The sequence below is a fragment of the Deinococcus planocerae genome (genome assembly GCF_002869765.1).
GTDB lineage: Bacteria > Deinococcota > Deinococci > Deinococcales > Deinococcaceae > Deinococcus > Deinococcus planocerae.
Map to the genome: position 1 here is coordinate 65,001 of NZ_PNOR01000009.1, position 54,443 is coordinate 119,443.

Annotated in this window: 57 protein-coding genes and 1 pseudogene (1 of these 58 only partly in view); 25 read left to right on the forward strand and 33 right to left on the reverse strand. The window is 71.5% G+C overall.

Features of this window, described 5'->3' with window-relative positions; all coding sequences use genetic code 11:
- Positions 1–76: 76 nt before the first annotated feature.
- The 8 genes from A7B18_RS06975 to A7B18_RS07010 all read right to left on the reverse strand — a co-directional run bounded on the left by A7B18_RS06975 (position 77) and on the right by A7B18_RS07010 (position 7,896).
- On the reverse strand, positions 77–1,102 hold the full coding sequence (locus A7B18_RS06975) for a hypothetical protein (protein WP_102125965.1): 1,026 nt from the start codon (positions 1,100–1,102) through the stop codon (positions 77–79).
- Positions 1,103–1,130: 28 nt separating this feature from the next.
- Positions 1,131–2,276, reverse strand: coding sequence for a heparan-alpha-glucosaminide N-acetyltransferase domain-containing protein (locus A7B18_RS06980; RefSeq protein ID WP_102125966.1), 1,146 nt, complete (start codon positions 2,274–2,276; stop codon positions 1,131–1,133).
- Between the two features lie 263 nt (positions 2,277–2,539).
- Positions 2,540–3,634: an AI-2E family transporter gene (locus tag A7B18_RS06985; protein WP_235610232.1), complete on the reverse strand. Its 1,095-nt coding sequence runs from the start codon at positions 3,632–3,634 to the stop codon at positions 2,540–2,542.
- Between the two features lie 542 nt (positions 3,635–4,176).
- Positions 4,177–4,659: a DUF6691 family protein gene (locus A7B18_RS06990; protein ID WP_164973356.1), complete on the reverse strand. Its 483-nt coding sequence runs from the start codon at positions 4,657–4,659 to the stop codon at positions 4,177–4,179.
- On the reverse strand, positions 4,656–5,231 hold the full coding sequence (locus A7B18_RS06995) for a YeeE/YedE family protein (protein ID WP_102125968.1): 576 nt from the start codon (positions 5,229–5,231) through the stop codon (positions 4,656–4,658). Before A7B18_RS06995 ends, A7B18_RS06990 begins: the two co-directional genes overlap by 4 nt.
- A 94-nt stretch (positions 5,232–5,325) precedes the next feature.
- Positions 5,326–6,129, reverse strand: a complete 804-nt coding sequence (locus tag A7B18_RS07000) for a sulfite exporter TauE/SafE family protein (RefSeq protein WP_102125969.1) — start codon at positions 6,127–6,129, stop codon at positions 5,326–5,328.
- Positions 6,126–6,443, reverse strand: a complete 318-nt coding sequence (locus A7B18_RS07005) for a rhodanese-like domain-containing protein (RefSeq protein ID WP_102125970.1) — start codon at positions 6,441–6,443, stop codon at positions 6,126–6,128. The genes A7B18_RS07000 and A7B18_RS07005 overlap by 4 nt, the downstream gene beginning before the upstream one ends.
- A 58-nt stretch (positions 6,444–6,501) precedes the next feature.
- The gene (locus tag A7B18_RS07010) at positions 6,502–7,896 is read right to left on the reverse strand and encodes an MBL fold metallo-hydrolase (protein ID WP_102125971.1); all 1,395 of its coding nucleotides are present in this window, start codon (positions 7,894–7,896) and stop codon (positions 6,502–6,504) included.
- 61 nt (positions 7,897–7,957) lie between these two features.
- On the opposite strand from A7B18_RS07010, the gene A7B18_RS07015 reads away from it, so the two are divergent.
- The 5 genes from A7B18_RS07015 (at position 7,958) to cydB (ending at position 14,199) form a co-directional block, all read left to right on the forward strand.
- Positions 7,958–8,224 (forward strand): metal-sensitive transcriptional regulator, encoded by a 267-nt coding sequence (locus A7B18_RS07015; RefSeq protein WP_102125972.1) that lies wholly within the window; start codon positions 7,958–7,960, stop codon positions 8,222–8,224.
- Positions 8,225–8,490: 266 nt separating this feature from the next.
- Positions 8,491–10,152, forward strand: a complete 1,662-nt coding sequence (locus tag A7B18_RS07020) for an ABC transporter ATP-binding protein/permease (protein WP_245872776.1) — start codon at positions 8,491–8,493, stop codon at positions 10,150–10,152.
- Positions 10,149–11,747 carry an amino acid ABC transporter ATP-binding/permease protein gene (locus tag A7B18_RS07025; protein ID WP_102125974.1) on the forward strand — a complete coding sequence of 533 codons (1,599 nt, stop codon included), beginning with the start codon at positions 10,149–10,151 and terminating at the stop codon, positions 11,745–11,747. The genes A7B18_RS07020 and A7B18_RS07025 overlap by 4 nt, the downstream gene beginning before the upstream one ends.
- Entirely contained in the window at positions 11,744–13,159 is a 1,416-nt protein-coding gene (locus A7B18_RS07030; RefSeq protein WP_102125975.1) for a cytochrome ubiquinol oxidase subunit I, read from the forward strand. The genes A7B18_RS07025 and A7B18_RS07030 overlap by 4 nt, the downstream gene beginning before the upstream one ends.
- Complete coding sequence (cydB, locus tag A7B18_RS07035) at positions 13,156–14,199, forward strand: cytochrome d ubiquinol oxidase subunit II (RefSeq protein ID WP_102125976.1); 1,044 nt, start codon at positions 13,156–13,158, stop codon at positions 14,197–14,199. The genes A7B18_RS07030 and cydB overlap by 4 nt, the downstream gene beginning before the upstream one ends.
- A 58-nt stretch (positions 14,200–14,257) precedes the next feature.
- Here cydB and A7B18_RS07040 read toward each other — a convergent pair whose 3' ends face one another.
- The gene (locus A7B18_RS07040) at positions 14,258–14,470 is read right to left on the reverse strand and encodes a hypothetical protein (RefSeq protein ID WP_102125977.1); all 213 of its coding nucleotides are present in this window, start codon (positions 14,468–14,470) and stop codon (positions 14,258–14,260) included.
- Positions 14,471–14,667: 197 nt separating this feature from the next.
- Here A7B18_RS07040 and A7B18_RS07045 point away from each other — a divergent pair, with 197 nt between their 5' ends.
- The 3 genes from A7B18_RS07045 to arsB are packed head-to-tail and all read left to right on the forward strand — an operon-like array spanning position 14,668 to position 17,392.
- A complete protein-coding gene (locus tag A7B18_RS07045) occupies positions 14,668–15,324 on the forward strand; it encodes an ABC transporter ATP-binding protein (RefSeq protein ID WP_102125978.1) in 657 nt (218 codons plus the stop codon).
- Positions 15,321–16,118 (forward strand): ABC transporter permease, encoded by a 798-nt coding sequence (locus A7B18_RS07050; protein ID WP_102125979.1) that lies wholly within the window; start codon positions 15,321–15,323, stop codon positions 16,116–16,118. The genes A7B18_RS07045 and A7B18_RS07050 overlap by 4 nt, the downstream gene beginning before the upstream one ends.
- Positions 16,115–17,392 carry an arsenical efflux pump membrane protein ArsB gene (gene arsB, locus A7B18_RS07055; RefSeq protein ID WP_102125980.1) on the forward strand — a complete coding sequence of 426 codons (1,278 nt, stop codon included), beginning with the start codon at positions 16,115–16,117 and terminating at the stop codon, positions 17,390–17,392. Before A7B18_RS07050 ends, arsB begins: the two co-directional genes overlap by 4 nt.
- Positions 17,393–17,802: 410 nt before the next feature.
- On the opposite strand, the gene A7B18_RS07060 is transcribed toward arsB, so the two are convergent.
- From A7B18_RS07060 to A7B18_RS07090, 9 genes and pseudogenes are all read right to left on the reverse strand, one after another.
- A complete protein-coding gene (locus tag A7B18_RS07060) occupies positions 17,803–18,546 on the reverse strand; it encodes a ferritin-like domain-containing protein (protein WP_102125981.1) in 744 nt (247 codons plus the stop codon).
- A gap of 81 nt (positions 18,547–18,627) precedes the next feature.
- The gene (locus A7B18_RS22485; protein WP_342747153.1) at positions 18,628–19,341 is read right to left on the reverse strand and encodes a DJ-1/PfpI family protein; all 714 of its coding nucleotides are present in this window, start codon (positions 19,339–19,341) and stop codon (positions 18,628–18,630) included.
- A gap of 27 nt (positions 19,342–19,368) precedes the next feature.
- Positions 19,369–19,533 (reverse strand): annotated as a pseudogene (locus A7B18_RS22845) (catalase-related domain-containing protein); the annotation flags it as partial.
- 12 nt (positions 19,534–19,545) lie between these two features.
- A complete protein-coding gene (locus A7B18_RS22500) occupies positions 19,546–20,916 on the reverse strand; it encodes a catalase (RefSeq protein ID WP_245872777.1) in 1,371 nt (456 codons plus the stop codon).
- A gap of 98 nt (positions 20,917–21,014) precedes the next feature.
- Entirely contained in the window at positions 21,015–21,434 is a 420-nt protein-coding gene (locus A7B18_RS07070; RefSeq protein ID WP_102125982.1) for a hypothetical protein, read from the reverse strand.
- 27 nt (positions 21,435–21,461) lie between these two features.
- Positions 21,462–21,965 (reverse strand): hypothetical protein, encoded by a 504-nt coding sequence (locus tag A7B18_RS07075; RefSeq protein ID WP_102125983.1) that lies wholly within the window; start codon positions 21,963–21,965, stop codon positions 21,462–21,464.
- Between the two features lie 142 nt (positions 21,966–22,107).
- Complete coding sequence (locus tag A7B18_RS07080; protein WP_102125984.1) at positions 22,108–22,605, reverse strand: VIT1/CCC1 transporter family protein; 498 nt, start codon at positions 22,603–22,605, stop codon at positions 22,108–22,110.
- 5 nt (positions 22,606–22,610) lie between these two features.
- Positions 22,611–23,978 carry a sensor histidine kinase gene (locus A7B18_RS07085; protein WP_102125985.1) on the reverse strand — a complete coding sequence of 456 codons (1,368 nt, stop codon included), beginning with the start codon at positions 23,976–23,978 and terminating at the stop codon, positions 22,611–22,613.
- Positions 23,975–24,634 (reverse strand): response regulator transcription factor, encoded by a 660-nt coding sequence (locus A7B18_RS07090; RefSeq protein WP_102126023.1) that lies wholly within the window; start codon positions 24,632–24,634, stop codon positions 23,975–23,977. Before A7B18_RS07090 ends, A7B18_RS07085 begins: the two co-directional genes overlap by 4 nt.
- A gap of 213 nt (positions 24,635–24,847) precedes the next feature.
- Here A7B18_RS07090 and A7B18_RS07095 point away from each other — a divergent pair, with 213 nt between their 5' ends.
- From A7B18_RS07095 to A7B18_RS07115, 5 genes are all read left to right on the forward strand, one after another.
- On the forward strand, positions 24,848–25,561 hold the full coding sequence (locus A7B18_RS07095) for a Dps family protein (RefSeq protein WP_102125986.1): 714 nt from the start codon (positions 24,848–24,850) through the stop codon (positions 25,559–25,561).
- Between the two features lie 187 nt (positions 25,562–25,748).
- Positions 25,749–26,885, forward strand: coding sequence for a type III polyketide synthase (locus tag A7B18_RS07100; RefSeq protein WP_102125987.1), 1,137 nt, complete (start codon positions 25,749–25,751; stop codon positions 26,883–26,885).
- Positions 26,885–27,583 (forward strand): class I SAM-dependent methyltransferase, encoded by a 699-nt coding sequence (locus tag A7B18_RS07105; RefSeq protein ID WP_102125988.1) that lies wholly within the window; start codon positions 26,885–26,887, stop codon positions 27,581–27,583. Before A7B18_RS07100 ends, A7B18_RS07105 begins: the two co-directional genes overlap by 1 nt.
- Positions 27,576–28,715: an FAD-dependent oxidoreductase gene (locus A7B18_RS07110; RefSeq protein WP_102125989.1), complete on the forward strand. Its 1,140-nt coding sequence runs from the start codon at positions 27,576–27,578 to the stop codon at positions 28,713–28,715. Before A7B18_RS07105 ends, A7B18_RS07110 begins: the two co-directional genes overlap by 8 nt.
- A 23-nt stretch (positions 28,716–28,738) precedes the next feature.
- On the forward strand, positions 28,739–30,031 hold the full coding sequence (locus tag A7B18_RS07115) for a glycosyltransferase (protein WP_245872778.1): 1,293 nt from the start codon (positions 28,739–28,741) through the stop codon (positions 30,029–30,031).
- 4 nt (positions 30,032–30,035) lie between these two features.
- On the opposite strand, the gene A7B18_RS07120 is transcribed toward A7B18_RS07115, so the two are convergent.
- The 3 genes from A7B18_RS07120 to A7B18_RS07130 are packed head-to-tail and all read right to left on the reverse strand — an operon-like array spanning position 30,036 to position 31,315.
- Entirely contained in the window at positions 30,036–30,593 is a 558-nt protein-coding gene (locus A7B18_RS07120) for a glycosyl-4,4'-diaponeurosporenoate acyltransferase CrtO family protein (protein ID WP_102125990.1), read from the reverse strand.
- A 19-nt stretch (positions 30,594–30,612) separates the two neighbouring features.
- Positions 30,613–31,026 (reverse strand): FtsX-like permease family protein, encoded by a 414-nt coding sequence (locus A7B18_RS07125; RefSeq protein ID WP_342747152.1) that lies wholly within the window; start codon positions 31,024–31,026, stop codon positions 30,613–30,615.
- Between the two features lie 49 nt (positions 31,027–31,075).
- The gene (locus A7B18_RS07130) at positions 31,076–31,315 is read right to left on the reverse strand and encodes a hypothetical protein (RefSeq protein WP_102125992.1); all 240 of its coding nucleotides are present in this window, start codon (positions 31,313–31,315) and stop codon (positions 31,076–31,078) included.
- 311 nt (positions 31,316–31,626) lie between these two features.
- Here A7B18_RS07130 and A7B18_RS07135 point away from each other — a divergent pair, with 311 nt between their 5' ends.
- The 8 genes from A7B18_RS07135 to A7B18_RS07170 all read left to right on the forward strand — a co-directional run bounded on the left by A7B18_RS07135 (position 31,627) and on the right by A7B18_RS07170 (position 37,807).
- Positions 31,627–32,877, forward strand: coding sequence for a toll/interleukin-1 receptor domain-containing protein (locus A7B18_RS07135; RefSeq protein WP_180970055.1), 1,251 nt, complete (start codon positions 31,627–31,629; stop codon positions 32,875–32,877).
- Positions 32,878–33,308: 431 nt separating this feature from the next.
- Positions 33,309–33,563: an HNH endonuclease gene (locus A7B18_RS07140; protein WP_245872779.1), complete on the forward strand. Its 255-nt coding sequence runs from the start codon at positions 33,309–33,311 to the stop codon at positions 33,561–33,563.
- A gap of 52 nt (positions 33,564–33,615) precedes the next feature.
- Positions 33,616–33,936: an ArsR/SmtB family transcription factor gene (locus A7B18_RS07145; protein ID WP_180970056.1), complete on the forward strand. Its 321-nt coding sequence runs from the start codon at positions 33,616–33,618 to the stop codon at positions 33,934–33,936.
- A gap of 4 nt (positions 33,937–33,940) precedes the next feature.
- The gene (locus A7B18_RS07150; RefSeq protein WP_102125995.1) at positions 33,941–34,402 is read left to right on the forward strand and encodes an arsenate reductase ArsC; all 462 of its coding nucleotides are present in this window, start codon (positions 33,941–33,943) and stop codon (positions 34,400–34,402) included.
- 1 nt (position 34,403) lies between these two features.
- Complete coding sequence (locus A7B18_RS07155) at positions 34,404–35,081, forward strand: MIP/aquaporin family protein (protein WP_102125996.1); 678 nt, start codon at positions 34,404–34,406, stop codon at positions 35,079–35,081.
- Between the two features lie 70 nt (positions 35,082–35,151).
- Positions 35,152–35,631 carry a MarR family winged helix-turn-helix transcriptional regulator gene (locus A7B18_RS07160; protein WP_102125997.1) on the forward strand — a complete coding sequence of 160 codons (480 nt, stop codon included), beginning with the start codon at positions 35,152–35,154 and terminating at the stop codon, positions 35,629–35,631.
- Complete coding sequence (gene arsN2, locus A7B18_RS07165; protein ID WP_102125998.1) at positions 35,625–36,632, forward strand: arsenic resistance N-acetyltransferase ArsN2; 1,008 nt, start codon at positions 35,625–35,627, stop codon at positions 36,630–36,632. The genes A7B18_RS07160 and arsN2 overlap by 7 nt, the downstream gene beginning before the upstream one ends.
- Positions 36,632–37,807 (forward strand): MFS transporter, encoded by a 1,176-nt coding sequence (locus tag A7B18_RS07170; protein WP_102125999.1) that lies wholly within the window; start codon positions 36,632–36,634, stop codon positions 37,805–37,807. The genes arsN2 and A7B18_RS07170 overlap by 1 nt, the downstream gene beginning before the upstream one ends.
- Positions 37,808–38,063: 256 nt before the next feature.
- Here the strand turns inward: A7B18_RS07170 and A7B18_RS07175 are convergent, their stop codons facing one another.
- The 6 genes from A7B18_RS07175 to A7B18_RS07195 all read right to left on the reverse strand — a co-directional run bounded on the left by A7B18_RS07175 (position 38,064) and on the right by A7B18_RS07195 (position 44,237).
- Positions 38,064–38,777 carry a hypothetical protein gene (locus tag A7B18_RS07175; protein WP_146009480.1) on the reverse strand — a complete coding sequence of 238 codons (714 nt, stop codon included), beginning with the start codon at positions 38,775–38,777 and terminating at the stop codon, positions 38,064–38,066.
- A gap of 75 nt (positions 38,778–38,852) precedes the next feature.
- Positions 38,853–39,149: a hypothetical protein gene (locus A7B18_RS07180; protein WP_102126001.1), complete on the reverse strand. Its 297-nt coding sequence runs from the start codon at positions 39,147–39,149 to the stop codon at positions 38,853–38,855.
- Between the two features lie 267 nt (positions 39,150–39,416).
- Complete coding sequence (locus A7B18_RS07185; RefSeq protein ID WP_180970057.1) at positions 39,417–41,336, reverse strand: WD40 repeat domain-containing protein; 1,920 nt, start codon at positions 41,334–41,336, stop codon at positions 39,417–39,419.
- 108 nt (positions 41,337–41,444) lie between these two features.
- Positions 41,445–41,657, reverse strand: coding sequence for a hypothetical protein (locus A7B18_RS22505; RefSeq protein ID WP_245872780.1), 213 nt, complete (start codon positions 41,655–41,657; stop codon positions 41,445–41,447).
- Entirely contained in the window at positions 41,633–42,784 is a 1,152-nt protein-coding gene (locus A7B18_RS07190) for a hypothetical protein (protein WP_245872781.1), read from the reverse strand. Before A7B18_RS07190 ends, A7B18_RS22505 begins: the two co-directional genes overlap by 25 nt.
- A 121-nt stretch (positions 42,785–42,905) precedes the next feature.
- Entirely contained in the window at positions 42,906–44,237 is a 1,332-nt protein-coding gene (locus A7B18_RS07195) for an outer membrane protein assembly factor BamB family protein (RefSeq protein WP_102126003.1), read from the reverse strand.
- A 99-nt stretch (positions 44,238–44,336) separates the two neighbouring features.
- Between A7B18_RS07195 and A7B18_RS07200 the strand changes: the two genes are divergently transcribed.
- On the forward strand, positions 44,337–45,044 hold the full coding sequence (locus A7B18_RS07200; RefSeq protein ID WP_102126004.1) for a Clp protease N-terminal domain-containing protein: 708 nt from the start codon (positions 44,337–44,339) through the stop codon (positions 45,042–45,044).
- A 191-nt stretch (positions 45,045–45,235) separates the two neighbouring features.
- Entirely contained in the window at positions 45,236–47,230 is a 1,995-nt protein-coding gene (locus tag A7B18_RS07205) for a WD40 repeat domain-containing protein (RefSeq protein ID WP_180970058.1), read from the forward strand.
- Positions 47,231–47,261: 31 nt separating this feature from the next.
- Here A7B18_RS07205 and A7B18_RS07210 read toward each other — a convergent pair whose 3' ends face one another.
- From A7B18_RS07210 to A7B18_RS07235, 6 genes are all read right to left on the reverse strand, one after another.
- Positions 47,262–48,137, reverse strand: a complete 876-nt coding sequence (locus A7B18_RS07210) for a hypothetical protein (RefSeq protein WP_102126006.1) — start codon at positions 48,135–48,137, stop codon at positions 47,262–47,264.
- Positions 48,138–48,382: 245 nt separating this feature from the next.
- Positions 48,383–49,945, reverse strand: coding sequence for an N-acetylmuramoyl-L-alanine amidase (locus tag A7B18_RS07215; RefSeq protein ID WP_102126007.1), 1,563 nt, complete (start codon positions 49,943–49,945; stop codon positions 48,383–48,385).
- Complete coding sequence (locus A7B18_RS07220; RefSeq protein ID WP_102126008.1) at positions 49,938–50,324, reverse strand: BlaI/MecI/CopY family transcriptional regulator; 387 nt, start codon at positions 50,322–50,324, stop codon at positions 49,938–49,940. Before A7B18_RS07220 ends, A7B18_RS07215 begins: the two co-directional genes overlap by 8 nt.
- Before the next feature lie 334 nt (positions 50,325–50,658).
- Positions 50,659–51,924: an outer membrane protein assembly factor BamB family protein gene (locus A7B18_RS07225; RefSeq protein ID WP_180970059.1), complete on the reverse strand. Its 1,266-nt coding sequence runs from the start codon at positions 51,922–51,924 to the stop codon at positions 50,659–50,661.
- A 113-nt stretch (positions 51,925–52,037) separates the two neighbouring features.
- Entirely contained in the window at positions 52,038–52,892 is an 855-nt protein-coding gene (locus tag A7B18_RS07230; protein ID WP_102126010.1) for a hypothetical protein, read from the reverse strand.
- A gap of 102 nt (positions 52,893–52,994) precedes the next feature.
- Entirely contained in the window at positions 52,995–53,297 is a 303-nt protein-coding gene (locus A7B18_RS07235; protein ID WP_146009481.1) for a hypothetical protein, read from the reverse strand.
- Between the two features lie 176 nt (positions 53,298–53,473).
- Here A7B18_RS07235 and A7B18_RS07240 point away from each other — a divergent pair, with 176 nt between their 5' ends.
- A complete protein-coding gene (locus tag A7B18_RS07240) occupies positions 53,474–54,016 on the forward strand; it encodes a hypothetical protein (RefSeq protein ID WP_102126012.1) in 543 nt (180 codons plus the stop codon).
- 45 nt (positions 54,017–54,061) lie between these two features.
- Positions 54,062–54,443 carry the beginning of an outer membrane protein assembly factor BamB family protein gene (locus tag A7B18_RS07245; protein ID WP_102126013.1) on the forward strand. Its footprint extends 923 nt past the window's final position, so only the first 382 of its 1,305 coding nucleotides appear in the window; its start codon is at positions 54,062–54,064; its stop codon lies beyond the right edge, outside the window.

Below are 54,443 nucleotides of genomic sequence, written 5' to 3' on the forward strand. Positions count from 1 at the left end.
ACCATGCTGGAACGGGGGGACCGGGCTGGGCCTGGGGTGGAGTCAGTGGAGTCCGGGCCCGGAGCGCGCCGTCCGGTCAACGGGAAGCCGCCGAACGGGCCCAGGCGAGGGCGTCCTGCACCCCGCGCGGGGTGTGCCCCTGCGCGGCGTAGAGCTTCGCGGCGGCGAGGTACTGCGCGCGGGCGGCCCCGGGGCGGCCCTGCTTGCGGTACACGTGGCCGAGCACGTACGCCGCCAGGGCGTTGTGCGGGTTCTCCCGCAACGCGGCCTGGAGCCACCGCTCGCTGCCTTGCAGCCCCGCCGGGGTGGCCCGCCCGACCCCGGTGCCCAGCAGGCCGCCGGGAGCCCGCTCGCCCCGGTAGTAGTCGAACTGCGAGCGCAGGTAGGCGAGGTCGAGGGCCGACACCCCAGAGAGCGCCACCGGCCCGCCGCCGTCGGCCTGCCGGTAGCCCGTAATGGTCTGCTCCGCCCCGTACCGGGGGACCAGGAAGCGGTACCCCCCGTCCGCCCAGGTCAGCAGCCCCTGGTGCTCCACGAAGGGCGTCGGGTCGCTCGCGTCGATCAGGAGGTCCCCGTGGCCGGACGGCAGGCGCAGCGTGGCCGTGACGTGCCCGAGGTTCGTCTCCTGACCGCTGAGGTTGCGCCAGACCATGACCGCGCCGGCCTGGAGCCCCGCCTCCTGCAACAGCCCGGTGATCAAGACGCTCTGGAGCAGGCACTGCCGCTCGCCGGACCGCGCCGCGCCCGCGAACTCGAAGCCGCGTTCCAGGCTGAAGCGCGGCAGGGCGGCCTTCACGAAGCGGTGCGCCCAGGCGGCGGTGTCCCGGGCCAGCCGGTCGCGCTCCGCACCCGTCGCCAGGAGGAGTTGGGCGCGCCGACGCTTCAGGGCCCGGCCCAGGGAGGGTTCACCCAGAAGCAGCACGCCCTGGCGCCGGTAGGCGTCGGCGAGCCAGGTCGTGAACGAGCCGGAGAGCCCGGCCCGGCGGTAGGACTCCGCGCCGAGCGTCTGGAAGGCCCCGGAGGTCAGCGGGAGGCTGGCAGGGGCGGCCAGCGCGGCGGGGGCCAGGGCGAGCAACAGGGCGAGGGAACGGAGACGGGACATGTCGACCTCCAGGACAGGGGCGGGTGGCTCAGAGTTTCCTGATCAGCCCGCGCCGGGCCAGCCAGGCGAGGCCCAGCCACACGGCGAGGACGTAACCCAGGGTGTAGGTCCAGCCTCCCCAGAATCCGCCGAACTGCCCGCGGGCGAGGGTCAGCAGGGCGCCCTGCATGGGCTGGGGGGTCCCCGCCCAGGGGACCGTGAGGCCCTGCAAGACCCAGACCTTGACGAGGATGGGCAGCACATAGGCCGCGAGGGCATTGCGCCCGGGAACGGTGAGGGGCGCGAGCAGCCGCGCGCCCCCCGGCAGGCGACCGGCGTCGCCGATCAGGAACATCGCCAGCAGCCCGAGGGTCCCGAGCCCCGCGGCGTACAGCAGGTAGGGCGGCGTCCACAGCGCCTTGCTCAGGGGCAACGCACCGCTGGCGGCCCAGGCGTACCCGGCGGCGCTCCAGGCCAGGCCCAGCCCCAGGAGCGTGGCGGGGGCACTCGCCCGCCTCGCTTGCAGGGGCCGCGCGGCGAGGCTGCCCAGCAGCACCAGGGCGGTCGTCGGCACGACGGACGGCAGCCCCCGCAGCCCCAGCGGCGTGAGCCAGGCATTCACGGCCTGCACGGGGTGGGCGGTCTCTCCCAGGACGCCCCGCCCGGCCGCGTGGGGCACCCAGAGCAGGAAGGCGGCGTACGCGCCCAGCAGGACGGCGGCGGCCAGGGCCTGCCAGCGGACCCGCCAGCCCTCCAGCAGCGCCGCCAGGAGGGTGGACAGGGCGATCAGTTGCAACACGCCCAGGCCCAGCATGAAGCGCCCCGTGGTCACGCTGGTCAGGAACGCCCCCACGAGGGAGAGCAGGGCCGCGCGGCCCGCCAGCCGCCGGACGCGCGCGAACCCGGTCAGATTCACCCGGCGCATGGCCGCGCCGGCGAACGGCAGGGCGGCACCGGCGCAGAAGAGGAACCAGGGAAACACCAGGTCGGTGAGGGTCACCCCGCCGAACGGCGCGTGCTGGAGTTGCGCGGGCGTCTGGCCCCCCAGGGCGACGTTGTTGGCGAGCAGCATCAGGAGGACGGTGAGACCTCGCCAGGCGTCGAGGGCCAGCAGCCGGGAGGAGCGCGCCGTGGCCGGGAGGTCCGGGGACGGCGCTGGACAGGCCGTCCGGGTGGCCCAGGACATCGGTCGCATGGGTCCAGTGTTCACCCTGACCGTTACATCGGGGTATAGCCGCGGGGCAAGGGGTGGAACGGACCCTGACCCTCCGGGGACGCAGGAGGGGACGCCCGCCTGGGGAGAGACGACAGGCGGTCTGTGGGACAGGTCCTTCCGGTCGTCCTGCCCCGGTGCCGGGGCGGGGAACGCGTCCCGGCTGACGTCGCCTGCTCCCCCTGGACGGCGGTGTTCCCCGCCCGCGGCGTGCCCGCAACCCACGGACCCTCCGGGCGCCGCCCTCAGGGCCCTCCCTGGTACAGGCGGCTGGGGTAGTAGTACCTCGCCAGCAGCAGCTTCCCGAGGGCGGCCAGGGGGACGGCCACCAGCGCCCCCACCAGGCCCAGCAGATGCAGCCCCACTAGGATGCTCAGGGCGACGGTGACGGGGTGGAGGTTGGTGGACCGGCCGAGGATCAGGGGCGAGAGCAGGTGCCCTTCGAGCTGGTTGCCGAGCAGGAAGAGCCCCACGACCAGCGCGAGCTTGAGCCACCCCAGCGGCGCGGCGAGCAGCAGCGCGGGGACGAGCGCGATCACCACCCCCAGGTACGGCACCAGGTTGAAGACCCCCGCCAGGAAGCCCAGCGCGAGCGCGGACGGCACGCCGATCAACGCGAGGCCCAGGGCGACCAGGGTCCCGATGGCGAGGGCGATCACCACCTGCCCGCGCACGTACCCGCCCACCGATTGCTCCACCCCGCGCGACAGGTCGAGCGCCAGCGGCTGCCACGGGCGCGGCAGCAGGCCCAGCAGGGTGTGGCCGATCTTCTCGTAGTCCTGCATCATGTACACGCTCAGGATCAGGACGGCCACGCTCTGCGCCAGGGTGTTCGCCACCCCGAAGAGCCTTCCCAGCAGCGGGCCGCCCGGGGCGAGCAGGCCTTGCAGGAACGGCAGCGCGTCCCGCGACAGCATGGCCGTGCTGCTGTTGATCAGGGTGGTGAGCTGGGCGCGCAGCCCGGCGGTCCAGGGCAGGTTCGGGCGTGCGGCCAGCCAGCCGTCCACGAAGCGGCTGACATCCTGGGCGACCGCCGGCAGGCGCCCCGCAAGGTCGATGAGCTGCGTCCCGACGGCCACCAGGAGCGAGGAGGCCAGCGCCGCGAGCGCGAGCGCGATCAGGAGCACCACGCCGATGCCCACGCCACGCCGCAGGCGCCGGCGCTCCAGCCAGGTCAGCAGCGGGTGGGAGAGATAGGCGATCAGGTAGGCGGTCAGGCCCACCGTGAGCACGGGCGCCAGGTCGCGGGCCAGCCAGAGCGCCAGGGCGATCAGGCCGAAAAACACGGGCGCGCGCACGTAGGGATTGCGCCACACGAGCGCGAAAGCGTTGCCGGACAAGGGTGAGCCTCCTTCAGGGGCAGTGCGTTGGCCTGGGCCGCCGATCATCGGGTCGAGCCGTGCGGAGGAGCGCAGGAGCCACGAAGACTCAACACCGCGTCGGCGGCCCCCTCCTGCCCTGCCAGCCAGCGGTCCCGCGCCATCCGGCAGACGGCCTGTTCAGCGGGCCGGAGCGCAGGGGAACGGGGATGTCCCCGGATGATCCGGACGCGAGCCGAACCGACCCTGCGGCGGCCATGCCCTGGGGTCAGACGGGTCTTCGGTGTCCCGGGGCCGCTCCCCCGTCACGGAAGACGCGTCCTCTCTACGCCCGGAAGGTAAAGGGAGGGTAGAGCGAGGTCCTGCGCGCCCGCCCCAGGCCCGGGGTTGAAGCCTGTTCGTCGGTGTGAGGCTCCCGGCGGACGTGTGGTGCGCGAGAGCGGGGGAGGCCGGGTCGTCCCTGCCCGGGACGAGGCGCCGGGCCCCGGGAGCTCCCATGCGAGACGTTGCCCGGCCACGCCGTCGTGAGGCGACCGCCTCCTCTTGGGGTCTCGGTTCTCCCCTCAGTGGGGCAGCCTGGTCTGCAGGGCGCCGTACGCCCAGGTGCCCAGCAGGGCGAACAGGAGCACGACCAGCATAGGCCAGACTCCGGCGCCCAGCAGCGTGAAGATCGGACCCGGGCACACGCCCGCCAGTCCCCACCCCACCCCGAAGGTCAGGCCGCCGAACACGTAGCGGCGCCAGCCCTTTTCCTTGTCCGTGACGCGGATGGTCTGCCCGTCCCGGCTTTTCACACCGCTGCGCCGCAGCATGGCGGTCGTCACCAGTCCGGTGAGGACCGCCGAGCCGATCAGGCCGAACATGTGGAACGACTCGAAGCGAAACATCTCCTGGATGCGGTACCAGCTCGCCGCCTCGGACTTGACGAGGACGATGCCGAAGGACAGGCCCACGAGCAGGTAGGCCAGCAGGCCGGTGGCCGTGCGGGCGGAGGAAGAGGGCTCGGCGTGCACGCCGGGAATGTGGGGGCTGGGGTTGCTGGTCACCGGATCACCGTCAGGAAGAGGGGCAGGAGGAGGTTCGCGCTGAGGATGCCGCCCGCGAAGAAGGACACGGTGGCGATGAGCGAGGGGCCTTGCAGGGTGGCGAGACCGGTGATGGCGTGCCCGGAGGTGCAACCGCCCCCGTAGCGGGTGCCGAAGCCCACCAGCAGGCCAGAGACGGCCAGCAGCAGCCACACGCCCGGGTTGCCCGGGTCGGCCAGTTCGGCGGGAACGAGGCCGGGACGGACCTGCACGCCCAGCTCCTGGATGGACCGCACCCCGGCGGCACTCAGCCGGGCAGGCTCAGGATTGGCGAGCAGCACACCGGCCACGAAGCCGCCCAGCACCAGGCCGGCGGCGAACATCAGGTTCCACTTCTCGGCCCGCCAGTTGTATTTGAAGAAGCCGGGTTTGGCGCGGTCAGGCAGCAGGATCGCGCAGGCGTGGCGCAGGTTGGAGGAGATGCCAAAAGGTTTGTTGCCCAGCCACAGCAGCAGCGGCACGGTCAGGCCGATCAGGGGGCCACCCACGTACCAGGGCCAGGGCGAGCGCAGGAAGTCGAGCAGTTCAGTCATGGGAACAAGCACCTCGGGGAGGAATGGAACAGGAGCGGCGGAAGGTCAAGCCGCGAACAGGTGGGGCACGTTCGCGGCCAGGTCAGGGAAAGCTTCAGTGCCGCAGTTGCGCCTCGGCTGTGGGAGACGGATGGAGGACTTTGGGCACGTTGGTGGCGAGGACGTACACGCCCATCACGACCAGGAAGGCGGCGAAACCCCTCCGCAGGCCCTCGTTGGACACCTTCCGACCCACCCGGGCGCCCAGGAAGCTGCCGAGAATGCCGATCACCGCGAAGATCAGGATCAGGGACCAGTTCATGGACAGGTTCTGTTCCCCCAGGACGTGCACGTACTTGTAAAAGCCCACAAAGCTCTTGGCGGCGATGATCAGCAGACTGGTCCCCACGGCGAGGCTCATGGGCAGGCCACCCAGCAGCACCAGGGCGGGAATGATCAGGAATCCGCCCCCCACCCCCACCAGGCCGGTCAGGACACCGACCACCAGGCCTTCCGCGCCGATCTTCAGCGGGGAACGCTTGTGGTTCGTGGCCGCCTCCGGCTGCGCTCCGCCGGGGCGGAACATCATGATCGCCGCGAGCAGCATCACGACGGCGAAGAGCATCAGTTGCGCCACGCCCGAGAGGTAGACGCTCAGGGCCGCGCCCAGGTACGTGCCCGCCACGCCGGGGATCCCGAACCACAGGACCGACCGCCAGTCGATCTGCCGTTTCAGGGCGTAGGGAATCGCGCCGAACAGGCTGATCGCGCCCACGATGGCGAGGCTCTCCGCGATCGCCAGCTTCTCCGGTTCGTTCACCAGGTAGACCAGCACGGGGACCGTGAGGATGGAGCCACCGGAGCCCAGCAGGCCGAGCGAAAGCCCGATCAGCGCGGCGCCGATCCAGGCGAGGATCATGGCTGCTCGCCCCGGTTCAGGTCATGGCCCCCGCGCATCCACGCGGCCGTGCCGCCGGAGAGGTTCATCAGGCCGGTCCTGCCCTGGGAGGCGAGGTGGGCCGCCGCCTGCGAGGAGCGGTTGCCGCTGGCGCAGATCAGGACCGTGTGCGGCCCGATCTCGTCCTCACGGCCGTCGAGTTCGCTGAGGGGCAGGTTCACGGCGCCGGGAATGTGCCCGGCGAGGTACTCCTCGCGTTCCCGCACGTCGATGAGCCGCGCGCCCTCACGCTTCTTGGCTTCCAGCTCGCTGGTGAAGATGTCCTGGTAGGTCATGGGTGGGTCCTTTCAGCAGGAGCGGAGGCGGTGGAATGCCGCCTCCGCTGGGCAGGGGTTACGCGGGTCGGGTTTCCTGCTGCGCCTTTGCCCAGGCGTCGTAGCCCCCGGCAAGCTCGGCCACGTCGAAGCCTTCGGTTCGCAGCAGGCTGGCGGCGGCGGCGCTGCGGGCGCCACCCTGGCAATGCACGACGATCTCGCGGTCATGTGGCAGGTCGTCCAGGCGCCAGGGCAGGCGACCGGCGTGCAGTTGCAGGCTGCCGGGGATGGCTCCTTCCTCGTGCTCGGTCTTCTGCCGCACATCCAGAATCAGCGCGTCTGCGTGCTGCGGCAGTTCCGCAACGGGGATGGGCCGGGCAGGCGCCGTGTCCAGGCCCTCGGCGGCGATGACGTACCCGACCACGTGGTCGATCCCCACCATCCACAGCCTGCGGCGCAGCGTCTCGGCTCGCCCGGCGGGGGCCAGCAGGATGAACTCGCGTTCCGGCCTCAGCAGCCAGCCCGCCCAGGTCTCAAAGGTGTTCCCGTCAGGGAGGTTCACGCTGTGCGCGGGCGCGGCGGCCTGGTGCTCCTCCTTCTTGCGGGTGTCGATCAGGCGGGCACCGGCGGCCAGACGGCGGCGCACCTCGTCCACCTTCAGTTCTGCCAGGGGCTTCACCTCGCCCAGCAGGGCGGGGCCGTCACGGTTCTCGGTCTTCATGCGCCCGTAGTACAGGGGCGCGTCGGGCTGCCCGGAGAGCAGTTCCCGTGTGAAGGCTTCCTCGTCACCCCGTTCGACCAGCTTGCCCCACCAGCTCAGGGCTCGCTCGTAGCCGACGGTGGTGGTGGGCACAGCCCCCAGCGCCTTGCCGCACGCGCTGCCCGAACCGTGACCAGGCCACACCTGCACGAAGTCGGGCAGGGTCAGGAACTTGTCGCGCAGGCTGGCAAACAGTTGCCTCGCGCCGACGAAACGGGTGTCCTGACCGCCCGCCGCCTCGTCCAGCAGGTCGGGGCGGCCCAGGTCCCCGACGAACACGAAGTCACCGGTCAGGATCATGCTGGGGGTATCACCCCGTGGCATGTCGGTCACCAGGAAGCTCAGGTGCTCGGGAGTATGCCCGGGGGTATGCAGGGCCTGGATGCGAATGTTGCCGACCGTGAAGGTGTCGCCGTCACGCAGTTTCGTCTGGTGGCCGTCGTCGTAGGTGTACCGCCAGCCCTCGCCGCCCTCGTCGGAAAGCAGGAGCCGGGCGCCCGTGGCCTTCGCCAGTTCTCGGCTGCCGGAGAGATAGTCGGCGTGGATGTGCGTTTCGGTGACGTGGGTGACCCGCAGTTTCTGGCTCTGCGCCTCTTCCAGGTACGGCGTGATGTCCCGGACGGGGTCGACCACCAGGCATTCGCCGGTCTGCTGGCAGCCGATCAGGTAGGAGGCCTGGGCGAGATCCGTGTCGTAGAAGCGTTGGAGGTACATGCCCGGAGCGTATACCCCCTCCCCCTATTCTGTCAAATACCCCCGGGGGTATAATGGGGCCATGACCGCACCCGTGCCCGTCAGCGACCGTGAAGCCGAGAAGACGAAGATCCTCAACCGCCTGCGCCGCCTGGAGGGCCAGATCCGGGGCCTTCAGCGGATGGTCGAGGAGGAGAAGAACTGCGTGGAGGTCATGACCCTCTATGCCAGCGCCAAGAGCGCGTTCGAGTCCACCGGGGACGTGATTCTGGAAACCTACGTCGAGGTGTGCCGCGCGCGCGGGGTCGAGCCCGCCGAACTGGTGAGGCTCCTCCGGCTGGCCCGCTGAAGATCGCGGCCACGGGAACCCTGGGGACCGGGCTCGACCGCGTGGTCGCCCTCCGGCGTTCCCCCAACGGCGAGGTTGGGGGGCTCAGGCCGGTCGCCGTGTTGGACAGGCGCCGCCGTCATGTCCGGGTGCTATACGGCGCCTTTACCATCGGGACTCATGCTCGGTTCATGGCCGTCCCGCTCCCCCCGCGTTCTTCGACCTGCTCCGCTCACCCTCCTGGGCCCCTCGCCGCCGGGGGGCCCGGGCCCCGGCCCGGCTCACAGGTGCGGCGCAGGGCCGGGGCCTGGCTGGCCGCGAGGCGGCGCCGCCTCCCGAACCTCCTGCTTGAACCCGCCGATCTGCACGGCGCGCTGGCCGTGTCCGGGGTGCTGAGCGTCCTGGGCCTGCTCGCCACCGCCGCCGCGTTCGTGCTGACGGCCCGCGTGATCGCCGCCGGGCTGTTGCAGGGGCACTCGCCCGGGGTGGGCACCCTCCTGACCGTCGCGGCGCTGCTGCTGGCGCGCGCCGGGGCAGGCGCGGTCCGAGAACACCTGGGGACCCGGCTCGCGGCCCGCCTGGTCGGGACCTGGCGCACGCGGCTGAGCGAGGCCGCCCTGAGGCTCGGCCCGGTCGCGCTCGCGGACACGCGGGGCGCGGACCTCGCCACGCTCGACCTGGACCTCGTCGCGCGGTTGACGCCCTACTACGCGCGGTACCTGCCGGGCGCCGTGCACGCGGCCCTCGCCTTCGCGGTGGTCCTGGGCGTCACCGTGTGGCTCGATCCCGCCACGGCGGGCGTGCTGCTCGTCACCGGGCCGCTTACGGTGGTGTTCCTGGCGCTGGTGGGGCTCGCCACGGGCGCTGCCACCGAGCGGCAGTGGCTCGCTCACACCCGCCTCTCCGCGCGGCTGCTGACCCTGGTCCGTCACCTGCCCCCCCTGCACGCCTTCGGCGCGGTCGCGCCCTACCGCGACGTCCTGGCCCGCTCGGCCCGCCAGCACCGTGAGGCCACCCTGGGCGTGCTGCGAGTCGCGTTCCTGAGCGGTTTCGTGATGGACTTCGCCGCGACCCTCGCCACCGCCCTGGTGGCCGTGTGGATCGGCGTGCGGCTGTTCGGCGGAAGTGCCGAGCTCGCCCCCACCCTCACGGCCCTGATGCTCGTCCCGGAGTTCTTCGGCCCGCTGCGGCAACTCGGCACGGACCGGCACGCGGCGCTGGATGCCGAGCCCGTCGCCGCCCGGTTGCAGGACCTGCTCACCCGGCCGGTGGCGCCCTCCGGGGAAGGGACGGTCCCGGCTGGCGTCCCCCACCTGAGCCTGAGCCTCGCGCGGGCGGACCTGCCCACGCCGACCGCGCCGGTGAGCGTGGAACTCCCGCCGGGCACCCTCGCCGCGCTGCGCGGTCCCAGCGGCAGCGGCAAGACCACGCTGCTGCACGCCCTGCGCAAGCACGTCCCGCACCTGGGGAGCATCCGGGTGGACGGCACGCCGCTCGACGACCTCGGCGCCACCTGGCAGGCCCGGGTGGCGTTCGTTCCCCAGCACCCGCGCCTGATCGCGGGCAGCGCGCGGGACAACCTGCGCCTCGCCGCCCCCGACGCCGGTGACGCCGACCTGGAGCGCGCCTGCGAGGCGGTGGGCCTGGGCGACGTGCTGCGCGCGCTGCCCTCCGGGTTCGACACGCCGCTCGGCGAGGGCGGCGCGCTGCTCTCGGGCGGCGAGACCGCGCGCCTCGCCCTGGCCCGCGCCCTGCTCTCCGGCGCCGACGTGATCCTGCTCGACGAGGTGAGCGCGCACCTCGATCCGGAGAGCGAGGCGGAACTGCACGCGGTGATCGAACGCGCCTTTGCCGGGCGGACGGTGCTGCTCGCCACCCACCGCGCAGTCCCGCCCGGCTGGCGGGAGATTTCCCTGGGCGCGCCCGCGTCCCCGGCGGTGGCCGCGTGAGGGGCGCGCTGGCGCTCGGGGTCCTGACCGCCCTGGCCGGGGTCGGGCTGGCGGCCAGTTCGGGCCTGCTGATCTCCCGGGCCGCCCTGCGCCCCGAGGTGTTCCTGAGCCTGCTCCTGCTCGTGACCACCGTGCGCGCCCTGGGGCTGGGCCGCGCCGCCCTGCGCTACGCCGAGCGCCTCGCCGGGCACGCGGCGGCCCTGGCGGGCGGGGAGCGGGTGCGGCTGCGGCTGTTCGACACGCTGGCCCGCTTCGGGCGTGATCTGCTGGCCTACGAGCGCGGCGGCGACCTGCTCGCCCGCTCGGGTGCCGATGTCGACGCCCGGCAGTTCTTCACCCTGCGGGTCAGCCTGCCGCTGGGGGCCTTTCTGGGCGTGCTGGTCGCCCTGGGCGGCTGGCTTGCGTGGCTGGACCTGGGTCTGGCGCTGCTCGCGCTGCTCCCCCTGCTGGGGGCGGCCCTGGTGGTGCTGCATGGGCGGGACCGCGCCGCGCTGCTTACCCGGGAGGACGCCTGCCTGACGCGCGAGCACGCGGCCCGGCTGCTCGACGCCCTCTCGGCCAGCGGGGATGGCGGCGGGAGCCACCACGGCCCCGAACTCGCGCGCCTCACGGCCCGGCTCGAACGCGTCGCGCTGGACGCCGGGCGCCTGGCGTGGCGGGTCACCCTGGCCCGCGAGATGGGCTTCGCGGTCGCGGTGAGCGGCGTCCTGTGGCGGGGCGCGGCGCTCGTGCAGGCGGGCTACCTGAACGGCGCGCTGCTGGCGGCGGTGGTGCTGGGGGTCGCCGCCGCCTTCGACGCCGCGGGCCCCCTGGCCGCCGTGCCGCTGGCCCACGCCGCCGACGTGGCCGCCAGGGAGCGCACGGCCGCGCTGGAGGCGCTCACGCCGGGCGTAGTCGGTCCGCCCATGCCGAGGGCCGTCCCGCCCGGACCGCTCTCGTTCGAGGTCCGGGGCGTCACCGTCCGGCGCCACGGGCGGACCGTGCTGGATGACGTGTTGCTGCGCCTGCGTGCCGGGGAAAGCCTGGGCGTCTCGGGGCCCAGCGGCGGCGGCAAGACCACCCTGATCCGGCTCCTGACCCGGGACCTCGACCCGGACGCGGGGCGGGTCACCCTGAACGGGGCGGACCTGCGCGACCTCGACCTCGCCGCGTTGCGCGCCCGGATCAGCCTGCACGAGCAGGACGCGCCGCTGCTCGACGGCACCCTGCGCGAGAACCTGCGGCTGGGCGACCACCACGCCACGGACCACCGGCTGCGCGGCCTGCTGGACGACCTCGGGCTCACTCACCTGGATTTGGACACCTGGGTGGGCGAGGGGGGCACCCGGCTCTCGGGCGGCGAGCGGGCCCGGGTGAGCCTCGCCCGCGCGCTGCTGGGGCCGGGCGACCTGCTGCTGCTCGATGAGCCCACCGCCCACCTCGACGCCGCCACCGAGGCGCGCGTGCTGCGGGTCATCGGGCGCGAGCGCGCCGGACGGGCCCTGTTGATCGTCACCCACCGGGCCGCGCCCCTCGCCCTGACCGGGCGTCACCTCACGCTACGCGGCGGACACCTGCACGGCGCGGCGTCCGTTCCCGAAAGGACCGCCGTATGAACGAGCTTTTCGGCTTTTCCACGCTGGACCTCTCGCGCTTTCAGTTCGCGACGACCAGCATCTTCCACTACTTCTTCGTGCCCTTCACGGTGGGCTTCGCGCTAATCATCGCCGTCCTCCAGACGCTGGCCTACCGCAGCCACGACCCCAAACTGGAAAACCTCACCCGCTTTTTCGGACACCTGTTCTTCATCAACTTCGCGGTGGGCGTGGTGACGGGCATCGTGCAGGAGTTCCAGTTCGGAATGAACTGGCAGGGCTTTTCCAACTTCGTGGGCAACATCTTCGGCGTGCCGCTCGCGCTGGAGGTGCTGATGGCCTTTTTCCTGGAGAGCACCTTCCTGGGCCTGTGGTGGTTCGGCAAGGACCGGCTGCCCGCCTGGGCGTCCCTCGCCAGCATCTGGATCGTCGCGCTGGGCACCACCGTCAGCGCCTTCTGGATCATCCTCGCCAACGCCTGGATGCAGCACCCGGTCGGGTACGCCCTGAGGAACGGCCGGGCGGTCATGACCGACGCCTGGGCCATCGTGACCAACCCCAAGGCGCTGGAGTGGTTCGCCCACCTCTGGTCGGGCGGCCTCACCGTCGCCGCGTTCTTCGTGCTGGCCGTCAGCGCCTACCACCTGCGCCGGAAGCACAACGTGCCCGCCTTCCGGGTGAGTTTCAAAGTCGCGCTGCTCACGGCGCTGATCGGCTCGCTGGGCGTGGTCGCCGCCGGGCACGTCCAGGGCCAGAGCGCGGTGCGCGACCAGCCCATGAAGTACGCGGCCTTCAGCGCCCTGTGGGACACGCCGACCGGCTCCCAGATGCCCGAGAGCCTCGTGGCGCTCCCCAGCAACGGCGCGCGCGCCAACCGCTTCGAGGTCACGGTCCCGTACGTGGGCTCGTTCCTGGCCTTCAACAATTTCTCCGGCAAGGCGAAGGGGCTCAACGACCTGCAACGGGAGTACGCGGCGAGGTACGGTCCGGGCAACTACCTCCCCTGGGTGTGGCCGGTGTACTGGGCCTTCCGCGTGATGGTGGGGCTGGGCGGCCTGATGCTGCTCGTCAGCGCCTACTACACCTGGCGCTGGCGGCGGGGTAGGCTCGACGACCCGGGCCGACTCTACCCGCTGCTGCTGGTGATGCCGCTCGCGCCGCACCTGGCGAACTTCAGCGGCTGGGTCGCCACCGAGATGGGCCGCCAGCCCTGGATCGTGCAGGGCCTGCTGCGGACGGCGGACGCGGTGAGCGGGCTCACCCCGCAGACGGTGCTCGTCTCGCTCGCGGCCTTCTGGGTCGTGTACCTGACCCTGATCGGCCTGGACGTCTTCCTGCTCACCCGGACGGCCCGCGCCGGCATGCACGGGCCCGAGGTGGAGACGCCCTCGGTGCCCGCCCCGCACTACCTGCCCGAAGGAGCCGCGCCGTGACCGTCGACCTGCCCACCGTCTGGTTCGGGCTGACCGCCCTGACCTTCACGATCTATTTCTTCCTGGACGGCTTCGACTTCGGGGTCGGCATCCTGCAACCCTTCCTCGCGCGCAGCGAGGCGCAGCGCCGCGCATTGATCGGCACGGTCGGTCCCTTCTGGGCGGCGAACGAGGTGTGGGTGATCCTGGCCGCCAGCGTGATCTTCGCGGCGTTCCCGCTGTGGTACGGGGCGCTGCTGACGGCCCTGTACCCGCTGTTCGCCCTGATCCTGCTGGCCCTGATCGGGCGGGGCGTGGCCTTCGAGTACCGCTCGGAGGTCGATCACGTCCGCTGGCGGCTCTTCTGGGACGCCACGTCCTTTGTCACCAACCTGCTGCCCGCCTTCTTATGGGGCGTGATCATGTCCAACATGGTGCGCGGGCTGCCGCTGGGGGTCGGCGGCCGCTTCGAGGGCCACGTGCTGGGCGCGTTCGACCTCTTCACGGTTCTGGGCGGCCTGGCCACCCTGAGCCTGTTCGTGCTGCACGGCGCGACGTACCTGCTGCTGCGGCTGCACCGGGACGGCACGCTGTACCTGCGGGCCCGGCGCGCGGCCCTGCTGTGGGGGGCGGCCGCGACCGTGCTGGTCCTCGCTTTCGTGTACGTGGGCTTCGTGCGCTCCGGGGTGTTCAATTCGCTGGGGTTGTCCCAGTGGCTCTTCCCGGCGGCGGCCGCCCTCAACCTCGGCCTGGTGTGGCTGGCCCTGACCCTCAGGCGCGACGGGCTCGCCTTCGCGTCCACCGGGCTGACGGTCGTGTTCTCGACGGCGACCATCTTCCTGAGCCTGTACCCGAACGTGCTGCCGAGCACCCTGGGCGAGACGTACACCCTGACCGTGCGGAACAGCGCGAGTGAGCCCACCACGCTGCGCCTGCTCTCCTGGGTGAGCCTGATCTTTCTCCCCCTGATCATCGGCTACCAGGCCTGGAACTACTACGTGTTCCGGCAGCGCGTGCAGGAGCGCGATCAGGCCATTCCCGGCGGCGGTTCGGGGGACTGACTCGGAGGAGCCCGCGGCCATCAAGGAGTCGGGGCGCGAACCCGGGGGTCCCATCCACTCACAAGGGTGGAGGCGAGTCCGTCCTGGGCACGGCGGCCGAGCGCTCGAAGAGGCCGCACACCCCGCTGCGGTCCCCCTCGTGGTATTCCAGGAGGGCGACGGGGGCGGTGGTGCCGGGCCTGAGGCCCTCCGCCTGAAGCTGGGCGGCGGTCGCCAGGCCTGCGGGGAACGTGTTGACGTACCGGGGAATGCGGGGCGAGGGCTTGGCCATGAGGTTCCGGCCCCCATCCTGGCAGAGGTCGAGGTGAGCTGCGGGAGAGTGGAGGCATACCGACGTGAAGGTGAACCGAGCCCGGGGCGGGGTGCGGCGGTTGACCATCGCGGCTGGCCTGTGACTGGAGGCGTCCCGGGCTGTCCCCGGGCCGGTCGCTCCCCCGGCCCGGCGTTCCGGTCGGCGTGGGGCGGCTGATGGCCCTGCTGTCGGCGTCGGGCCTGCGGCGCAGCGTGGATGGCCGCGCGCTCTGGCAGGACCTGAGCCTGGACGTGGACGCCGGGGAGAGCGTGGCCGTCGTCGGACCGTCGGGCTCGGGAAAGAGCCTGCTGCTGCGCGCCCTCGCCGGGCTGGACGCGCTGGAGGGCGGCGAGATCACGCTGGAGGGCCGGGCGCAGGCCGGGTGGCCGATGCCCCGGTACCGCTCACACGTCACCTACCTGCCCCAGCGGCCCGCCCTGGACGGCGGCACCGTCCTCGATCACCTGCGGCGGCCCTTCACCCTGGCGGCACACCGCCACCGCACGTTCCATCCCGGTGAGGCGGAGGCGCTGCTCGGGGCCTTCGGGCGAGACGGGGCCTTCCTGCGGCTGGACGCGGCCACCCTCTCGGGGGGCGAGGGGCAGCTCGTGGCCCTCACGCGCGCGCTGCTGCTCGGTCCCACCGTGCTGCTGCTCGACGAGGCGACCGCGTCCCTCGACCCGGACACCACGCGCCGCGCGGAGGGCGTGCTGCTGGGCTGGCTGCGCGGGGCCGCGCGGCGCGCGCTGGTGTGGGTCAGCCACGACCCCGCGCAACGGGCCCGAGTCGCGTCGCGCGAAGTTCCCCTCCAGCCCCAGCCGGTGACGGCATGAGCGTGCCGATCAGCGCCGGGCAACTCGCCCTGGCGGCCGCGCTGCTGCTGGTGAACGTCGTGCTGTCGGTGCGGCTGCGCCTGGGGCTGGAGCGGGACGTCCTGGTGGCGGGCGCGCGGATGGTCGCGCAGCTCCTCGCGGTGGGGCTGATCCTGGGGTGGGTCTTCGCCCTGCGCTCCCCGCTGCCCGTCGTGGGGATCGGGCTGGTGATGACCGTCCTGGCCGGGCAGGCGGCGGTGGGCCGCAGCCGCGAGCGGTACGCCCGGGTGTACCTGGACGCCTTCCTCGCGGTGTTCGGCAGCTCGTTCCTGCTGACGGGGCTGGCCCTTTCCGGCGTCCTGCGGGTCCACCCCTGGTTCGAGCCGCAGTACGCGATCCCCATCCTGGGGATGGTCCTGGGCAACACCCTGACCGGGGTGGCCCTGTCGCTGGACCGCTTCACCGGGGACCTGCGCGCCCGCCGCCCGCAGATCGAGGGGCTGCTGGCGCTGGGCGCGACCCGCTGGAAGGCCGCCCACGCGGAGGTCGCCGCCGCTGTGCGGACCGGCATGATCCCGGTGCTCAGCAGCATGGCCGTCATGGGCATCGTGAGCCTGCCCGGCATGATGACCGGGCAGATCCTGGCGGGCGCCCCGCCGGGCACGGCCGTGCGCTACCAGATCGTGATCATGTTCATCCTCGCGGCGAGTTCGGCGCTGGGGAGCCTGGCCGTGGTGCTGCTCGCGTACCGCTCGCTCTTCGACGCGCGGGACCGGTTGAGGGTCGAGCGGCTGCACGCCCGGGGGCGGCGGTGAGCGCCCTGCTGGTGTTCCTCGTGACGGTCGCCCTGGTGGTGTGGCAACCCCGCGGCCTGAAACCCGCCTGGGCGGCGCTGGGGGGTGCCGCCGCCGCGCTGCTGCTGGGGGTGGTCCGCCCCGCGGACGTGGGGGTGGTGTGGCACGCCACCTGGAACGCCACGCTCACCCTGGTCGGCCTGATCGTGATGAGCCTGCTGCTCGACGGGGCGGGCTTCTTCCGCTGGGCGGCGCTGCACCTCGCCCGCTGGGGACGCGGGCGCGGCCTGGCCCTCTTCGTGCTGCTGATCGTGTTCACTGCGCTGGTGTCGGCCCTGTTCGCCAACGACGGCGCCGTGCTGATCCTCACGCCGGTCGCGCTGGAACTCGCCGAGGTGCTCACCCTGGACCGGGCGGCCACCCTCGCCTTTGCGCTCGCGGTGGGCTTCGTGGTGGACGCCACCAGCCTGCCCCTGCCGGTCTCTAACCTCGTGAACATCGTCGTGGCCGACGCCTTCCACCAGGACTTCGCGCGGTACGCGCGGGTGATGGTCCCGGTGGACGCGGCGGCGCTGCTCGCGTGCCTCGCCGTCCTGATCGCCGTGTACCGCCGCGCCCTGCCCACGGGCTACGACCCGGCGGCCCTGCCCCCGCCAGGAAGCGCGGTGCGGTCGCGCGGTCTGTTCCTCGCCGGGTGGACTGTGCTGCCCCTCCTGCTCGCCGGGTACTTCCTGGCGGACCCGCTGGGGGTGCCGCTCGGCGTGGTGACCACCCTGGGGGCCACCGCACTGTGGCTCGTCGCGGCACGCTCGCGCCAGGTGTCGAGCCGCGCGGTGCTGGGGCACGCTCCCTGGGACGTGGTGGCGTTCGCGCTGGGGATGTACCTCGTGGTGTACGGGCAGCGCAGCGCCGGGTTCACGGCCGGGTACGGGGAACTGGTGGCGGGCGCGGCGGGGCATGGGACCTTGCCGGGTGTGCTGATGGCCGGGGGCAGCGTGGCGGCGCTGAGCGCGGTCATGAACAACCTCCCGGCGGTGCTGTTCGCGCTGCTCGGGGTGCAGGGGGCCGCCCTGACGCCGCAGGTGCGGGAGGGCCTCGCCTACGCGCTGATCGTGGGCGCGGACATCGGGCCCAAGCTCACGCCCATCGGGAGCCTTGCCACGCTGCTGTGGCTGTACCTGCTGGGACGGCGCGGGGTGAGGGTGAGTTGGGGGGACTATTTCAGGGCGGGGATCGTCCTGACTCCACCCGTCCTGCTCGCGGCGCTGCTGGCACTCGCAATCCTGGTGCGGTGAACGGGAGGGCGGGGCCGCGCACCCATAATCGGCTGCTTCTCGGTTGGACGGTGATGATGGGCCTCCGCCTGAACACGCGGAGGTGTTCCGGACAGCCTCTTCGTGTCCTGGCTCGGCTGGCAGAGGGTGGCGGCCATGGGTCTCCAAGGCGCCGCGTCAGACACCTCCCGTGGCTTCAGCGGGTGACATTGCGGGCGCTGCGGCTGGCCGTCGCGGCCAGCTCGACGTGGGGTGGGCCTTGGTGCCGGCCCCCGCCAGTTCGGGCATCCCTCCCGGGACCGGAGCCCCCTCAACCCGTCCCCTCGCTCAGCAACCACGTCGGGCCGCCTGAATCCGACACTCTGTACCCTTCCGGAAGGTGTTCGTCGTGCGAACCAGGGGAGCGGTGAGGGCCGCTGCTCGAGGTCCCTTCATCCCCGCTGGCGTGGGGCGGAAGTATGTGTCTGCACGAACGGCCGCCCGGGTGTGGCGGCGCGCTGCCCCAAGACCAGGCGCAGTTGCTCGGCCCGGGGTAGCGTGACCGGCCCAAGGGACCCCGGCCCATTCCGCAGGAAGGGGGCCAGGGTGGGGCCCGCGTCCGCGACCCGGCGAAAGCTCGCGGCGGGCAGGGTGAGGTCACCCGGGCCCAGGCCCGCGAGCTGCGACAGCAGCGTGAGGTGCTGGGCCTCGCTCGCCCCGAGCTGCGCGGCCGTCGCCGCCAGTCCGGGCTGGCCCCGCTCCGCGAACTGGTGGGTCGCCGCCAGGTACGCCCCTGTGAAGGCGGTCTCCAGGTGAAGGGCCGTGTCCACGAACACGCCCGCGTCCGTCAGCAGCCCCCGGGGCAGGTGGAAGCGGGACGCGAGCGGCGTGGCCCCCAGGTTCTTCAGGAGCTGCAGGTGGTGCGTCTCGGCGCCCAGCACGGCCCGCAGGTGTTCGGCGGTGTCCTCGTCCACCCGGAAGGTGGCCGTGGTCAGGACCTGGTGGTAGAGGGTGACGGCCAGCGCCTCGGCGGTCGCCGCGAGGTCGAGGACGGCGGCGTGGTCCAGGGCCGCGGTGCTGGCCAGGTCCTGGCCGAACGCCTGACCGAAACCGGCGAGGGCGAGGGTGCCAGCCAGGCCGCTCAGAAAGCCGCGCCTGGTGCGCTCATTGCTGGTGGTGCCGGTCTGCTCGTTCATGGGGGGAACTCCGGGGAGGGCGCAGGGGGAGGAAAGACGCGGGCCGCGCGCAGGAAAGCTTTCCCCGCGCGGCCCCCGGACTTACGCCGGAACCTGCCCGACGTTCGGGCGGCCCCAGTAGCGGTGGTGCCCCAGCGCGCTGACGAAGGCCGCCGGGGTGCCGCCGTTCTGGCCGACGACGATGCCGTATTCGGCGAGCTGCTGCGCGCCCGCCCCGCTGGCGAGGCGCATCCCGCCCACCTCGGACAGGTTCTGCACGGCGTCCGGTCGGCCCGCTGGCGCCTGGGCCGCCCCCGCGATGGCCCGCAGCAGCCGCCCGATCTCGGACGCGGTCAGCAGCTCGGTGCCCTCGCCCAGCGCCCCGATGGGTTTGGCGTGCTTGTACGCCTGCGCCACGAAGTTGTGGGCGTCTCCCAGGCCGATCAAGGTTTGGATGCTGGCCGCTCCGCCCGGCACCAGCACGGCGTCGTACAGCACCGGGTCGGTGTTGGCGAGGGTCTTGTTCGCCACCACGCCCTCCGCGAGCGCCCCCAGGTGCGGCCCGACGATGTCGGCCATCGCGCCCGCGTCCGTCAGGGCCTTGCTCACCGCCGCCACCTGCGCGGCGTTCACGCCCTCGGCGGCCAGGATCGCCACCTTGCGTCCCCTGGCCAGGCGGGGCTGGCCCTCCTCCTGGCTCAACCCCTTCGCGCGGTGAAGGCGGCCGGAGGCGCTCGTCGGCGTGGTCGCCGCCGCCAGGACCGCCATCTCGGCGGCGGAGTCGGCGGTGCCCCCGGGCTTGGCCGTGCCGCCCATGCGGGGCCTCTCGCCCAGCGCGCGGGCCACCTGCGCGGCGAGCACCTCGTTGATCTGCTCCAGGTGGCCGAGCATCCGCAGGCGGATGTCGCGCGTCTCGACCTTGCTCAGCTCGAACTGGAGCGACCGGGTGATGTGCTCCTTTTCCACCGGCGTCATCGAGTTCCAGAACAGCCGCGCCTGCCCGTAGTGGTCGGCAAAGCTCTAGGCGCGGGCGCGCACCTTGGTGCCCGAGAGCCGTTCGGGGTAACTCACGTACCCGCCGCGCGCCTGCGGAACCTCGGCGGGCTGGTTGCCCCCCAGGGTATTGGGCTCGTACGACACCCTCCCCCGGTTGACGGTCTGGCGCATGTGGCCGTCGCGCTGGTTGTTCGCCACCCGCGCGATGGGCCGGTTGGTGGGAAGCTCGGGCCAGTTGGGCGAACCCAGGCGGGAGAGCTGGGTGTCGAGGTAACTGAAGTTGCGGCCCTGGAGCAGCGGATCGTCGCTGAATTCGACGCCCGGCACGATGTTGGTCGTCATGAAGGCGACCTGCTCGGTCTCCGCGAAGTAGTTGTCGGGGTTGCGGTTCAACACCATCCGCCCCACCCGCTGCACCGGCACGAGGTCCTCGGGCACGATCTTGGTGGCGTCGAGCACGTCGAAGTCCCACCCCTCGGCCTGCGCCTCGGTGAAGACCTGGACGCCCAGCTCCCACTCGAAGGGCTGCCCGGCCTCGATGGACTCCCACATCGTGCGGCGGTGGAAGTCGGGGTCCTTGCCCGCGATCTTCTGCGCCTCGTCCCACACCAGCGAATGCACGCCGAGAAGGGGCTTCCAGTGGAACTTGACGAGGTGCGCGTGCCCCTGCGCGTTCACCAGGCGGAAGGTGTGGACGCCGAAGCCCTCCATCATGGCGAAGGAACGGGGGATGGCGCGGTCGCTGTGGACCCACATCAGCATGTGCATGGATTCCGGGGTCAGCGAGATGAAGTCGTAAAAGGTGTCGTGCGCGCTGGCCGCCTGCGGAATCTCGTTGTGCGGCTCGGGCTTGACCGAGTGGATCAGGTCGGGGAACTTGATGGCGTCCTGGATGAAGAACACCGGGATGTTGTTGCCCACGATGTCCCAGTTGCCCTCCTGCGTGTAGAAGCGCACCGCGAAGCCGCGCACGTCGCGCGCCGTGTCCGCCGAGCCGCGCGAACCCGCCACCGTCGAGAAGCGCGCGAACACCGGGGTCTGCACCCCGACCTCGGTGAGGACTTTCGCGGTGGTGTAGGCCGAGAGGGACTTGTCGAGCTGGAAGTAGCCGTGGGCCCCGGCGCCGCGCGCGTGGACCACCCGCTCGGGGATGCGCTCGTGGTCGAAGTGGTGGAGCTTCTCGCGGAAGAGGAAGTCCTCCATCAGGGTGGGACCGCGCACCCCAGCCCGTAGCGAGTTCTGGTCGTCGCTGACGGCGTGCCCCATGTTGTCGGTGAGGCGGGCACCGGGGCCGGCCGTGTTCGCGCTGAGGTCCTGGGCCTTGGTCTGCTCACCGAGCTTGCTGGCGGTGTCGTCGAGGGAGAGCGGGGTGGAGAGCTTGCGGTTCTGGGCCATGAGCGGACCTGCCTTTCCTGGAGGACGGCGAAAGGGCGAAGGAACGGGGCCTGATCGTGTGTTCCCGCGCCGGGCTTTTCCGGGGAGGTGCGCCGGCGTCAGGGGCGGGGGTCGACACCGCGCGCACGGCCCGCGGCGGTGACGGCGGCCAGGGGGGCCGGTCGGCGCAGCCGGGAGAGGGCGAGCCCCACGAACGCGGCCTCCACGATCAGCGCGAAGACGCCGCTGGGCTCGGCCCAGTTGCCGATGTCGCCGGTGGCCCCGGGCAGGCCGGTGCTGCGCGTGAGGACGTACCCCACGATGGCGCCCAGCGAGATCAGCGCGCCCAGGGCGTACCCGGCCCGGGCCCGCTCGGTGAACAGCCACGCCCCCGCCGCCGCGCACCCGGCGACGAGCAGGATGTACAGCCAGCCCAGGTACGGCGTCTCGCCGAGCTTGCCGGGGATGTCCCGGTAATGAATCCAGGCGACGGCGGCGAGCAGCATCAGACCGAGCCAGTGGCGGGCGGCGTGCGACATGGTGTTCCTCCTGGGGGGTCAGCCGGGTCAGCGGGCCTGCGGCTGGGAGAGGGCGGGGGCGGGGGCGGACGGGTCGGCCTCGCGGCGGTACAGCGCGAGCCCCAGCAACAGGCCGAGCCCACTCATCGCCAGGGGCGCGCTCACGGGGGCCGGGCCGTTGAGCCAGTTGGCGCGCGGGGCGGGCAGCCCCAGCACCCCGGGTTCGCCCGGGCGCGCCTCGGGGGAGGTCCCGAGCGCCCCGGCGCGTCCCTCGCGCAGCAGCTCGGGGTTCTTGCCGGTGTGCTCGACTGCGCCGTAGACCCCGGTGACGACGAGCAGCGCGGCAGCGGCGCGCAGCAGCAGGCGCGACCAGGCCCGGTCGGTCCCCAGGAAGAGCGCCGCCGCTCCCACCCCGGCAGCGATGGCCGCGAACGGGATGAGCTGCGAGGGGCCGTACCAGTGGCCGACGGCCGCGAGTTCCGCCGCGAGACCGAGCAGCCCGAGGAGGCCGAGGACGACGAGGGCTTTGCGCAGGGTGAGCACGTGGGTCATGGGAGGTCTCCTGCCGAGACGGTGAGGCGCGTTCGGCCCCGGTCCAGTGGGCGCCGGGAATGTTGGGCGGGGGTAAGGACGCGGGCTTCATGAAACCGGGACCAAGGCCAGCCTGGGGGGAGCGGCACGGCACGCCTGTCCCTCAGGGGCGGGCGCCGAGGGTCCCCAGCCACACCCCGACGCCGAACACGACCCCGCCGCCCACGATCACCTGCACGACGGTCTGGGCGAGCGGCGAGCGCATGTAGTGCCAGCGGATATAGGCGATGACCAGCAGTTCGACCAGCACGACGGCGTAGGCGAGGCTGAGGGCGACGCGCAGGTCGGGCAGCAGGAAGGGCAGGGTGTGCAGCATCCCGCCGAGGATGGTGGCGACCCCGGTGATCGCGCCGCGCGCGAGGGGGGTGCCGCGCCCCGAGACGACGCCGTCGTCGCTGAGCGCCTCGGCCAGCCCCATGCTGATGCCCGCCCCCACCGAGGCGGCCAGGCCCACGAAGAAGGCGTCGATGGGTCGCCCCGTCAGGCCAGCGGCGGCGAAGATCGGAGCCAGGGTGCTGACCGAACCGTCCATCAGACCGAGCAGGGCAGGTTGAATTTTTTGGAGAACGAACGTCTGGTCGTGGGGAGAAGCCTGTGACATGCTCCTTATTGAGAATGATTCCTGTTATGCGGAGGTAAGAAATCCCGAGCAGGCCACTCCGGTTGGTCGGTCCCGGTCCGGGGAAAGTCCACCGCGACGCGCAGGCCCCCGGGCTCGCCGTTCTCGAAGCGCAGGGTGGCCCCGTGCGTCTGCGCCACGCGCTGCACGATGGCGAGCCCGAGCCCGTTGCCCTCCCCACCGCGGGCCGTGTTCACCTGATAGAAGGGCTCGGCCAGGTGCGGGAGGGCCGTCTCGGGCACGCCCGGGCCCGCGTCCTGCACGGTCAGGCGCACGTGGTCGGCCTCACCGCCCACGCCCACCCGCATGTCGGCGCCCTGCCCGTACCGCAGGGCGTTCCCGATCAGGTTCTCGACGAGGTGGGTGAGCAGCGCCTCGTCGCCGATCACCATGGCGTCGCCCCGGGTCTCGAAGTCCAGCCGCACGTCGGGTGCCGCCTCGCGCGCCCGGTCCACCGCCTCGCCGGCCACCCGGGCGAGGTCCACCGGCAGGAGTTGCACCGCCCGCACGCCCCGGGCGAGCAGCAACAGGTGTTCGGTGAGCCGGCGCATCCGCTCCACGTCGGCGAGCGCCTCGGCCATGTCCTCGCGCAGTTCCGCCTCGCTGCGCGGCCCGGCGAGCGAGCCTTGCAGCCGCATCTTGAGCGCCGCGAGCGGGGAGCGCAGGTCGTGGGCGGCGGCCCGGGTGAACTCCTCCTCCCGCTCGCGTACGTCCGCGAGTTGCGCGAAGGACGTCTGCAGGGTCCCGGCCAGCCGCCCGAGTTCGTCGTTGCGCCCCGCCCCGGGCAGGGGAGAGCGCAGGTCCCCCCGCTGCCCCAGCCGCGCGGCCGCCTCCTGCAAGCGGGCCACCGGGCGCAGCAGCCGTCCCGCCAGGAGGAAGCTCAGCAGGGCCACCAGCGCCGCCGCGGTCGGCACGGTGACTGCCAGCGCCCGCAGGTAGGCGCGCAGCGGGTTGACGACCCCCAGCACGTCGCTGGCCAGTTGGGCCGTGGCCGCCCCTCCGCGCAGGGTCACCGTGGCGATGAGCACGTCGTGCCCCGCGCGCGGCGCGTAGCCGGGCGGCAGGTCGGCCGGGATGGGCGGGAAGTTTTCCGTGACCGCCACCACCTGCCCGCCCTGCAGGACCCGCACGTCCACGTTGCGCGGGAGCGTCGTGATCTCGAGCGGCGGGGCCGTCTCGGACCGGGGCCGCGCCGCCAGCTCCTGCTCCAGGCGCGGGATCAGCATTTCCAGGCGCTCGTACTCCGCCACGGCGAGAAAGGAGCGCAGGGCGAGGAACTGCACCGCCGCGACCACCAGGACCACCACGGCGGTCTGGAGGGCGACGCCCAGGGCGATCCGGATGCGGATGCTCATGGCACCCGGTACCCCAGCCCGCGCGAACTCTCCAGCACGCCGGGGGTCAGCTTGCGCCGCAGGTAACTCACGTACACGTCCACCACCCGCGCCTCGCCCCCGAAGTCGGGGCCCCAGACCCGGGTGACCAGCTCCTCGCGGGTAAACCAGCGTCCCTGCGAGAGCACCAGCGTCTCCAGCAGGGCGTACTCGCGCGCCGTGAAGCCCACCACCTGTCCCTGCCACCACACCTGGCGGTGTCGGGCGTCCAGGAGACCCGCCCCACCGCCGAACTCGACCCGCGCGCTGCGCACCCCCTCGCCGCGCCGCACAATCGCCCGCAGGGTGGCGAGCAGTTCGGGCAGCTCGAAGGGCTTGACGAGGTAGGCGTCGCCGCCCAGGTCCAGGCCGTCCACCCGGTCGTGCAGGGCGCCCCGGGCGGTGAGGAACACGATGGGCACCTCGGCACCCTCCGCCCGCAGGGTGCGGGCCAGCTCGAACCCGTCGAGGCCCGGGAGCATCACGTCGAGCAGCAGGGCGTCGTAGCTCCCCGAGCGCGCCTGGGTCAGCCCGCGCACGCCGTCCGGCTCCACCTTGACCTCGTGGCCCGCGTCGGAGAGCGCCCGCGCGGTCGGGAGCGCGATGCGCGGGTCGTCCTCCACCAGCAGCAGCCGCACGCTCAGCGCCACCGGGGGGGAGCACAGGACATCCAGGGGCCGCCGGGCAGGGTCATGCCGCCACGGTAGGCGTTCCAGATCAAAGGGGCGTAAGAACGGCACGTGAGGGGAGCTTAAGAAAGCGTTGAGGACCTGCCCTCTCTTGCACCCGTCTAACCGCGCCTGCCTACCTTCACGGCGGTTGTGTCGCCCCAACCCCACCCAGGAGCCCTCATGAAACACCTGATCCTCCTCTCCGCCCTCCTCCTTCCCTCGGCCCTCGCGGGCGGGGCGGGTGCCCAGACCGCGGGGGCCGGCGTGCCCTCCACCAACGTGAATGCGCCCGCGCCCACCACCGGGCAGCCCACCGCGCAGAACACGGGCACCGCCTCCCCGCTGCCGTACAACCGGGCCACGACCCTGCCTGCCGCCGGGACCGAGGATCTCAAGAAGAGCGTCCAGGCGCTGCAAAACACCCTGACCGAGCTTCAGGCCCTGCAACTCCAGACCAAGCAGGCGCACTGGAACGTGTCGGGCACCCTGTGGTACACCCTGCACGAGCTCCTTCAGGAGCACTACGAGGGCATCAGCAAGTACGCGGACGACGTGGCCGAGCGCCAGCTCTCGGTGGGGGCGTCCAGCGACGGGCGGGCCATCACCATCGTGGCGGCCTCGCGCCTGCCGGAAATCCAGGCGGGTTTCATGGACGACAGCCAGGTGATCCAGTTTTTCACCTACCAGTACGAGACGGTCGGGCAGCGCATTCACCAGCGCATCGGTGACGTGGAGAACGTGGATCCCACCACCGCCAACCTCTTGCAAGAGGTTGAGCACGGCATCGAGAAGTACCAGTGGCAGATGCGCGCCTTCCTCCAGAACACGCCGCGCGACCCCAACAGCGGCTTCGACCTCAACAACAACCAGCCCGTGCCCCTGCGTGGGAAATAAGGGGACGGGCACGACCCGGGGGGGGGCCCGCCCGGCCCTCCTTCCTTCCCGCGGAGCAGGAAGCCAGCGGACTGGGGAAGGTCCCTCCGGCGCGCCCCCGCTCCTTCACCCGGCGGCCCCCCTTTTCCCCCGCATCCCCTGAAGCCGGCGGAAGGAACCGCGTCCGCCTGTCCCCCTACCCTGACCTATGCCTGTCTATCTACACGCCATCGCGTCCGCCGTCCCGGAGACCGCCTACCCCCAGTCGGTCATCCGCGACGTGATCCGGTCGCAGCCCGAACTGGGCCGCCTGGGGCAGCGGCTCACCACCTCCATCTTCGGCGCCTCGGGGATCGACCAGAGGCACAGCGTCGTGCGGGACTTCCTGGGCTCGGCGGGTGACCCTCCGGGCCTCTTCTACGACCCCGGGACGGGCCGGATGCTCACACCCGGTACCGGGGCGCGCAACGACTTCTACGTGCCTCACGCCACCGAGCTGTTCGTGCGGGCGGCCAGGAGGGCGCTGGCGGCGGCCCCCCACCTGGGCGCGGCCGACGTCACCCACGTCGTCACGGTGTCCTGCACCGGGTTTTTCGCCCCGGGGCCCGACTACGCCCTGGTGCGGGCGCTGGGGCTGCCCGCCTCCGCGCACCGCTTCCACGTGGGCTTCATGGGCTGTTACGCCGCCTTCCCCGCCCTGAAGATGGCCCAGGCCTTTTGCGAGGCCGACCCGGGGGCGGTCGTGCTGGTGGTGTGTGCGGAGCTGTGCACCATCCACATGCACTCGGCCGACGACCCCGACACCTTGATCGCCAACTCGGTCTTCGCGGACGGGGCCGCCGCCGCCCTGGTTGCCGCCCGGCCGCCCGCGCCCGGCACGCCCGCGCTGCGCCTCGACCGCTTCGAGACCACCCTCACGCCCCCCGGCGTGGGTGAGGCCGACATGGCCTGGACGGTGGGCGACCAGGGCTACGACATGGTGCTCAGCACCTACGTCCCCGACATCATCGAGTCGCACATCGGGGGGGCCCTCGCGCCGCTGCTGGGGGAGTCCCGGGGGCCGGGCGACGCCGCGCACCGCGGGGTCGAGCGCTGGGCCGTCCACCCCGGCGGGAGAAGCATCCTCGACCGGGTGCAGGGCGCCCTCGCCCTGAGCGACGAGCAGATGCGCCCCTCGCGCGAGGTGTTGCGCCGCTACGGCAACATGAGCAGCGCGACCGTGCTGTTCATCCTGGAGGACCTGCTGCGGGAGGCCGGGGACGAGGAGCGGGTGTGCGCGATGGCCTTTGGCCCCGGCCTGACCGTGGAGTCGGCCCTGATGACGCGGCTGTGCGGGCTCGACTGATGAATCCCGACCTCTCCCGGCGCGCCGCACACTTGCGCGAGCGGATGGACGACCCGAACTGCGACTTGCCCGGCCTGGAGCGCACCTATGCCCAGTTCGGCACCGTGAACGCTCTCGTGGCAGGCTGGCGGCGGGTGTACCGGCACGAGCTGCGCCCGCACCTGTCCCCGGGCCGGACGCTGACCCTGCTTGACATCGGCTGCGGCGGCGGGGACGTGGCGCGGCACCTGGCCCGTTGGGCGCGGCAGGGCGGTCGGCAGCTCCGGGTCACCGCCATCGACGCCGACGAACGCGCCGTCGCCTACGCCACGGGGCTCCCCGCCGACCCGGACGTGACCTTCCGGCAGGCGCTGAGCGGCGACCTCGTGCGGGAGGGCCACGCCTTCGACTTCGTGATCTCCAACCACCTGCTGCACCACCTGACGGACGCCGAACTGAGCACCCTGCTGCGCGACAGCGAGGCGCTGGGCCGGGTGCGGGTGGTCCACAGCGACCTCGCCCGCCACCCCCTCGCGTACCGGGCCTTCAGCGCGGGGGCGCGGCTCTTTCGGGGTTCGTTCATCCGGGAGGACGGGCTGCTCTCGATCCGGCGCAGCCACACGGCGCGGGAACTCGCGGCGCTCGCGCCACCGGGCTGGCAGGTCCAGCCCCTCGTTCCCTTCCGCCTCCTGCTGACCCGGGCGGGACCGCATGCTTGACGTGCTGGTCGTGGGGGGCGGACCGGTCGGCCTGTTCCTGGGGTGCCTGCTCGCCCGGCGGGAACTGAGCGTCGCGGTGCTGGAGCGCCGCCTGGCAAGGAGCGGCCACTCGCGTGCCGTCGGCATCCATCCGCCTGCCCTGGCGGCCTTCGAGGAGGTGGGCCTGACCACCCCCCTGCTCGCCGCCGGGGTGCCCATCACGGGCGGGGTCGTGCTCGGGCGGGGCGGAGTGATCGGCGAGCTGAGCTTCCGCGCCGCCTCGCCGCGTTACCCCTTGATCCTCTCCTTGCCCCAGCGGGACACCGAGCGGGTGCTGGAGGAGCGGCTGGCCCGCCTCGCCCCGGGTGCGCTGCGGCGGGGAGTCGAGGTCGTGGGGCTGCGGGACGAGGGCGGGCACGTCTCGGTCGCCTGCCGGGAAAGCGGGCGCGGGGAGACCCTCCGCGCCCGCCTCGTCGTGGGGGCGGACGGCACCCGCAGCACGGTCCGGGGCCTCGCCGGCATCGGCTTCCCTGGTGGGACGTACCCGGACAGCTACCTGATGGGGGACTTCCCGGACACGACCGCCTTCGGGCCGCGGGCGGCGATCTCTCTCATGGAGGACGGCGTGGTGGAGTCCTTTCCCCTGCCCGGGGAACAGCGGCGCTGGGTCGTCTACACGGAGACACTGCGGGACGACGCGCGGGCGCAGGACCTCGCCGCCCTGGTGCGGGGGCGGACGGGGCTGCACCTGCCCGCCAGGGACTGCACCATGCTCAGCGCCTTCGGGGTGCGCCACCACCTGGCCGACCGGATGGTGGCAGGCCGGGTTCTGCTCGTCGGCGACGCGGCGCACGAGGTCAGCCCCATCGGCGGGCAGGGGATGAACCTCGGCTGGCTGGACGCCGCCGCGCTCGCGCCGCTGCTGGGGAAGGCCTTGGGCGGCGCTCCCGGAGCCGGCGCCGCCCTCCTGCGCTACGAGCGGGCCCGCCTGCGCTCGGCCCGGCTCGCCACCCGGCAGGCCGAGTTCAACATGGTCTTCGGCCGCCCGGCCCGGGGCCCGGCACGGCGGGTGCGGGACGCGGTGCTGCGCGGCCTCCTCTCGTCCCCCGTTCAACCCCTGCTGGCCCGCGCCTTCACCATGCGCTGGCTGTGAGACCCGCTCCGGGAGGACCGCCCTTGTCCAGAATCCTGATCGCCTCGCAGCCCATCCACGGCCACGTGCTGCCGCTCCTGCCCATCGCGGAGGAACTCGTGCGGCGCGGGCACGAGGTCCGCTGGTACACCGGGCGCAAGTACGCGGCGCGGGTGCGGGCGGTTGGTGCCGGGTTCGAGCCCTTCGTCCACGCCCGCGACTACGACGACGACGACTTCGGGGCGACCTTCCCGGGACGGGGCGAGCGGACGGGCCTGCGGCAGATTCAGTTTGACATCGAGCACGTGTTCGTCGGGCAGATCGGGGGTCAACTGCAAGACCTCCAGGCGGTGCACGGGGCCTGGCCCGCCGACGTGATCCTCGCCGAGCAGACCCTGGGCGCCGCCCTGCTGCTGGAGGAACTGGGCGGACCGCCCGTCGCCCTGCTGGGCATCCTGCCGCTGGGGATCGCCAGCCGCGACACGGCCCCCTTCGGGCTGGGGCTGGGGCCCGACACCTCACCCCTGGGGCGCTGGCGCAACCGAGTTCTGGGCTGGGCGACGGAACGGGTCATCCTGGGCAGGGCGTCGCGGGAGCTGGAGGCCCTCTGCCGCCGGGTCGGCGTGCCCCCCCGCCCCGTTTCCCCCCCGGTGGCCCCCCGGCTGATGCTGCAACCCACCGTGCCGGGCTTCGAGTACCCCCGCAGCGACCTGCCCCCGCACCTGCATTTCATCGGGCCGATCCTGCCGCCCGCCCCCGAGAACGCGCGTCTGCCCGGCTGGTGGCGCGAGGTGCTCCGCCCGCGCCCGGTGGTGCTGGTCACCCAGGGCACCCTCGCCACCCGGGCGCGCGACCTGATTCTGCCCACCCTCCAGGCGTTGGACGGGGAGGAGGTGCTGGTCGTCGCCGCCGGCGCCCGCGACCCGGGCGCGCTGGGCCAGGTGCCCCGCAACGCCCGGGTGGCGGCCTTCCTGCCGTTCGCGCCGCTGCTCCCCCACGTCGCCGTCTACGTCACCAACGGGGGGTACGGCGGCGTGCAGCAGGCCCTGACGCACGGCATTCCCGTCGTCGTGGCGGGCACCACCGAGGACAAGGCCGAGGTCGCCCGCCGGGTGGAGTACGCCGGCGTGGGCGTCAACCTGCGCACGGGCGCGCCCACCCCCGAGCGGGTGCGCGGGGCCGTGCTGGCGCTGCTGGGCGAGCACTCGGTCCGCCAGCGTGCCCGCGAGCTGGGCGCCGAGCTGAGGCGCCACGACGCGCCCCGCGAGGCCGCCGCGCTGATCGAGACCCTCGCGCGCACCGGCCGGCCCGTCCGCGCACCGGGGTCCCAGGAGTGAGCGTTCAGTGTCCCGCGGCGGCCCGCCGGGGGGGGCGCAGCCGCTCCAGCCGGGCCCGCATCGTCCGCTGGAGCATCACCGGGTAGACCTGGAAGAAGAGGTTGGCCCCCAGCAGCCAGCCCGCCGCGTTCCAGGCCCGCCGCGCCACCGCGCCCGCGACCAGCCCCGTCCCGAGGCCCGCCAGCAGCAGGTGGCTGAACTCCGCCTCCCGGGTCGCCCGCTCGTAGGCGGGCAGGGAAGCCCGGCGACCGTCAAAGCCCGTGGCCCCGCGCCGGAAGCGTTCCCAGCCCACCCGCCGCAGCAGCCGCCGGTAGCCGAGCACGCCCAGGCGGCGGTACAGGCCGGGTTCCCAGGGTCTCACCCGGTACCAGCGCTCCGGCGGGCGCACCGGGACCGCGCGCAGCACGTACAGCGCCCAGCGCATCAGGAGCACGTGCGCGGTCAGCGCGAAGGGCAGGCCCCGGAAGCCGACCACCCTCCCCGTGAGCCAGGCCGCCCCGGTCACCCCGGCCAGGCCCAGGAACACGCCCGCCCAGCCGTCCGTCCCGCTCTCCCGCCGCACGTCCCGAGCATAGCGGGGTTCAGGGACGGCGCAGCGCGCCCGAGACGGTCAGGCGGCCCGCGGCCCGGGCGGGCAACAGCCCCGCCAGCAGCCCCAGCAGCAGCGAGACCCCGACGCTCAGGACCGCCAGGCGCGGGGTGACGGCGGCCGCGTCGATCCCGGCCAGGTTCTGCGTGTAGAGATCGACGCCCCAGGCGCCGACCAGGCCCAGCAGCACCCCGGCGGCGCCGCCCAGCAGCGCGAGCAGCAGGCTCTCGGTCAGCACCAGGGCCCGCAGGAAGGCGGGACGCGCCCCGAGGGCCCGCAGGGTCCCGAACTCCCGGGTGCGCTCGACCACGTCCATGGTCACGGTGTTGAGGGCCGTCAGCCCGCCCACCAGCAGCGAGACGAGGGAGAGGCGCAGGCCCACGGCGTTACTGCTCTCCAGCAGCATGGACGCTTTTCCCCTGCTCCAGGGTGCCGTGTTCCTCCCATGCCTGAGTTCATGGCTCGTCATCCCGCATGTCCAGCAGGCCGTAAACCAGCTCGACCATGGGGGCGGCCAGGGCGTGGCCCTGCGCCGGGTATCCCGGGCCCAGCCGGGCCCGCACCGCGTGCGCCTCCTGCCTGAGACGCAGCACGCCCATCCGGGCGACCTGGGCGGGATGGCCCACCGGTCGCCGGGCGGCCAGGGCCTGCGCCGTCAGCCCCTCGTCCACCGGCGCGGGGAGGTGGACGAACACCTCCGCGCGGCCACGTTGCGCTCATGTTCCGCGCCGGGCGCGCCTCCACCGAGGCCTGGACGACGGGTCCGCTCGCGCCCCCGGTCCCCGCCCTGCTGGTTGTGCCGCTCCCCTTCGACTCCCGCTCCGTGCCCTCCGGCCAGCTCCCCCTGGCGGGGCTCCCTGCACCTTCCAATGCCAGGAAGGGAATGGGGCCCCCTGACCTTCCAGACCGCGCCCGACCACCGCTCCACCTCGGCGTGCTGCTTCTCCCGGCCGCTTCCGGACGGTCGCCTGCCCCGCCGGGCGGGGTGAGGCGGGATACTGAAGGCATGGCCCGCCGGACGCCCCCAGATCGCCCGCTGATCTTTATCTCGCATTTCAGCGCCGAACAGGAGATCGCCCTCAAGCTCCAGGAGCTGCTCGACCGGGCCTTTCTCGGCCAGGTGAACATCTTCGTGTCGTCGGACGACCGCAGCATCCGGATGGGGGCAGATTTCAACGGGACCATTCAGGACGCCCTGAGGGCCACCCGGTACGGCCTGCTGATCCTGAGCCCCGCCGCCCTGCGGCGGCCCTGGGTGAACATCGAGTTCGGCGCGCTGTGGGTTCAGAACAAGCCGGTCACCCCCATCTGCCACTCCGGCCTGAGCCCGGCCCAGCTTCCCCCACCGTATGTGAACCACAACGGCCTGAGCGCGACGGACGTCCGGGCCCTAAACAAGCTGGTGGCCAACCTCGCCCAGGAGGTGGAGATGCGGGCGCCGACCGTGGACTGGCAGCCCTTCCTCGACGTGGTCCAGGCCGCCGAGCAGGCCGCGAGGCACCGGGACCTGGACACGGTCGCGGGCGCGGTCGCCACGCTCACCCGGGCCTGCGGTCAACCGGAGTTCCCGCAGCAGTTGCGGGCAGGGGGGCACCAGTACACCCTGGGCGACCATGAACAGGGTGCCCACGCCGCCCTGGCCGTGCTGAGGGACCACGGCCTGGTCGAGCAGCGGTTTCAACACCGGACCCAGGGGCCGGCGGGGCCAGGGAAAACGTACGAGCTGTCGGGGACGGCCGCCTACGGCGAGCTGTGGCTCGATCCGGCGTTTCCCGGCCTGCTCGGCCAGGCGCTGGGACGTCCGGTCCCCACGCTCCTCGAGGTCAGCTCCGGCGACGCCGGCCAGGTGCGGGAAGACCATCACCTCGAGAGGGTCCGACCGGGCGCGCCCGCGGCGACGGCCCAACGCCCGGACGAGCCCGAGGAACTCCGGCTTCTGGAGGCGGCCGTCCGGGACGCCTGGGAAGCGCTCAGCCACTACCGCTCGGACCCGCCGGTCAACACGGCGCCGCTCCGGCGGCAGGGCCAGACCCTGCGGGAACGGCTGCACGCCGCCGAGGGGGCCCGTCCCGGGTTCACGGCGGCCATCGGCGGCAGCGCCGGGCGCGAGCAGATGTGGAGTGACCTCGCGCAGATGACCGCCGTTCAGCCCGCGGTCGAACGGCTTGGCGAGTTGGTCGAGGACCTGCGCGCCCGGCTCCGGCTCCCGCTGAATGAGGCTCGTCCTGCAGTTGTGCCCAGGGATGACCGGGGGTGACCGTGATTCTGCCCGTTCGCGGGCGTGGAATGGATGCCGCCCTGCGTTGGCTATGCGAGGACAGCCGGGCGACGCCCAGCGGCAGATTCTGGGGTGAGATCAGCAGTGATAGGGGTAACCTGAGAGTGAGAACAGCGGATTACCCTAACGACCTCAACCACGCTTTGAGCAACGTTGCGAAGCTCGGTTGCCATTCAATTCGACTCTGCAACAGTGTTTCGCAATACGGGAAGTGCGTGTTCTCCGCACAGGCGGGGCGGCCTCGAAAACGACCGTTTCCGCACCGACCTGTCAAAAGACCGTCGTGGACACCTCGCCCGCGTTTTGAGCAGGTTACCGAAATGTGAATTGTCTTACTAGGTAATTCTCTGCTCGCAGTCTCAGGTCACCCCAAGTACACGCGCATCTGGAACCGTGAGGGCCGCCGCTCGGTGCGGCTGCACCGTCAGGTGGCCGCTGAACTCCTGGGGCGCCGGCTCCTCCCCGGCGAGGTCGTCCACCACATTGACGGCGACTCCCTGAACAACGCTCCTGAAAACCTGCTGGTCCTTCCCAGCCAGCGGCACCACGCCTCGCTGGAGCAGGACCTTCGGCGGGCTAGGCGCGGCCAGCCCACCTTGTTTCCGCACCTGCTGGAAGCGGAGCGGGGCTGGTCCCGGGGCACGCTGTTCCAGCACGTCGGTTGAACAAGGGGCAACCGCAGGCCCCGCCTCGTCGCCACACCCCTACACTAAGAGGGTGACGACCGTGGCAGTCCCCAGCGTGCTCGACCAGCTCAAGGCCCTCTCCCACGAGATTCGCTTTGAGTTGGTCCGGCACCTGGCGGGCGGCGAGCGTTGCGTCTGCGACCTCGAAGCCTTGCTGGAGCTTCCCCAGTCCAAGGTCTCTTACCACCTGGGCATCCTCCGCGAAGCCGAGCTGGTTTCCTCCGAGCAGCGCGGCAAGAACACCTATTACAGCCTGCGGCAAGATCAATTCTTTCAGTTGGGTGGGAACCTGTTGGGCGAGATTTTCATGGGTCCGCTCGCCTTGACGCATCAAACGAAATCCATATGCTGAGGGTGTGACCCGCGTTCTGATCCTGTGCACCCACAACTCCGCCCGCTCCCAGATGGCCGAGGCCCTGACCCGCGCGGCGGCGCAGCGCCGCGGCCTCGACCTCGACGTGCATTCCGCCGGGACCGAGGCCACCCGGGTCAAGGACGACGCGAAGACCGTCATGGCGGAGATCGGCCTGAGCCTGGACAACCACACCAGCAAGACGCTCTGGGACGTGCCGGACCCCCAGAACTTCGACTACGTGATTACCGTCTGCGACTCGGCCGCCGAAGCCTGCCCCGCCTACCCGGGCCGGACCCACCGACTGCACTACCCCTTCACCGATCCCAGCGGCGGAAGTCTCGACCGCTGGCGCATGGTGCGTGACCAGCTCCGGGAACAGTTCGAGGCTTTCGTGCAGGCGCTGGGGGAAGGGCGGCCAGTGCCCGAAACCTACGAGGACAGCCCTGCCGTCCCCGTCGCCTGACGTGACGGCACCCCTCCCGCGTGCCCTCGCAGCGGAGGCGCTGGGCACCTTCGCGCTGGTGTTCTTCGGCCCGGGTGCGGCGGTGGTGCAAGCGCAGACCGGCGCCCTCGGACACCTGGGCGTGGCTGCCGTGTTCGGGCTGACTATTGCGGCGGTGATCGCGGCGCTCGCCCCGATCAGCGGGGCGCACATCAATCCGGCGGCCACCCTCGCCCTGACCCTGGCGGGCCGCTTCCCACCCGGACGGGTCCTGCCCTACGTCGCCGCCCAACTGCTCGGCGCTGTCGCGGCGGCGTTCCTGCTGCTGGCGCTGTTCGGCAGGGGTGGCAACCTCGGGGTCACGCTTCCGGCCGGAAGCGTGGGCCAGGCGTTCACCCTTGAAGCCGTGCTGACCTTCTTCCTGCTGCTGGTCGCGCTGCGCTCGGGGCGGCCCGGGGTGGTGGGCGGGGTCGTCGCCCTGGAGGCCGCGATGGGCGGCCCGATCACCGGGGCGAGCATGAATCCGGCCCGCAGTTTCGGCCCGGCCCTGGTGAGTGGCCTCTGGACGGCCCACTGGCTGTACTGGGTGGCCCCCCTGCTCGGCGCTGTGCTGGCGGTGGCCGTCAACGCCCTGCTGAGCCCCAACGAACCCGAGCCCGGTCTCGCTCAGGAGTTCGTACCCGAACAAGAACCTCTCTGAGAGCGGCACTTGTTGTGTCTCTCAACTGTTGTTCTTGACAACTATCTGGGGGCGAGCGTACAGTCGCCCTATGACTGTTGCCAAAAACAACAAAGTCGGGGAGGTGAGTCAGACGGGGGCGCTGCTCCGCACGGTGACGCGCCAGTTCGCCGAGTTGCAGCAACGGAACTTCGCCTGCTGCGACGTGCAATCCACGACCCAGTGCGCGATCCTCACCACCCTGGAGCGCGAGGGCGACCAGACCCTGCGGGCCTTGACAAGCTCCCTCAATCTGGACAAGGCGTGGCTCAGCCGCAGCACCGACGACCTGGTGGAACAGGGGTTGCTCGTGAAGACCCCGCACCCCGGTGACCGCCGTGCCCTGCTGCTGCGCCTCACCGATGCGGGACACCAGGCCGCGCAGGACCTCGACGCCCAGCTCAATGCCCAATCCGCCCGCGTGCTGGCCCGCCTGCCGGAAGCGGACCGGGCGGCGACGTTGCGGCTCCTCACGGGCCTGAGCGCCGCGCTTCAGGCGGAACTCGACGGGGAGGGGGGCTGCGGATGCTGACCCGGGGAGCAAGCCCCACTGATCTTCCTGCCGCCGAGGCGTTGCTCGCCGCTCTCAACCTGCCCACGGCGGGCGTCCGCGAGCACCTGGGCGGCTTCCTCCTCGCCGAGGACGGGAACGGGCACCTGCTTGGGCTCGCCGGGCTGGAGACGCACGGCCAGGTGGCGCTCCTGCGCTCCGTGGCCGTCACGCCATCGGTACAGGGGCAGGGCGTGGCCGCCCGGCTCGTCGGGGAAATGATCGACCTGGCCCGCGCCCTGGGCCTCCAGCATCTCTACCTGCTCACCACCACTGCCGAGGGCTACTTCCCGCGCTTTGGCTTTGTGGGCGTGCCACGTTCGGGCGCTCCCGCCCCCCTGCTCGCCTCGCGCGAGTTTCAGGACGCCTGCCCAGGGTCCGCCACCCTCATGCACCTGCCCCTCAGGGAGAACGCCATGACCCAGACCATCCCCGGCCTTCAGGACCAGACCTCCACCTCCGCGCTGCTCGACGCGCTGCGTACAGGGCCTCAACTTCCCCTGGAGTTCTGGCTCCACGACGAGCGGCTGGTCGGCCCCGGTTACCACGTCACCGAGGTCAAGGCCGTAACCATCGAGGCGATGGACTGCGGCGGGAGGGCAGACGCCTGGCGCGAGACGGTGATCCAGCTTAAGGACGGCAGCGCGCGGGAGGCAGGAGAGGGGTTCATGACCACCCGTAAGTTCCTGGGCATCTACGACCGGGTGGCAAAGAGCGTCCCTGTGCGCGGGGAGGCCGAGGTCCGCTTCGAGTACGGGAACAGTGCCCTTCCCGCCATGCAGTACCACGTCACCCACATTGATCCCCAAGCGGAGCGGGTCATCGTTCATCTGCGGACGCCGGGCGTGCAGTGCAAGGCTTCTGAGAGCTGTGGGCAGCCCGCCGCCACAGCGGAGCCGGTGGAGGCCTCGGCGTGCTGCGCGCCCACGAGTGGGCGCGGGTGCGGTGGCCCGGCCACGACCGACCTGATCTCCCTGGGCTGATGCTTGACCCCTCTCACGGCCAGCGTTCCCTGGTGTGGACGCTGGCCGTCCTCACGACCGTCAGCTACGGCGCCCTGTACTACGCCCAGCCCCTCCTCGCGGTCGCCGCTGAGCACGAACGCGGGTGGTCCCGCACTCAGACCGGCCTGGCCTTCACCCTCGCCCTGCTGGTCACGGCGCTGATTGCTCCGGGGGTGGGTCGCGCCCTCGACGCTCGTGGGGGCCGGGTACTGGTTGGCGGCGGCGCGGTCCTGGGCGGCCTCGCCTTCCTGCTCCTGGCGTGGACAGACCACTACCCGCTGTTCGTCCTTGGTTGGCTGCTTGCGGGCGTGGCAATGGCCCTGACCTTCTACGAGGCCGCCTTCACCGTCCTGGGGCAACAAGTGAGCGGCGCTGCCCGGATTCGGGCCACCCTGACCATCACGCTCGTCGCGGGGCTGGCGAGCACGATCTTCGTGCCGCTCACGACCGCCCTGCTGGGGGCAAGCGGCCTCTCTGGGGCGCTCATCGGTCTCGCGGCGCTGCTGCTGGTGGCGGGCCTGCTGAGTTGGCGGGTCCTGCCTCCCACGGGACAGGCGGCGCCGGGCGCCGCCCGTCCCGCCTTTCTCCCGGACGCCTCCTTCCGGCGGCTGACCCTGGCCTTCACGCTGGCGCGGATCGTGACGGTGGGCGTGGGCCTGCAACTCGCGCCGCTGCTGCTCGCCGCCGGGTACACCCCTGGCCTCGCAGCGGCGCTCACCGGCCTGCTGGGGCTGGCCGCCCTGCCGGGCCGGGTCCTGTTCGTGCCGCTGCTCTCCCGGCTGGGGGCCTTGCCGCTGACCCTACTGCTCTTCGCGGGGCTGGGGCTGGGAGCGCTACTGCTGCACTTCCCGGCGTCCCTCGCGCTCGCCGGGGTGGGCATCGTGACCTTCGGGCTGGCGAGCGGGGCCCTGACTCTGGCACGTGCCGAGGTGCTGGCGCGGCAGTACCCTGCCGAGGTCTTCGGGGCAGCAAACGGGCGGATGGCACGGCCGGTGAACCTGGCGCAGGCGGGCACGCCGCTCCTGGTGGGGTGGCTCTACACCGTTTCGAGCGGGTACGGGTGGTCCCTGACGCTGCTCGGCGTGCTCGCGGCCCTGGCGGTCTGGGTGCTCTGGGGAAACACGGTTCCGGCGGATGTGGCGTCCAGGACTTGAGCGGCGAAAGGTGACGCATCTCCTGTGCGTGGCGTGCATACCGGGCTATCTTTAAAGAATCAAGGCGGCCGAAAGCCGCCTTCTTCCTTTGCGTCCACTGAGCTGCACTCCTCCCCCTGGCGCGACGTGTCGCCAGGTTGGGCTAACTCTGACGTGGGCCTGTGGTTGCTGTAGATGGCTCTCCCGCCCTGCGCTGGGTGATGGGCCTGGCCTTCCTGGTGGTGGCCCCGTGGCGGGCGTGGGGCTGACCCTTAGCCTACCGGCACGACCTCGAACGTTCCAACGGGCACACCGGGGGGCAGTTTGTCCTTGCGGGGCGTCCGGCGTGGGTGGACCGCCTGCACGTCGCTGAGCAGGCCTCGCACGACCACCACCCCGACTCGGCCTCACCACTCACCGTGCTCGCGTGCAGGCGGTAGGCGTCCCCGGTGCGGCGCCTGACCGTGAAGCGACGGCCGCGGCGGGCTTCCAAATGCAGCACAGGGGAGATTGGCCTCCCCGGGAGGTGCTGCACCCCTTTCACCTCGACCACCCGGAGGTCGAGCGCCTGGAGCCGGGCGATCAGCTCGGCATAGTGGACCGTGAGCTGGGCTTGCAGGGCGGGCCAGTCGGCCGCCGAAGCGCCACCCTCCAGCCCGAAGGCGTGCTCGCGGACGCGGTGGCTCTCCCACGCTTGGTTGACGTGCAGGGCGCAGTGGTCGCAGACCTCATCGAAAAACGAGGGCATCCGGCGCTCGGGCGCGCGCAGCAGTTGGGCATCTCGGTATGCCTGCTCGATCTCGCGGGCCTGCCGCACCCACCGCTCAAAGAGCCGCTCGTCCTCGACGACCGCCAGGAGCCGTTCAAACCGCCACTCTCCGGGCTCGGGCGTCTCACTGCCCTCCACCCGCCACACCACGTACCCGCGCAACCGGGCCTGCACCGCCGCGAGCAGGGGCGTGGGGTCAGGAAGGGGAGAGGAGGCGACCATCCTCTTCAGCATAGGGATCGTCCCTATCGTGGAAGACAGTCCGTTCTCCACGCCCCAAGCTTCGTCGCCGAGTCCTTAATAGGGACGCGGCCACCGTTCCCGGACCGCACGCTCACAGGCATCGTAGATGGTGCGCGCGTCGTCCGCGCTCACCTGGATGCCCGACGTCGTATAGCCGACGGTCACCCGCTGGGTGCAGGCCCGCAGTTCAGCCGCGAAGGTGGAGGACGCTGGGGCCGTCTCAGCGCCCGCTCTCCAGGCCCCCCACAGCAGGCCGCTCCCCAGCAGGGCCAGCAGCAGGAGTTCAGTCCACAGGTGCCAGGCATTCCCCCTCTCCCGGGTGGCCCACCTCGTCTTCAACGGCGAAAACATGGCTCAGGGTAGATCGTTCGTTCTCACCTTCCTGTTACACGGGCGTCCACTCCAGGGTGAGCACGCGCCAGGTAGAGAGCTGTTGTTGAACTTTGGCGCCGCTCGCCGCTCATCCTCCAGGGCCGTGTCACGGCGCTCGAGGTGTGGGGTGAATCTCAGGTACCGGTCCACCGCAGGGTCATCGCCGGGCAGGCAGGTGGGGTCGCATCCCCACCCTCCTCCCCGGCGCCCCTCGTCTGGAGCCGCCATCATTCGTGCCCAGACGGGTTACGGCAAGCCCAGGATCGTCAAGCTCGCCCCAGGTTGCAGACCCACCCCCAGGAGCAGGGCTTTCCCGTCGGGGCGGAAGGTCAAGGCCACGTTCTCCAGTTCCAGCGCGACCGGCGGCACCGGGAAGAGGGTCTGCTTCCCCGTCGCCACGTTCCCGATCACCAGCCCTGATCGGCCCTCTTCGAGGTACGCCACCTGCCCCCCGTCCGGCGAGAGGGCCAGCGAGCGCACCCGTCCCTCGGTCGGCCAGCTCCGCACCTTCTGCCCCGTCCCGGGGTCGTACACCTCCACGGCCAGCGGCGTGACCCGGTAGGCCGCCCCCGACCCGGCGATGGACTGCGCCGAGACGGCGAGGGTATGACAGTCGGCCGTGGCGACCGCCAGGCTGTGGCCCTCGGGCAGGGTCAGGCCGAACTGCACCTGCTCCAGCCCCTTCAGGCTCCACAGGGAAGCTCGGACCCCGGCCCCACGGTTCCCTAAAACCGGCGTCCGCTCGCACACGGCATCTCCAGCGGGCGTCACCCCGGCTGCCTCGCTCCCCGACCTTCGGTAGTTCCGCCCCGGCTGGCTCCCCAGGAACACTTCGCCCCGGCGAGCCAGCACCCTCGCCAGGGGCACCACGCGCCCGCCCAGCACCAGTTCCCGGTCCCCGGGTGTGAAGCCCGCAATGGTGTTCACGCCGACGACCGTCGGGCCGACGGACTTCCCGGTGAGAACGTCCCAGAACCGGACCGAACTGCTGTTGCCGTCCCCGCTCACGAGGAGCGTCCCGGCACGGTTGAAGCGAAGGCTCGCCACCAAGCGGGGATGCGCCGCCGCACTCCAGCGCACCCGGCCCGTCCTGGCGTCAATCAGGTGAACCTGCCCGTCCCCACCCGCAACGGCCAGCAGTTTGCCGTCCGCGGTGTAGGTCGCCACGGTCAGGTTCGCCTGTGGCAGAGGGTAGGCCGCCACCTGCTTCCCGGCTGGAGTGAACGTCAGGGCACCGAGGCTGCTGGCGCTGACAACGTTCCCCCCGAGCCAGGCCACATCCCGCACGCCGATGTACGTGTTGAGCTTCTGCGGCGGGGGCAGGCGCTTCCAAGCCCCGAGGTCCCAGATTCGCGGGCTGCTGCTCCCATTCGCCAGAAGGAAGCGGCCATCCGCGCTGAAGGCCAGTCGTTCGGTCCAGTCCGGGTAGGAGGGCAGGGAGCGGCCCTGTCCGTTACCGAGGTCGTACACCGTGACCGACTGGTTGTACGCCTTGGCGAAGCTCATCCCCCAGCCCACCGCCAGCCGCCTCCCCGACGGGTCGAACGTGAGGGCGCTCGCGGCCCCTGGAGTGACGGGATCGCCCATGAACTGGACGTCCTCCCCCGGCACGCGGGTCAGGGTGGGCAGGGCCTCCAGCGAAGGCAGGGCGTAGCGCAGCACTTTCTCGCCCTGCGAGGCCGCGAGTTGCCGCCCGTCGGGACTTAGGGCGATGGCCGAGAACACAGGGAAGGTGGTCGAGGGCGGCGCCGTCAGCTTCCGCCATGCCCCCGGCTGACCGAGCAGCACCTCGCCCCCGCAACGAATGGCGAAGGTCCCGGCGGCGTAGGTGAGTTGCGGCCATGTGGGCGTCTTCTCCGGGAAAGCGCAGAGATCACGCGCCAGCACCGTGACCTGCTGGTCCCGCACCCGCACCAGGGTCCCGCCCCGGTCCAGCGCGAGGAAGTCGGCGCCCGCCGGGACCAGGCTGGTCAGGCTGCGGCCTGTGGGGGACAGCAGGGCGAGGCGCTGGCCGTCCGGACTGAACAGGCCGAGCCGGTCGGCGGAGACGGCAGCGACGGTCCGGGCATCCCCGCTCACGGCCACGAGTTCGGCAGGGCCACCGGGGACGCTGCCCCGGGCCTGAACCTGGACGGCGCCCGCACTTCCGCCAGCAAGCAGCGTCACGGAGAACAGGAGGCGTTTCAGACGGTCACCGGGTACGGAGGTCATCGACATGGGTTCACGGCGTTCTACCGGGAAGGCCTGACCACGGTCTGAGGGAGGACCCCGGCCTCAGCCCACCCCCACCTTGAGCTTGAAGGTGATCTTCGCCTGCCCCCCTGCTGGAACGTCCACCCGGCGCTCCACGTTGACCTGCGTCCCCTGCACCGCCTGACCGTCCACCGCCAACGCGCGGCCGTACACCTGCTCCCGGACCTGGACCCTCGTGGGCCGGGTCTTCGTACTCGTCAGGGTGTAGGTCACCTGATAGGTCGTGCTGAGCACCTTTCCGGCGGGGTCCTTCTCCTGGCCCAGCCGTTTGACCCTCCGCTCGTAGCGCAGTTCGTTGTCCGCCCCCACGCCCCCAGGTCGAGGTCCACCGCCCGCCCCGCCTGGGCGGCGGGCAACAGGACGGCTCCCACGGGAACACCTTCCTCCCGGACGGAGAGCGGGCCACTGGGCAAAGCCGTGTCCGGCGTGAATTTGTAGTGGCGGCTCGCCCGGCCCTGTCGCTCCTGCGGATCGAAATACGTGCTGATGCTGTCGTAGCGGGTGAAGCCGGTGATCTTCGGCTGCACGAAGGGCAAGGTCAGGGTCTCGCCCCGGTCCAGCTTCAGGCCACCGGCGAGCGTGTAGCGTTGCAGGCCGCGCAGTTCACCCGCGCTGGTGACAGGTCTGGTCGCCACACTCAAGTGGGCGGTTCCAGCGGTCGGCAGGGGCGGCGGGGCCGGGGTCGCCTGGGCCGCTCCCGTCTGACCCGCCACGGCGAAGGTGCGGACGTCACCCGCGAACAGGTCCACCTGCCGCGCGTCAAAAGCCTCGCCCCCCAGGTTGCGAATCTCGGCGAGCGCCGCCAGCCGGGCCTGGGCACCGGCCGCCTCCAGCTCGTAGAGGGGGGACCACGACAGCGCCTGGGTGCGGTAGCTCACCTCCCCGGACACCTGCCCCTGTCCGGCCACCTCGAAGCGCGCCGCGACGCCTCCCTGGAACCAGTCGAGGGGTGGCGGGCTGGTGAAGGCCAGTTCGTCGCGGCGGACGTTCAGGAACTCGCCGGACACGAGCCGCACCAGCAGGTCGGGGGCGCGGACGAGGGTGCCGTCCAGCGCGGGCTGCCCGGTCCGCAGCACCTTCACCGCCTGGCCCTCCTGGGTGGTGAGCCAGTCGAGGTCGGTGGGCAGGGTTTGGATGCGGACGAGTGGCGCCCCGAAGAAGCTCAGACTGCCCGGCTGCACGAGGGACCAGGCTTCCCGTGTGAAGGTCAAGCGGTGGGCGGCCGTGCCCCCCGAGGCGGTCAGCGTGACGGGTTCCCGCACTTCGGCGAACGTGGAGTAGAGGCGCAGGTCGGTGGCCCCAGCGTGGGCGCACAACCCTAGGGCGAGGACCAGACCGGACAGGGACAGGCGGCGCGGCATGGCGGACATCCTGTCATGCGGGGGCCGGCGTCGCCGCTGAAATTAGGCAATGGCGCGGGTCCAGTGGTTCGCCAGGGAGGCGCCAGCCCCACACGGGCAGCCATCTTGTCCGTAAAGTCTTCTACGGCTCCCGCACCACCGCGAGCCCGTCCGGCGCCGTGAACACCGCGTAGTTGCCGCCGTGCAGGGTCGGCCCGAAGCCCGCCCAGGGCAACCGGACCTGATACCGGGCTTTCTTTGTCCCCACGTCATAGGCCAGCAGGGAACCGCCCACCCGCCCGACGTACACCTTGTTCCCCCAGGCGTCCAGCCGGGAGACCTGCCCACCTCCCGGGATCACCAGCCCGGTTCCGGTCGGCATGGTCACCCCGTTCAGGCTCACGGGCGACCGGCCCGTGGTGGGAATCAGCCGCAGTTCCCCAGCCCGGCTCTCGAACAGCAGGTACTCCCCGACCGGGCCGAGCCGGCAGCGCCCGTCGTCCGGGGCGGCAAAGGTGCGAACTGGTTTCTGGGGCGTCTCGCCTGCGGCCCTGCCCGTGGCCTCGAACTGTCGCAGCCGCTGCCCGCACTGATCCAGCACGTACACGAAGGGCGCCGCGTAGAACGCCTCGTTGCCCGTGTGCTGAATCATGTTGCCGCCCGGACACTGGAAGTCCGCCGCGAGGTTGAGCTGGCGGCGCACCTTGCCAGAACGCAGGTCCACCCACTGCAACTGCGCGCGGTCATCTGGACCCGGGGCGCCGAAGTCCTTGACCAGCACCTGAGCGTCCCCGACCACGAGCGGGCCGACCGTCGCGCCGAAGCGGTAGAGCGGCTTGCCGGTGGCGTTGTCGAAGGCGTGCACTCCTGGAAAGTGCGGCTCGCCCCGGTAGGCGTTCCAGAACGCGACCCCCTGCACCGCGCCGCTGAACTCCGTCATCTCCAGTTCCTGAGCCTGCCAGCGGGTCTTGCCGGTCGCGCCGTCCAGGGCCATGACGCCGGGCGCGTCGTTCGGGGCCATCATTCCCGCCAGGGTGGTGACGTACAGCGTCCCCGCCTGCACCTTGATGTCGCGTACCTCGGTGGGCAGGGTCACGCGCCACTGCACCTGACCGTCCGAGGCGCGGCGGCGGGTGAGGACGCGCTTCTGGGTCAGGAGCACGCCGCTGTCCGTGGTCGCCATCACTCGGCCCGCGTCTGCCGCCTGCCAGACGAGCTTCCCGGTGGCGAGGTCACGCGCCTGCCAGACGCCCTTCGACAGGGACAGCACCCGTGTGCCCGCCAGCCAGACGTTCTGTTCACCGGACTCGCTCCGGTCCACGGCCAGCGCCCAGAGGGGCCCCACTTCACGGACACCGTCGACGCGACCCACAGGGATCGGCCCCTGATAACCCTGCGGCCTCAGCAGTTGCGCTTCCCCCACGGAAGCCGCCAGCAGGGCCAATACGCCCCAGACCCGGAATCGTTTGTGCATGGCCTCAGGATAGGCAGCCAGGGGAAGGGGGAGCGTCCACCCTACGATGGAGGCTCAAGCGCAGCTCAAGCCGACAAGGATGCCCAGGAGGATCATGCCGTGAACCGTTACGACGATCAGGCCCGACTCACCTTCCACTACGCCCGCGAGGAGGCCAACGCCCTGCGGCACGCCCAGGTCGGCCCCGAGCATCTGCTCCTCGGGTTACTGCGGGCCGAGGGCACTGGCCGCGACGTGCTCCTCGGGCTGGGAGCCGACCTCGCAGGAATGCGCCAGCAGGTCAGGGAACTGAGTCCCCCGGGCGAGGCCACCTCCCTCAACGACGTGCCCAACATCACCCCGCTCGCCCGCCGGGTCATGGAGGTCGCCTCGCAGGAGGCGAGGACGCTGGGCGCCCCCGTCACGTCCACGCCTCACATCCTGCTGGGCATCGTGCAGGTCGGGCAGCCCGTCACCCGGCACATCCTCGCCTCCCTCGGGGTCGCCTCCCAGGTCATCGTGGACCGGGCGCGAGCCGCGCCTCTGGCCGCCCAGGCTGAGATGCCGATGGAGGATCAGGAGAGGAGACCACAGGTCGAGGCGCTGCGCCACCTGCTTGAAGAAACCCTGAGTCGGGATGGCACGCCGCCCGCCGGGATGACGGAGGACGAGGTGGCCGCTCTGGTGATCGAGGGTGGGGACCCCAGCCTCATCGCCCTGTTCGAGGACGTGGTGTACCGCTGGGTCGCCGGGGACAGTCTTTCCGAGAACAGGAAGCACGCCGTCTTGCTGCACCTCGTCAACCACGCCCTGCGGCGGCGGGATTGAAGCTCCGTCCCCTCAAGGCCATGCACGCCCCAGGTGTGACAAAGACAGCCAGGTCTGCGCGGGAGGCTGGGGCCGGACAACCTGGGTGATCAAGACGACCGCCGATGGTTGTTGTCCACCCCCCTGCCATTCCAGCCCGGCTGCACCCAAAGGCGGAGGACCCGATCAGCTTCGTTCGCTACCGTGCGGCCATGCCACAACATCTGGGCCTGTGGTTGGGCCTCCTGACCTGTACAGCGGGTGCCACGTCCCTGCCCATCGAGCGGGTCCTCACCGGCCACATCGGCTGGACCACCGGCGCTGCCCTTTCTCCGGACAGTGGACAACTCGCCCTGGTTTCCCGCTCCGCCCTCTTCCTCACCGACCGCGCCACCGGGAAGCGAGTGAGCCTGGCCGGGCACACCGGCCCCATCACCGCCGTCACCTACACCCCCGACGGTCAGACGCTCTTCTCCGGGGGCAACGACGGCACCGTCCGCCGCTGGGACTCGGGGACAGGCCAACGCCGCTCCACCCTGCAAGCCTGCGGCTTCGTGAAGGACGCCCCGCAGTACCGCGAGCAGGTCACCACCCTGGCCGTCCGCTCTGCCTCGGACTTCGTGGTCGGCTGCGCCGGGCAGCTTCAGGTGTGGCGGGGGGGCCGCCTGGTCCGCACCGTCCCGGGCACGCTCGCCGCCTACAGCCCCGACGGGCAGCGGCTGGCGGTCGCGGACAGCGAGAGGCCCCTGAAGATGTACGACGCGGCGACCCTCAAGGTGCGGGCGACCCTGGCGCTGCCTCTTCTCCCGCGGCCCATCGACGTGTTCACCACGCCTGGCTCCCCCAGCGCCCTCGCCTTCTCACCGGACGGCTCGCGCCTCGCAGTGGCCTTCAGGGACTCCATGCCCAAGGTCGAGAACTTCATGGCCTCCGTGTACGACACCGGCACGGGCGAGAGGGTGTTCAATCTGGGGGGACAGCCCGACTTCGTGGACGGCCTCGCCTACAGCCCGGACGGCCAGACCCTCGCCGCCACCGGACGCAGCAGCACCAAGCTCTACGACGCGAGGACAGGCAAGCAACTGCGCCTCCTTCAGCCTCCGAACACCCGCATCGGTGTGCTCGCCGTGGCGTGGACACCCGATGGCCGCAACGTGATCGCCACGAGTGTCAAGAAGGGGGCCGAGGTGCTCGACCTGACCGGCCAGGTGAGGCAGACCTACACGGTCCCAGACGACTCGGTGATGGCGCTCGCCTGGAACCCGGCCGGAACGCTGCTGGCGACGGGAGCGCGGGACGGCCGCATCCAGCTCTGGAAGGGAACAAGCCCAGCCCGGGGCTGGGCGGCCCACCCCGAGGGCGTGAACGACCTGAGCTTCTCGCCGGATGGCACGCGCCTGGCCTCGGGCGGGCAGGACGCCTTCCTGCGCCTGTGGGACACGCGGGGCCAGCCGGTCACCGCGCTGGGGCTGAAGTCCAACGGGGTCGGCTGGCCGCAGTTCTCCCGGGACGGTGGAACGCTGCTGTTCGGCGACTGGGTCGGGCTCTTCGCCGTCCGCACCGCGAGGCTCACCCGGCAGCCGAACTGGTCCATCCAACCCGTCGAGGCGGCGTTGTACAAGCAGGGAGGTCAGGCCGCCTACAACGATCCCCAGCGGTGGGTGGCCCTGACAGGTGGGGCGTACTGGCAATTCAAATCCTCAGGCGGCAGCACGTTTGCCCTGCGGCTGCTGCCCGATGGCCGCACGGTGCGGGAACTGTCCGCGGCATCGGGAGGGGCGGCGCTGAGCCAGTTCGACTCGGTGACGGGGAGGCTGACCAAAACCATCCTGACGGCTCCGAAGTTCGGAGACCTGTACGCCGCGGGTTTCAGCCCGGACGGCCGCCGTTTTGCCTCGGGCCGTGCGGACGGCAGCACCGAGGTCTGGGCCGTGGATCAACGCCTGGGCCTCCAGCGGCTCATGTCCTTTCCGGGAGAGGGCACCGTGGACCAGACAGTGTTCAGCCCGGATGGGCGACTGCTCGCCGCCCTACACGGGGACAGCGTGAACGTGTTCGACCTGGAGAAGGGGGTGGAGGTGGGGAGCTACCGGGGCTTGAGCGCCTCGACGCGGGCAGTAGCCTTCAACTCGGCGGGCACCTTGCTCGCCGTGGGCAGCGGCACGACGGAGCGCGGCGGAACGGTCACGGTGCTGCGGCTGAGGTGACGGGGAAGACCCCAACGGGCATCCCTTCCCCTCAGCGCGCCCCCTGGGTCATCAGGGTGGCGCGGTACGGTGAGGTCCCCGCCAGGATCAACAGGCCGACCCGTTCCTGGCCACCTCGGGTAAAGGACCAGACCGTCGAGGTGACCTGACCCACGTCCGCCCGGTTTACCAGCCGCCACCCGGCGGTTCGCAGTTGCGCCGCGTAGTGCTCGGTCAGGGCAGCCCGGTCCAGCCGCGTCTCGACGCGGGCAGTCTGGGTCACCTCGTCCCCACCGCCGCCACCTCCCTGCGGCCACACGGTGCTGCCCTCGGGCGCGACCAGCGTGGGCAGTTGCAGGAACAGGGACGCGGAAGGCGAGCGGGAACCCATGGACTCGATCAGGCGCTCGGTGTCCACGCCCTGCTGCCGCCGCAGGGTGACCTGGGTGGTGCTCCCCACCGCGCGGGCGGACACCTGGACGAGCCGCGCCGGGTTCTTCTGGTACCAGGCCCGGTTAAGGATGGAGGTGCTGGGCTGGAACCCGCCCTGCGCCTCGTAGGGGCCGCCCAGCAGGCCCGTCGCCTCCTGCCACCCGCTGCCGAGCGCCTTTATCAAGTGGGCTGACACCTGCTGGGGCGTCAGGGCCGTATCGAAGTACACGGCGGTCGTGGTGGGCGTGGCGCCCTGGCCAAAGGAGGTTTGCACCGTGCCGACGACGCGGCTCCCGGCGGGGAGGGCTACGCCCAGGTTCCCGGGGACCTGCCCCACCAGCACTTCCGTACCGCCCTGGTCCCCCGTCCAGTCGGGGCTGAGGAAGCGTTGCAGCAGTTCAGCCGCCGTGGGGGCGGGCCGGGGGGCAGGCGCGGACTGGGCGAGGACGGGCGTGAGGGCCAGCAGCCCCAGCAGGGGCAGCAGTTTGTGGGGCATGGTTCAGCTTGTCCGGCCCCTCCTGACCCGGCGTGAGAGGGGCGTGAAGTGCTCAACCTCGGTTTCCCGAGCCCCTATAGGGCAGTCGCCGGGTAGTAGACGTACCGGGAATTGGGTTAAGGGGACGTGCGCTGAGGAGGCTCATCCCTCTCCACCCACGAGTTGCCGGACTCGACGGACCCAACCATCCGGCGTGGGCGTAGGGAGTTCTGCAACACGGCGCGCGGTTCCACCGCTTCTGTGCGCTACCTCTCCACCACACCTCGGGCGATGCCTTCCGCAATCCGCTCCCGGTACCTGTCCTCCTGGAGCGCCCCCGCTTCCCGCTCGTTCGTCATATACCCGACCTCAATCAGGGCAGCGGGCACGTTCGCCTTCCGCAGCACATAGAAGTTGTACTTGTCCTCAAACGTGACGCCCTCGTTCTTGGCCCCCGTCGAGGCTACCACCGCGGCTTGAACACGGTCGGCGAGCTTGCGGGACTCCACGAGGAGGGAAGGACCGGCTTCCTGACGGGCGATAAAGGTTTCCACGCCCTGATCCGCCGGATTCCGCGGCGCATTGACATGGATGCAGATGAAGGCGTCGGCGGACGAGGGAATCCGCCGCACACGGTCCTGGAGGGACAGTTCGGTCTCATCGTTCCGCGTCAGGATGACCGTGACCCCTTGCTTCTCCAGGCGCGCTTGAACCTTCTTAGCGATGTCGAGAACGACATCGTCTTCCCTCAGGTGGCCGTCCAGGCCAACCACGCCAGGATCACGGCCGCCGTGGGCCGCGTCGAGCACCACCGTCAGGTGCTTCCCGCCCGGCGTGGAGGCGAGGGCCAGCGGTGGCGTGAAGGCCCCCAGCAGGGACGGAACGAGGGCCAGGATGAGAATGCGGGGTCGTTTCATGGGGGTCTCCTTCGGTTCGATCAGGGCGTGGATGCGTTGCGAGAGGTGCGTGCTGCGCGCGGCCTGGCTGGTAAGGAGCGCTGGTCCGCCGTGCAGGGAGGGCTGGCCCTGCTGGACGAGCGTCAAGATGGCCTGCGCGAGGGTCAGGCAAGGGGCATGCTGCGCGGCCCACGCATCGCAGACCTCCTCGCTGGCATCGCGCCACGCGCGCAGGGCGACCCAGTTCAGGGGCTGGAACCAGAGGAGGTGCGTCAGAAACGACAACCCGAGGTTCCAGAGGGGATCACGCCGCAGGAGGTGCGCGCATTCATGGGCGAGGACCGCGTCGAGTTCAGCGGCGCTGAGGCGGCTCTGGACGTCGTGCGGCAGCAGGATGTAACGCGTGCCGAGGGCACAAGGGACGGGCAGGCGAGTCCAACACACTTCGATTCCGCCGCGTCGGCCGCTCCCGGCGACGAGGTGCTGAAGGTGGGCTCGTAGGTGCGGATCGTCCACGCGGCCGATGTACCGCCGCCGCACCACGATGTAAGCGGCACCGAAGCGGGTGACGGCGAAGATGATGCTGCCGAGCAAAAGAACCGCCACCCAGTCCACAGCGTGCGCATCGGGGGTGGCCGGGCCGACACCGACCTCACCGGTACGCTCACCGTCGATGGTTTCGCTCCGTCCTGCCGCCTGCCTATGGTGTCCACTCCTGGCAATGCCCTCGTGGAGGAGGACGGGCCCGGTGAGCGGCAGGGCCTGGCGGTGCAGTGGGGCGAGGGCGGACGTGAGCAGTCCGGCGATCAGGGCGATACGCAGGGCGGCGTCGCGGATGAAGGCCGTTTGGAAGGTTGGAAGCCGCAGGAGGGCAAGCGTGAGGGCGAGGATGATGGTGCTGTGGAGGAGGTAGGTGGCGAGGAAGTCACTCACGCTTCGCCCGCTCGTCGAGGAGTGCCTGGAGCCGTTCGATTTCTTCGGGGCTGGCCTGACCCTGGGTAATGGCGGTGGTCATGAGGCGGAGGGCTGAACCGTCGAAGACGCGCCCGATCAGGTCCTTGACGGCGTGTTGTTCGACTTCTTCCTGGCTGATGGCGGCGGCGTAAAGGTGGCTGGGCTGGCCGGGATAGCGGGTGACGTAGCCCTTGTCCAGCATGCCTTGCAGGTTGGTCTGGATGGAGGTGTGAGCGGGTTTGGGGGTGTGGGGGAAGGCGGCGAGGATCTGTTTGATGGTGGAGGGGCCAAACCGCCAGAGAATCTTGAGGAGGGTGAGTTCGCGTTCCGTGGGGCCGGGGTGTGGGGGTCGGGCCATGCGTGTCTCCTTGAACGCCAGGGTATACGAGTTAACTCGTAATGTCTATGAGTTAACTCGTACCACCTCGTACGATAGGCTTGTCGCGGCCGCCCTGGACACAGGAGAATCCTGAGCAGAACGCATGGCGACGGCTGTTGGTGACCTCGCCGCACAAAGCGCTGGGAGAGGCTATTTTCGACGCACGAGTGCGGGCACAGGGGGCTTCACGAGAAGCAGAGTGAAATCCAGAGGTCACAACAGGTCCAGCAGGATTCCGACGCCACACCCGACCAGCACGTCCCCTTAACCCGACTCCTGGCACGGGTACTACCCAAGAGCCGGAACGTACCGGTCAGGGGGCAGGCACGCTCAGCACTGCCTTGTCCGTCATCACCACCAAGTGCGCGCCCACCCGCCATGCCCCCTGTACTTCACCCGCCGCCCGGATGAGCTGCACCACCCGGGCGCGACGGAGGTCCACCACAGCCAGCCGCCCAGGCCCGAACGCCGCGCAGGCTGAGAAGACCGCGGAGGGTCCGGCCTCGGCGAACACCGTCTCGACCGAGCAGCCACGGGGCAGCGGCGTCGCCCTCGGCAACGACAGGCGCACGGGCCGCGAGCCTCCCAGGAGCCAGGTCCCGTCCACCGTACGGAGGACCTGCCGTGTCTGCACCTCCCACACTGGGCGGGACGGCGAGGTTTCGGGGCGTAAGGCCGTGAGCAGGGCGCGGTCCCCCCGCACGTACCGGCCCGCCGTGCGGGGCAGGCACTGCACGTGCCGGGCTCCCCGCAGCGTCCCCTCGGCGCAGACCTGCGCGTCGTGTACGTACGGGTGGCTCAAGTTGCGGGCCCCCACCAGGGCCGGGAAGGTGTAACGGACGGTGATGGTGCGCCCGCTGCGCACTTCCGCCACGTTGACGACATATCCCCGGCCGTATCCAAACACTCGCCCGCCCGCCACGCGCAGAGGTTCGCCCCCCTCCCGGCTGGACCAGACCGTGCGCCCGGTGGAGACCTTCACGCCCTGGCTGTACCCCTCGATGCCCGTGCGGGCGCCGAAGACCGCGACTCCGTCATCCACGGCGAAAGGACCGAGGGGGTCACCGGCTCCCACCTGCCAGCGCGGCTGGCCTGTCCGGGCATCCCAGGCACGCACGTCGTCCACCGTCGCGCCCAGCACCACGTCCCCCGCCCGTTGCAGGAAACGCAGCGGCGTGCTGACGGGCGCCCGGCCTCCCCAGGTGAGGGGGCGGGGCGCGGGCGCCGTCCAGACTCGCCTGCCCGTCCGGGCGTCGTAGGCGTGCAGGCGCGCGAAGCCGTCGTCGGCGAGCACCAGCCCATTCCCCACGGCGAGGCTTCCGAAGGAGGTCAGCGGCGCCGACCAGCGTTCCTGGCGCAGGGTGGGATCGTAGGCCCGGACCTGGCCCTCCGACATCAGGTAGACCTGGCGGTCGTCCGTGGCGACGCGCGGGGCCACAGGTGACGTGACGACCGGGCGCACCGCGGCGGGAAAGACCGGCTGGGGTCCGGCACCGCCCGCCCTTCCCCAGCCGCAGGTCAGGAGAAGCCCAATCAGGGCCGCGCAGCGGGCCCGCCGCGGAACCGGAGTAGAGGGCATGGTGCCCTTCACCTTACCGGCCATCCCTGACTGCGGCCTGAGGTGGGCCGATGGCGCGAGCGCATCAGGCGTGGTCTGGGATGCCAGCGGCCCCGCTGACCACGCCCCAGCCGTCAGGGCTTGGCGACCGGAGGAGGGACCCTGGGCGCGAAGGCGTCGTCGATGGTGCCGCGTTTCTCATACACTGGCGTCCACCGTCCGTCGGGCGCCACGCGGCCCCGCCGCACCGCATGTCCAAACCCCGAGCCGCTTACCCCCTCGTACTCCACGCTCCCCGGCCACCGGGGTTCCTCGCCGCGCACGGTCACAACAGCTTCCAACACCGCGTCAAGCGCCCCACCCGCCGGAGTCGGCCAGACGTCCCACGATGTTCGCCCGACGCGGGCGGCCCACGTCTCCTGCCAGTGGTCCTCCCGCCAGGCCGAGCAGCGCACCTCCCTCTCCACCCAGTCACAGCGTTCATCGGCCCGGCCCACTGGGAAGAGGGTCAGCCGTTCCCCATCCCCGGTCGGGAACAGGTCGGCAGGCAGGACCCGCTGCCGCCTCAACTCCGCCGCGGCCCGGTCCGCTGGCGTGGTGTTCGCGGCGGCCCGCTCGGCGCCGAGGGTCGGGCCGAGGAAAAGCTGTCCGGCCTGCCAGACCACCTTCACGCCGAGCAAGGCCTGGAGGTCGCGGGCGGCGAGGAACACGTTGGTTGGGGTCGCACGGGGCGGCGTCACGGGCCGCCTTACTGTGTCCGTGGAAGTGAGGTGGGACGACGCCTCTCCCGACGTACGGTCGATGAGCCAGACGACGGTCGGGGAATACGCATCACCCAGGGCGAGGGTGGAGGGCGTGACGAGGCAACTCAGGTCCTCCCGGTGCTGGTGCAGCCACGGGCAGGAGACAAAGGCGCGGCCCTGGACAACCTGGACCGCCTCATGGGAAACGGGAGCGAGCAGGGCAGCGCCCAGCGCGGCGGCGAGCATGGTCTCAAAGTAATCGGCGGTCTTGACCCTGGCCTGATGGCGTGAGGAGGGGTCGCACCCGCCGCGTCAGGAAGGACCCATTCGGGTGGGGACTCCGCGCGCTCAGGGGCCCTGGGTGAGGCTGGCGGGACTCACCTCAAAGATGTCTGCCGCCTGCGTCAACCGGCAGGTGAAGGGGGCGCGGGTCAGCCCTCCCGGCGCTCCCTGGAGGCGCACGCTGCCCCGGAGGGTCCAGGACCCATCACGGAACCGGCCCGGTTCCGTAAAAGCGACGGTCACGCTGCTGGCCCGCCGGATGGCGACGTTCGCCACGGCGGTACAAGCGGCGTGGGCGTCGTGAGGAGTCCAGCCCCGAAATCGGTCCGCCTTCGCCAGGGCGACCGTTCCAAGGGCCACAGCGAACATGACGCAGAGGCCGATGACAAATAGGAACGGCCGGGCCGGCTTCGTCGCCACAACACATGTTCACCTCCCCGGATGATGCGGAACTGAAGGCGATGTGCCAAAGGCGATCAACCATCACGTCGAACGTGCTGCGTAGCCCTCACGCGCCGTCAGCCCCGGCCCATCACGCTGGAGGCATGCGCCCTGCCATTCCCTTCCTGCTCGCGGCCCTTTCCCTGTGCTCTGCGCGTGCCGACTCCTGGGTGGACCCCCACCCCCGGCTCTTCAGCTCGGATGCTGGGCTGACGACTTACGGGTTCAAGGTGCTGCCCAGGGCAGGAAGGTTCGGTGTCCCGGCGACCGGGGAGTTGTTCAGGCTGACGGTCACAGGGACCACCCCAGTGGTCTGGAGAGGCACGTTGAAGAACCATCCGTTGAACGTGTCCCTCTCTCCTCGGGGGCACGTCGTCACGCTGGACACCTACGGCGGGGACCGGCAGGGGCGGCACGCGCTCGTCATCTACAGCCCGCGGGGTCAGGTCGTGGCCGATCTGTCCTTTTCGGACGTTGTTCCGGGCAAGCCGAACTCCACGAAGTTCGGTCTGGGCGTGTCTGGGCTGTTCTTGTCACAGGGCTACCAGGCGAAGTTCGTGTACTACGACAAGCCCTACTTTGCCCTGCGGGACGCGAAGGGAACAGGGCCGGTGTTCGACCTCGACACGGGGAAGCAGAAGCGGTGACCCTCACGGCCCGTCAGCTTCCGCACCGTAGGGTGGAGGCAATCCATGACCCTGAGTCGCCTCCTGCGCTGCTGCGTCCTGCTCGCTGCCGCCTGTCTGGGTGCCGGACTGGCCCAACCCATCCGTGCCCCCACCAGCGCCGTAGGTCCGGCCTTCCTCCCCACGTTCCCACCGCGTCCAGTCCTCTGGCGGACCTTAATCGACCCGCCCCTCTCTCCCGTCACGACCACCCTCGCGGTGGAGGGCGAGCGGCTTTTCCTCCTGCACCGGGGCCGCCTCCGCGCTCTTGATGCGGCGAGCGGCGCCGTGCGCTGGGAGGCGGGCACCGGTCTGCTGGCCCCGCTGACGGTGCACAGCGGCGTGGCGTACACGACGGGAGCCGACGGTCTGCGCGCCTTCCGCGCCTCGGACGGTCGCTCCCTGTGGA

What these genes read in the sequence shown, in the direction of transcription:
- A7B18_RS07190 (WP_245872781.1), bottom strand. Translation starts at nt 42,784, where the DNA reads ATGCCGCGCCGCCTGTCCCTGTCCGGTCTGGTCCTCGCCCTAGGGTTG.
- A7B18_RS07010 (WP_102125971.1), bottom strand. Translation starts at nt 7,896, where the DNA reads ATGTACCTCCAACGCTTCTACGACACGGATCTCGCCCAGGCCTCCTAC.
- A7B18_RS07240 (WP_102126012.1), top strand. Translation starts at nt 53,474, where the DNA reads ATGCGCCCTGCCATTCCCTTCCTGCTCGCGGCCCTTTCCCTGTGCTCT.
- A7B18_RS07180 (WP_102126001.1), bottom strand. Translation starts at nt 39,149, where the DNA reads ATGTTTTCGCCGTTGAAGACGAGGTGGGCCACCCGGGAGAGGGGGAAT.
- A7B18_RS07110 (WP_102125989.1), top strand. Translation starts at nt 27,576, where the DNA reads ATGCTTGACGTGCTGGTCGTGGGGGGCGGACCGGTCGGCCTGTTCCTG.
- arsN2 (WP_102125998.1), top strand. Translation starts at nt 35,625, where the DNA reads ATGCTGACCCGGGGAGCAAGCCCCACTGATCTTCCTGCCGCCGAGGCG.
- A7B18_RS07125 (WP_342747152.1), bottom strand. Translation starts at nt 31,026, where the DNA reads ATGCTGCTGGAGAGCAGTAACGCCGTGGGCCTGCGCCTCTCCCTCGTC.
- A7B18_RS07205 (WP_180970058.1), top strand. Translation starts at nt 45,236, where the DNA reads ATGCCACAACATCTGGGCCTGTGGTTGGGCCTCCTGACCTGTACAGCG.
- A7B18_RS07080 (WP_102125984.1), bottom strand. Translation starts at nt 22,605, where the DNA reads ATGTCACAGGCTTCTCCCCACGACCAGACGTTCGTTCTCCAAAAAATT.
- A7B18_RS07075 (WP_102125983.1), bottom strand. Translation starts at nt 21,965, where the DNA reads ATGACCCACGTGCTCACCCTGCGCAAAGCCCTCGTCGTCCTCGGCCTC.
- A7B18_RS07225 (WP_180970059.1), bottom strand. Translation starts at nt 51,924, where the DNA reads ATGCCCTCTACTCCGGTTCCGCGGCGGGCCCGCTGCGCGGCCCTGATT.
- A7B18_RS07030 (WP_102125975.1), top strand. Translation starts at nt 11,744, where the DNA reads ATGAACGAGCTTTTCGGCTTTTCCACGCTGGACCTCTCGCGCTTTCAG.
- A7B18_RS07085 (WP_102125985.1), bottom strand. Translation starts at nt 23,978, where the DNA reads ATGAGCATCCGCATCCGGATCGCCCTGGGCGTCGCCCTCCAGACCGCC.
- A7B18_RS07045 (WP_102125978.1), top strand. Translation starts at nt 14,668, where the DNA reads ATGGCCCTGCTGTCGGCGTCGGGCCTGCGGCGCAGCGTGGATGGCCGC.
- A7B18_RS07105 (WP_102125988.1), top strand. Translation starts at nt 26,885, where the DNA reads ATGAATCCCGACCTCTCCCGGCGCGCCGCACACTTGCGCGAGCGGATG.
- A7B18_RS06995 (WP_102125968.1), bottom strand. Translation starts at nt 5,231, where the DNA reads ATGACTGAACTGCTCGACTTCCTGCGCTCGCCCTGGCCCTGGTACGTG.
- A7B18_RS07220 (WP_102126008.1), bottom strand. Translation starts at nt 50,324, where the DNA reads ATGGCCCGACCCCCACACCCCGGCCCCACGGAACGCGAACTCACCCTC.
- A7B18_RS07175 (WP_146009480.1), bottom strand. Translation starts at nt 38,777, where the DNA reads ATGGTCGCCTCCTCTCCCCTTCCTGACCCCACGCCCCTGCTCGCGGCG.
- A7B18_RS07070 (WP_102125982.1), bottom strand. Translation starts at nt 21,434, where the DNA reads ATGTCGCACGCCGCCCGCCACTGGCTCGGTCTGATGCTGCTCGCCGCC.
- A7B18_RS07160 (WP_102125997.1), top strand. Translation starts at nt 35,152, where the DNA reads ATGACTGTTGCCAAAAACAACAAAGTCGGGGAGGTGAGTCAGACGGGG.
- A7B18_RS07195 (WP_102126003.1), bottom strand. Translation starts at nt 44,237, where the DNA reads ATGCACAAACGATTCCGGGTCTGGGGCGTATTGGCCCTGCTGGCGGCT.
- A7B18_RS07000 (WP_102125969.1), bottom strand. Translation starts at nt 6,129, where the DNA reads ATGATCCTCGCCTGGATCGGCGCCGCGCTGATCGGGCTTTCGCTCGGC.
- A7B18_RS07040 (WP_102125977.1), bottom strand. Translation starts at nt 14,470, where the DNA reads ATGGCCAAGCCCTCGCCCCGCATTCCCCGGTACGTCAACACGTTCCCC.
- A7B18_RS07210 (WP_102126006.1), bottom strand. Translation starts at nt 48,137, where the DNA reads ATGCCCCACAAACTGCTGCCCCTGCTGGGGCTGCTGGCCCTCACGCCC.
- A7B18_RS07235 (WP_146009481.1), bottom strand. Translation starts at nt 53,297, where the DNA reads ATGTTCGCTGTGGCCCTTGGAACGGTCGCCCTGGCGAAGGCGGACCGA.
- A7B18_RS07095 (WP_102125986.1), top strand. Translation starts at nt 24,848, where the DNA reads ATGAAACACCTGATCCTCCTCTCCGCCCTCCTCCTTCCCTCGGCCCTC.
- A7B18_RS07230 (WP_102126010.1), bottom strand. Translation starts at nt 52,892, where the DNA reads ATGCTCGCCGCCGCGCTGGGCGCTGCCCTGCTCGCTCCCGTTTCCCAT.
- A7B18_RS06975 (WP_102125965.1), bottom strand. Translation starts at nt 1,102, where the DNA reads ATGTCCCGTCTCCGTTCCCTCGCCCTGTTGCTCGCCCTGGCCCCCGCC.
- A7B18_RS07060 (WP_102125981.1), bottom strand. Translation starts at nt 18,546, where the DNA reads ATGAACGAGCAGACCGGCACCACCAGCAATGAGCGCACCAGGCGCGGC.
- A7B18_RS07050 (WP_102125979.1), top strand. Translation starts at nt 15,321, where the DNA reads ATGAGCGTGCCGATCAGCGCCGGGCAACTCGCCCTGGCGGCCGCGCTG.
- A7B18_RS22500 (WP_245872777.1), bottom strand. Translation starts at nt 20,916, where the DNA reads ATGGCCCAGAACCGCAAGCTCTCCACCCCGCTCTCCCTCGACGACACC.
- A7B18_RS07100 (WP_102125987.1), top strand. Translation starts at nt 25,749, where the DNA reads ATGCCTGTCTATCTACACGCCATCGCGTCCGCCGTCCCGGAGACCGCC.
- A7B18_RS22485 (WP_342747153.1), bottom strand. Translation starts at nt 19,341, where the DNA reads ATGGGCGGCACGGCCAAGCCCGGGGGCACCGCCGACTCCGCCGCCGAG.
- A7B18_RS07135 (WP_180970055.1), top strand. Translation starts at nt 31,627, where the DNA reads ATGGCCCGCCGGACGCCCCCAGATCGCCCGCTGATCTTTATCTCGCAT.
- A7B18_RS06980 (WP_102125966.1), bottom strand. Translation starts at nt 2,276, where the DNA reads ATGCGACCGATGTCCTGGGCCACCCGGACGGCCTGTCCAGCGCCGTCC.
- A7B18_RS07015 (WP_102125972.1), top strand. Translation starts at nt 7,958, where the DNA reads ATGACCGCACCCGTGCCCGTCAGCGACCGTGAAGCCGAGAAGACGAAG.
- A7B18_RS07005 (WP_102125970.1), bottom strand. Translation starts at nt 6,443, where the DNA reads ATGACCTACCAGGACATCTTCACCAGCGAGCTGGAAGCCAAGAAGCGT.
- A7B18_RS07170 (WP_102125999.1), top strand. Translation starts at nt 36,632, where the DNA reads ATGCTTGACCCCTCTCACGGCCAGCGTTCCCTGGTGTGGACGCTGGCC.